Source organism: Pandoraea oxalativorans, from assembly GCF_000972785.3.
Classification (GTDB): domain Bacteria; phylum Pseudomonadota; class Gammaproteobacteria; order Burkholderiales; family Burkholderiaceae; genus Pandoraea; species Pandoraea oxalativorans.
The window spans coordinates 516,692-572,613 of sequence record NZ_CP011253.3 but is presented as its reverse complement, the minus strand read 5'-3'; the positions used below and the strand labels follow the sequence as shown (position 1 = coordinate 572,613).

Sequence of the window (55,922 nt, the reverse complement as noted above, 5' to 3'; positions counted from 1 at the left end):
TGGATGGCGGAAATGCGCGGGAATTGCGTCATGTCGACCTTGAAGCGATTGGCGTTATAGATCTGCGGCACAAGGCAGCAATCCGCCAGCGTCGGCGTATCGCCGACGACGAACTTGCCCGGCGACGTCTGCGCCGCGAGACGCGCTTCGAGCGCCTTGAACCCTTCCACGATCCAATGCACGTACCACGCGTTCTTCTGGTCTTCCGTCACGCCCATGTCGTGCTTGAGAAAACGCAGCACGCGCAGGTTGTCGATCGGGTGGATGTCGGCCGCGATGTCCAGCGCCAGCGCGCGGACCTGCGCGCGCGTGGCCGGGTCGGACGGCAGCAGCGCGGGCGTCGGATGCACGTCTTCCAGATACTCGATGATGGCCAGCGACTGATGGATGTTGACGTCGCCGTCGACAAACGTCGGCACCAGCGCATTGACGTTGAGCGCACGGTAGGCCGGTTTGAGATGTTCGCCGCCGTCGCGCACCAGATGCACCGGCACGATGTCGTAATCGAGTCCTTTGAGGTTCAGGGCGATACGCACCCGATAGGCCGCGGAACTGCGGAAATAGCTGTACAGCGTGAGCGTGGACATGGTGCTGACCTCGAAATCGAAAATTCGGAAGAGCGGAAATTGGGGGAGACGCGGCGACCGCGAATCGTGACGATCCGAGGGGTCCGCAAGCGCGCCCGAACACGAGATGGTACTGCAAGCGCTGGCCCCGGTGACGCCTGATTGCGTATGATGGATAGCGACTCGCCCACGAACCAGAAGCCGCATTCCACCGATAACCGCGTCATGACCTCCACCGCCCCCTTTGCCTGCGCCCCGCTGCTCAAGATCATCGCCCGCGGTGCGAAAGGCGCACGCGCGCTGAGCGCGGACGAAACCCGCACGCTGTTCGACGCCATCCTCGCCAACCGGGTCTCGCCCGCCGAGTTGGGCGGCGTGCTGATCGCGTACCGTATCAAGGGCGAGACGCCCGTCGAACTGCGCGCCATGCTCGACGCTGCGCACGCCACATTCACCCCGCTTGTCGCCCCGGCCGACGCCCCGCCGCCGGTGCTGCTGCCGAGCTACAACGGCGCGCGCAAACAACCGAACCTCACGCCGTTGCTGGCGCTGCTGCTCGCGCGCGAGGGCATCCCGGTGCTGGTGCACGGACAACATCACAGCGGCGCGAATCGCGTCGGCACGCAGGCGATCTTCGCGGAACTCGGTCATCCCGCGAGCCAGACGGCCGCCGAGGCAGAGGAAGCCCTGCGCACCCGCCGCGTCGCCTATCTGCCAATCGCGGCGCTCTCGCCCGCGCTGGAACGCCTCCTGGAGATGCGTGCGGCGTTGGGCGTGCGTAATTCCGGGCATACCGTCGTCAAACTTCTGCAGCCGTTCGCCGGACCGGCGCTGCGGCTCGTGAACTACACACATCCGGAGTACCGGGAGACGCTGAGCGAAATGTTTGCCGATGCGGCCAACAGCGCCGCCCCCGGGGTGCTGCTCGCACGCGGCACGGAAGGCGAACCGGTCGCAGACGCCCGACGACAGTCGGCGATCGACGGGTTTTCGGACGGGGCGTACCGGTCATGGCAGGAAGCCGAAGAAGGCGCCACCGGCGCACCGCCAGCACTACCTGCGGCCGACGCCCCGACCACGGCCCGGTGGATCGAGGCGGTGCTTGCGGGCGAGGTGCCCGTGCCCGCCCCTATCGCCCGTCAGGTCGAGGTGATTCGTCACGCTGTCGGGCTAACCGGCTGAAAGCGAGGAACGGGGGTGACGTCCGTTGGCAGGGCCGCCAGGCGACACAACGGCGTTAACACCTCGTTGAGACGAAATACGCACACAACGTCGTATAACTCGCGCGAAATTCGTCCCAAAATCCAAAAATCGCATAATAATTAGAGTTTTTCGGAACATTTCATCCCGAAACACGTCTAATTTTCTTTTTGGAGAGGACGCCCGGAGAGTACCGGCCGAGTCAGAATTCAAGCGGGCATCGAGCAGCGATCCGAATACGGTTGACCCTTTCAGTCGGCCGACGCCATACGGGTTGCCTGCCAGGAGATGACGCGCCAGGCTTCGGCCAGCAGCTTGTGCACTGCCGTGTAGGTCATTTGCGACGCGAGCGAGCCGGTCGCGGTTTCCAGTTCGACCTTGAGCTTGCCGGTGACGACCACCGTGTCGCCGAACTGACGGAGTTCCTGCGCTTTCGGGTCGACGTCGATGTCGAGGTAACGGCGGCGGCCGGAGCTGATCGCGTCGAGAAATTCGCGTTTGGTCTCGCGTTTGCCATTCGAATGCACGTAGAACAGATCGTCTGCGAGGAGCTTTTCCAGCTCGTCGACATCGCCTTCGATCATCGCTTCGAAGCGGGCCGATTCGAGTTGCCGTACTGCGTCAATGTGCTTTCCCGCCATGCTGACCTCCCTTCCTTCGCCATCACTTTACGCTCGTGGCTTGGGTTGCAATTTACACCATCCGGGTCACGTTTGCGCCAGTGACTTCTCCCGTTTGACGGGGGGTGCTGGAAAACCCCAAGAAGCCGGAAACTTCCCGTCCGGTAAGGGTTCTAACGTCTTTAGCACTCATCGAAAGAGAGTGCTAAAATGCTTTCCCAGAGGCTAACCAGGAGTCCACCACTTGAGTACTGCCGCCACCATGCATCCGACGACGCCGGCCACCGGCACGGCGCCGAATTCGCGTGCCCTTGCACTTGCCCCGTCGGCGTTGATGCTGCCGGGCAGTCTGGGCAATATCGACAGCTACATTCAGGCTGTCCATCGCATTCCCCTGCTCACCGCCGAGGAAGAGCAGTCGCTCGCCAAGCGTCTGCGTGAGAACGACGATCTTGAAGCCGCCCGCCAGCTCGTGCTTTCGCACCTGCGTCTGGTGGTCTCGATCGCGCGTAATTACCTCGGTTACGGTCTGCCGCACGCCGACCTGATTCAGGAAGGCAATATCGGCCTGATGAAGGCCGTCAAGCGCTTCGATCCCACGCAGGGTGTCCGGCTCGTGTCGTACGCCATGCACTGGATCAAGGCCGAGATCCACGAATACGTGCTGAAGAACTGGCGCACGGTCAAGGTCGCCACGACCAAGGCCCAGCGCAAGCTGTTCTTCAATCTGCGTAGCCAGAAGCAAGGTTTGCAGGCCTTCACGCCGGAAGAGATCGATCAGGTCGCGCGCGATCTGAACGTCAAGCGTGAAGACGTCATCGAGATGGAAACGCGTATGTCGGGCGGCGATATCGCCCTCGAAGGTCACAGCGACGACGGCGAGAGCGCGAGCTTCGCCCCCATCGCCTATCTGGCCGACTCCCACCAGGAGCCGACCGCCGTGATCGCCGCGCGCGAGCGTGACCATCTGCAGAGCGACGGTCTGCAAACGGCGCTAGGCCGTCTCGACCCGCGCAGCCGCCGCATCATCGAAGCGCGCTGGTTGTCGGTCGCCGACGACGGCAGCGGTGGCGCCACGCTGCACGAACTGGCAGACGAATTCGGCGTGTCCGCCGAGCGAATCCGTCAGATCGAAGTGGCCGCCATGAAGAAGATGAAAGGCGCGCTGCAAGCCTACGCGTAATACCGGGATCGGGTGTCGGAGGCAGCGACAAATTGCCACACGACACTGCGATTCCCAGTCGACGGAACATCGCCGACACCCAAGCCCCGTGAAGCCCCGAGAGGTTCGCGGGGCTTTTTTATGGTTCATTGAGCATTACCGGGGAAGGCGGCGCGGATTTTGAGGAAGAAGTATTCCTGGTCTCGGTAGCCGTAGGCGCGCCGCTTAATGACCTTGATAGTGTTGTTAATGCCCTCAACGATGCTGGTGTTTAGACGATGTCGGCATCTGGCCAGGATGCCATGCAGATAGCCTTTCAGACGCTGAGCGAAGGTGTTCAAGGGGGCTATTCCGCTTTGCTCGGCCTGCTCGCACCAGTGGTGCCAGGCTTGTTTTGCCCAGGCAGGTCTTCGGTAGAACCAGAGCCGCTTGAGTTCGTCCCTCAGGACATAGACCGTCAGCAGCGGCTGGTTGGCTTGCAGCAATTCGTCGAGCCGGACGGCCTGCTGCCGGTCTAGCTTGTCGCGGTTGCGCAATAACAGCCAGCGGCTCGATTTGATGACCCGGCGCGCGGGACGGTCCTGGCGCAGTTGGTTGGCCTGATCCACGCGCACCCGATCAATGACCTCTCGTCCGTACTTGGCCACGACATGGAACAAGTCATAGACGATCTCCGCCCGTGGGCAGTGGGCCTGGATTTCTAACTCGTAGGCCGTAGTCATGTCGATGGCTACGGCCTTGATGCGTTGGGCGACCCCACGCGGCAATTGCTCGAAGAACGCCCGAGCCGTCTCGCGTGAGCGTCCTGGGCCGATCCACAGCACCTGCCTGCTGATCGGATCGACGACTACCGTCGCGTACCGATGCCCTTTATGCAGGGCGAACTCGTCCATCGCTAAATACTCGATCCTGGACCAATCCGGTTCGCGCACTGACGCTCGGAGCCGGGCCTTGTCCAGCGTCTTGACGGTATGCCAACCCAGCTCGAAGAACCTCGCCACCGCCTGCACGTTGCTCGATTGCAGCAATTGGCTGCAGGCCGCCGCAAGCCGATCCGTCACCCGCTGGTAGCGACCCAGCCAAGTAAGCCGCTCCAGGCGCGGGCCACCGCATTGCTCACACAACAAGCGCCGGCGTGGAACATGAAGAACAACCCGGTACTCAAATAACGGCAGATCTCGCACCCGGCGCACCGTGGTCTCATGGACCTGGCGACATCGTGCGCCGCACTGCTCGCACAGCATCACCTTGGCGGTTGGCTTCAAATAGATCGACAGCGTGCGCCCTGTGCCCTCGGGCCACTCCACGCGTTCGACGGCATAGCCCTGCCAGCCTCCCAGCGACTCCAGCAGCTTGCGATCCAGCATCTCCACGCACTCCTGATGGCAAATTCCTGCCATCAAGAGTACGAAAACTTGTCAAATCCCTCCACGCTATTGCGCGATGAACCTTTTTTATTGGACTTCGAAAGTTCATCCGCCATCTGATCGCGACTTGATGCATCGCAAGGTCTGCGACCGAGGCCGTCGATAGAATCGGCTCGTACGTAGCCATGCTGCGTGCGAAGGACGGCCCGGGGGCCGTTCGCCGCGCAGGACCCTTGTCTCGAATCCGCTTCTCATCCGTCGTTGCCCGCAACGGCAGATCCGCATCGAACCAGCGTCATCTGCGTGTCATCCGCCCCCGTGCGCTGCGGTTTGACATTTTCAAGCGATAAGGCAAAATGCGCCGAAAGTCGACGCTGTTCCTGACAACACGACTTTCGACGCCAGGAGCCGTCACGGATGGACACCCACTCTCCTAGCAGTCCGAAGCCTCACGCCACGGCCTCACCGGCAGCAGCGGCCGCCACGGGCCTCGTCGCCTGGACGATCCGTCGCTGGCGCACCCGCCCTTCCCGTTTTGCGCTCGAAATCCTGATCGTTCTCGCGATCAAGGTAGTACTCCTGTTCATTCTGAAGCACGCGTTCTTCGACGCTCCGATGGCCAGGCACATGCAGTTGCCGCCGGACGTCGTGGCCCGCGCCCTGATCGGGCCGCAGGCCGTCGAAGTGCAGTCCCCCACCAAAAATCAAGGTGTCCGCCATGATCAGTAGCGAAGTCGTCGACCTCTCGCGCTTGCAGTTCGCCATAACGGCGCTGTATCACTTCCTGTTCGTCCCGCTCACACTGGGCCTGTCGTGGCTGCTCGTCATCATGGAATCGGTCTACGTGATGACCGGCAAGCAGATCTACAAGGACATGACCCAGTTCTGGGGCAAGCTCTTCCTGATCAACTTCGCGATGGGCGTGACCACGGGTCTCACGCTCGAATTCCAGTTCGGCACCAACTGGGCCTACTACTCGCATTACGTCGGCGACATCTTCGGTGTGCCGCTCGCGATCGAGGGGTTGATGGCCTTCTTCCTCGAAGCCACGTTCGTGGGCCTGTTCTTCTTCGGATGGAACAAGCTCTCGCGCATCGGCCACCTCGCCACCACCTTCGCGGTGGCGCTCGGCTCGAACCTCTCGGCGTTGTGGATTCTCGTGGCCAACGGCTGGATGAACAATCCGATCGGGGCGCGCTTCAACTACGAGACCATGCGCATGGAGCTGAGCAGCATCTGGGAAGTGGTGTTCAACCCGGTCGCCCAGGTGAAGTTCGTACACACGCTCTCGGCCGGTTATGTGACCGCCGCCATGTTCGTGCTCGGCATCTCCGCGTGGTACCTGCTCAAGCGCCGCGACGTGCCGTTCGCCCTGCGCTCGTTCGCGGTCGCGGCGGGCTTCGGTCTGGCGTCCACGCTGTCGGTCATCGTGCTGGGCGACGAATCGGGCTACACCACGGGTGAAGTGCAAAAGGTGAAACTCGCGGCCATCGAAGCGGAATGGGAGACGGCCAAGCCGCCGGCATCGTTCACGCTGTTCGGCCTGCCGAATCAGAAGGAGCAACGTACCGACTACGCGGTGAAGATTCCCTGGGCGATGGGTCTGATCGCTACGCGCTCGGTCGACACGCCGGTCATCGGCCTGACGCAATTGCGCGACGAGCATAAGGACAACATCAAGCGCGGCATGATCGCCTTCGCGGCGCTCGAAAAGCTGCGGGGCGGCGATACGTCGCCAGCGGTGCGCGCCGAGTTCGACAAGTACAAGGACGACCTCGGCTACGGCCTGCTGCTCAAGAAGTACACGCCGAACGTCGTCGACGCCACACCGGAACAGATCCTGATGGCGGCCAACGACACGATCCCGCCGGTGGCGCCCGTGTTCTGGTCGTTCCGCATCATGGTCGGCCTCGGCTTCCTGTTCCTCTTCACGTTCCTGTGGGCGTTCTGGCTGTGTGCGCGACGCCGTCTGCTCAAGCCGCGCTCGGCGTGGTTCCTGCGCTGGTGCGTGTGGGCGATTCCGCTGCCGTGGCTCGCTGCCGAGTTCGGCTGGATCGTCGCTGAAATGGGGCGTCAGCCGTGGACCATCGCCGGTATTCTGCCGACGCATCTCTCCACGTCGTCGCTGTCTGCCACCGATCTGTACATGAGCCTCGCGGGCTTCATCATCTTCTACACCGCGCTGCTCATCATTGAGATGTTCCTGATGGTGAAGTACGTCAAGCTCGGCCCGTCGTCGCTGCACACCGGCCGCTATCACTTCGAGACGGAAGGGTCGGGCGGGGCCGCGATAGCGAGCGACCGTCCGGCAACTTCGGTCTGATCGTCAGGGAGACACACATCATGATGATCGATTACACCGTACTCAAGCTGATCTGGTGGGTGCTGGTCGGCGTTCTGCTGATCGGCTTCGCCTTCTTCGACGGCTTCGACATGGGCACCGGCACGCTGCTGCCCTTCCTCGGCAAGACCGACGCGGAACGACGCGTCATCATCAACACCGTCGCCACGACGTGGGAGGGCAATCAGGTCTGGTTCGTGACGGCAGGCGGCGCGATGTTCGCCGCGTGGCCGCTCGTCTACGCCGCGGCCTTCTCGGGGCTGTACTGGGCGCTGCTGCTCGTGCTCTTCGCATTGTTCCTGCGACCGGTCGGCTTCGACTATCGCAACAAGTTGCCCAGCGCGCGCTGGCGCAACTCGTGGGACTGGGCGTTGTTCGTCGGCAGCACGGTGCCGTCGCTGGTGTTCGGTGTGGCCTTCGGCAACCTGCTGCTCGGCCTGCCGTTCTCGTTCGACAACACCCTGCGCTCGACCTACACCGGGTCGTTCTGGGCCCTGCTCAACCCGTTCGCGCTGCTGTGCGGACTGGTCAGCCTGCTGATGCTGGTCACGCACGGTGCAGCGCACCTTCGCATGAAGGCCGATCCGCTCGTGGCCGAGCGCGCCGGGCGCATCATGCGTCTCACCGCATTAGGCACGCTGCTGCTGTTCCTTGTGGCCGGGGTGCTGGTCGCCACGCACGTCGATGGCTTCGCCATCACGCAGATGGGCGCGACCGACTCGCCCGCCAACCCGCTGATGAAGCAGGTCACCACCGGCCCCGGCTTGTGGCTCACGAACTACCACACCTACCCGTGGATGATCGCCGCGCCGGTCGTCGCTTGTCTGTGCGCGTTGCTCGCCGCCCTGCTCGCCACGAGCCGTGCGTATGCGTGGACGTTCGTCGTCACCGGGCTGATGATCGCGGGCATCATCCTCACCGCCGGCTTCTCGATGTTCCCGTTCGTCATGCCCTCGGCCACCGCGCCGGGCAGCAGCCTCACGGTCTGGGACGCCACGTCGAGCCAGCTCACGCTGCAAATCATGCTCATCGCCGTCATCGTCTTCCTGCCCATCATCCTGCTCTACACCGGCTGGGTGTACCGCGTGATCCGTGGGCGCGTAACGATCGAGACGGTCAACGACAACCCGCACACGATGTACTGATCAAGGAGTCGCGACATGTGGTACTTCTCTTGGATTCTCGGCCTTGGCCTCGCGCTCGCGTTCGGCATCATCAACGTGATGTGGTTCGAAGCGCACGACGACCTCGAACGTCGTAGTCAGGAAGGCAGTTGAGCCTGACGACGCCGGGCCCCACAGGTCGGCGTCGTGGTGAACGCAGAAACGAAAATCGCGCCTCTGGAGGCGCGATTTTTTTATTACGGTGCGACGGATCGAAGCTTTAGCTCAGCAACGTCTTCAGATCCTTGGCCATCGCATCGACCGGCTCGTCCGGACGCATGAACAAACGCAGTTGCCCGTTCGGATCGAAGACGTAAATCCCTGCCGTGTGATCGATGGTGTAGTTGTTGGGCGTCGACCCTTCCACCTTGTTGACCACCACGCGGAACGATTTGGTGATTTCCTTGAGCGCGGCGTCGTCCGCAGGACGCAGCCCCACGAACGCCGGATTGAACGCGGGCACGTACTGGCCCATCAGCTCGGCCGAATCGCGCTGGGGATCGACCGTCACGAACAGCACCTGCACGCGCTGGGCGTCGTCCGCCCCTAGCTTTTGCATCACCTGATTGAGTTCCGCCATCGTGGTCGGGCAGACGTCCGGGCAGTGTGTGTAGCCGAAGAACATCACCACGGCTTTACCTTTGTAATCGGCGAGCGTGCGCGTCTTGCCCTGCGGGTCCTGCAACGAGAAGTCCTTGGCGACTTCCTTGTTGCCGGTGATGTCGAGGCTCGTGAACGTCGGCCCTTCCTTACCGCAGGCGGCGAGAAGCACCGTCAGCCCCATCAGCAACATCGCACGGCGCAACCAAATGACAGCAAGATTCATGAACGAATGACCCCAGAACGTATGGAAAAAACGCCTTCGGAAAACACAACAGGCGCGCCGGCGAAGAATACCGTAACGCGCCTGTCGTCGTGACTCAGCCTGTGACGGGCCAAGGCCCCGGAGGTTCAGCCCAGCAGGTAGATCTGCACGTAATGGTCGACCAGCAGCGCCGCGAACAGCAGCGAGAGGTAGACGATCGAATAGCGGAACATCGAGCGCGAAAGCTCATCGGAATACTTGCGCCACAGCTTCACCGCGTAACCGAGGAAGATCCCCGAGAGCACCACCGCGGACACAAGATACAGATAGCCGCTCATGCGGTGCGCGAACGGCAGCAGCGACACGGCAAACAGCACGACGCTGTACAACAGAATCTGCAGGCGCGTGTACTTCTCGCCGTGCGTGATCGGCAGCATCGGCAGCCCCGAATTCACGTAGTCCTGACGACGGTAAAGCGCGAGCGCCCAGAAGTGCGGCGGCGTCCAGACGAAGATGATGAGCACCAGAATCCATGCATCGGCAGGCACTGCGCCGGTCGCGGCGGCCCAGCCGAGGGCCGGGGGCATCGCGCCCGCCGCGCCGCCGATCACGATGTTCTGCGGCGTCGAAGGCTTGAGGATGATGGTGTAGATGAGCGCATAGCCGACGAACGTGCCGAGCGTCAGCCACATCGTCAGGGGATTCGTGAACGTGTAGAGCACCACCATGCCCGCAGCACCCAGCATCGTCGAGAAGACGATGATCTGCCACGGTGCGATCTCGCCGCGGGCCGACGGACGCCACGCAGTGCGGCGCATGAGCGCGTCGACGCGTTGCTCGATCAGGCAATTCACGGCGAAGGCCGATCCGGCGAGCAGCCAGATGCCGATGGTGCCGCCGATCAGCACCTGCCACGGCACCATGCCGCGCGTGGACAGGAACATGCCGATCACGGCACAGAAGACGGCGAGCTGCGTCACGCGGGGCTTGGTCAGCGCCCAGTATTGCGCGATACGGCTAGCCGGCGGATGGGGAAGGGTCGTGCTTTTCATACACTCTGAAGGCAATGCGCTACGCCGGGCCAGACGGGGCGCCGAGCGGTGCGGCAGCCGGCTCCGCTGCGGAGAAAGGCTTCTGGCGGGCCGGGACGTCTGCCTGATCGATCAGGCTGGCCGCAATGGGCGCCGCTGCGACTAGGCGGGCGGCACGAATGCGGTAGTTTAACATGACAAGCAAAAGCAGCAGGACCGCCGCGCCGCCGTTGTGGGCGATGGCATTGAGCAGTGGCCACTGGAAAACGATGTTCGACAATCCCGTCGCGAATTGCACGAGCACCAGTAGGAATACCAGAATCGAGAGCCTTCTGAGCGCGGCATGACGTCGCAGGCGGCTCGCCAGCCACGCCAGATACAGCACCACGACCACGGCAAACGTCCGGTGCACCCAGTGGATCGCCACGAGGGCGTCCATCGGAATCACCTCGCCACCCGCCGTCTTGCCCAGTTCTCGCCATAGCTTGAATCCGTTATGGAAGTCCATCGACGGCATCCACTGACCCTGACACGTCGGGAAGTCGGTGCATGCCAATACAGCGTAGTTGGTGCTTACCCATCCGCCAAGGGCAATCTGTAAGACGAGCAACGCCAGCCCGATCAGCGCCGCCCACCGCCAGCGCAAGGCCCCGGCGTCGGCCGCCACGCTCGCCAGCGGCATCTGTCGGCATGCCAGCCAAGCCAGCGACCCCAGCAAAGTGAGCGCCAACATCAAGTGAATGGAGACGATCACCGGTTGCAGCTTCATCGTGACGGTCCACGCCCCGAACGCGCCCTGCACGCACACGAGGACCAGCAGCCAGGTGGCCAGCCACGGCGATTGCTTCAGTTCGCGGCGCTTGACCCATGCCATCACCATCAGGGTGATGATGAGCACGCCCACGGCCATCGCGAAATACCGGTGGATCATCTCGATCCACGCCTTGACGAAGGTCACCGGGCCGCTGGGCAACATCACCTGCGCGGCGTGGATGTCCGCATGCGCGGCGAACGGCGACGACGTGCCATAGCACCCCGGCCAGTCGGGGCATCCGAGGCCCGAATCCGTCAGACGCGTGAAGCCGCCGAACATGATCAGATCGAGCGTGAGAAAGGTCGTCACCCAGGCCAGTTTGCGGTACTTGTTCGCGTCGCGGCGCAGCACCACCCAGCCGAGCGGCAGCACCGCGATACACAGGCCGATGAAGCCCAGTTCCAGAAGGTAAAGCATCGGTTTTACGTCGGTTCTTCAACATGTCCGGGGCGCACGCGCGCCCCGGGGCCATTCGTTTCAATCGTCGTGCGAGGAACGTTCTCTCGCCCGATCAACCGGTCCCCGACCACTTCAGCAGTCGCGACAGATCGCTCTTGATCTTGCCCGGATCGGCGTTCTTCGGGAACGCCATCATCAGGTTGCCCAGCGGGTCGACCAGATAGATGTGATCGCGCAGGCCGGTGCCGTCCTGCGTCGGCAGCCACGAGGCGAGTGCGACGGGATCGGCACGCAGACGGCGCGTGTCGGGGTAGGCGTCGTCGATTTGTTGCGTCACCTTCGAGGCGTCCGTCACCAGCCACAGCGTTTCGACCCGCGTACGCTCGTTGCCCTGCAGGACGCGGATCTGCCGCATGTAAAACAGCTTGCTGACGCAATTCTCGTCACACGTGGCGGTGTCGGCGCTGATCATGAGCCATTTGCCCTTGAGCGACGACAGCGGCAGGTTCTCGCCCGTTTCGTCGTCGTGCACGACGAGCGCTGGCAACGGACGCTGAGGCTCGATCAACTTGCCGTAGGCGGACGTCCCGCCCTGCGGCTTGAAGACGTAGTACATCAGATACGCCGCCACGGCTGGCGCCGCGCACACCACGAAGAGCAGCACCAGCATGCGCCTCGCGCGGCGTCGTTGCACCGGGTCGACGGCGGGACTTCCACTCCGATCCGTACTCACATTTGCACTCATGTTCGCCTTATGCGTGATTTGTGCGCGTCTTATGCCCGCGTGAATTTGTTTGTCGTCGTCGCCATGCGACGGCCGCGCCGATAGGCCAGACGCAGTCCCAGCAGCGCCAGAATCAGCGACATGCCGAACCATTGCGCCATATAACCATAGTTGCGATCCGCGCCGCTTGCCGGTTGCGGCCAGTCGCGCAGCAGGTGATCGCCCGTGTCGTTCGTCTGCATGATGACGAACGGTTGCAGCGGCAGCGACGTCTCACGCGCATATTCCGCCACATCGAGATTCTGTCGAATCGAGAGGCCCGCCGCCGAGCCACCATGCCCGAGTTCGAAGGCGCGAGACGGGTCGGGCATGGCAAGGCCTTCGATCGTGATATCGCCTGCGGGCGTCGCATACGGCATGATCGACGCGCGGTCGCGCAGGTCGCGCGGCAGCCACCCGCGATTGACCAGCACGACGTGATCGGGCGTGACCTGCAACGCCATCACCACATAGAAGCCGGGCAACTCGTTACGCGGACGGTTGTCGAGATACACCACGCGATTGCGCAGGAACCGGCCGGTGACGCGCACGCGCCGATGGCCCACGTCGTCCAGCGAATAGGACTGCGCGCCCAGCGCGACGACCGGCGCGCGCGCCGCCTGCTCGATCTGCGCCTGACGTGCCAGACGCATCTGTGCACGCTGGTACTGCCACACGCCGAGTGCTGCGGTGAGCATCACGCCCAGCAGAATCAGCACGGCCGGCACAGGCCGCATGCCGCGCAAGAGAGTTTTCAACACGTCCATTCCTTGTCCGGCTGCCGCCCGATGTTGCGCAACACGGGTTGTCCACACTGCATTGCAGCGTGCCAGCGCGTGTGCCTTGCCCGATAATGACGAATTCCCGTCATCGGACAGATCATGCGCATCATCGTTGCCATCGCCTTCGTCCTGATTCTCGGCAGTCTGGCGTCCGCATTGTTTTTCATGATGCGGGACAAGGGCCGATCGAACCGCACCGTGCAATCGCTGATGGTGCGCGTCGGCCTGTCGGTGACGCTGTTCCTGCTCATCCTGTTCGCCAACTGGATGGGCTGGATTCACAGCACGGGCATACGATACTGAGTCCCGCGCCAGGCACATGCGGCAAATCGCCGCACCCCATCCCTGCCACGCTGCTTTACTCCGAATAAGGTCTGCCGACGTTCATGGCGGCGGCGCAATGCCGTCACCGCCGGTGTCGCGCCGTTCGTGCGACATAAGGCCGCATCCAAATGGAAACGCCGCCGGAATCCGGCGGCGTCCCCTGGCGTGTTCCGATGCGCGCGTCAGAGCCAGTAGACCACGACGTACAGCCCCAGCCACACCACGTCCACAAAGTGCCAGTACCACGCCGCGCCTTCGAAACCGAAGTGATGATCCGGCGTGAAGTGGCCCTTCATCAGGCGCACCAGCATCACGGAGAGCATGATCGCGCCCAGCATCACGTGGAAGCCGTGGAAGCCCGTGAGCAGGAAGAAGGTCGATCCGTACACGCCCGAGGTCAGCTTGAGGTTCAGTTCGGTGTAGGCATGGTGATATTCGTACGCCTGGAAGCCGAGGAACACGAAGCCGAGCACGACGGTCGCGAACAGCCAGAAGATCGCGCTGCCACGATGGTTCGCACGCAGTGCGTGGTGCGAGATCGTAAGCGTGACGCCCGAGGTCAGCAGCAGTGCCGTGTTGAGCGTCGGGATCGGCCAGGGGCCCATCGTCTCGAACGCGTCGACCACACCGGCCGGGCCGGTGTTCGGCCACACGGCGCTGAAGTCGGGCCACAGCAGCTTGTTATCGAGGTCGCCGAGCCACGGCATGGCCAGCGTGCGTGCGTAGAACAGCGCGCCGAAGAATGCCGCGAAGAACATCACTTCGGAGAAGATGAACCAGCTCATGCCCCAGCGGTAGGACACGTCGATGCGCTTGCTGTACAGGCCACCCTCCGACTCGGCGATGGAATCGCCGAACCAGCTACGCAGCACCCACAGCACCCACAGCAGGCCGGCCAGCGCCGTCCACGGGGCCCACGATAGTCCATTGACCCATGCCGCGGCCGAGCCGAGCACCACCAGCAGGCCGACACTGCAGCTCACCGGGTGGCGCGAGGGGGCCGGCACGAAGTAGTACGGCGCCGTTTGGTGTTGACCACTCATTCTTATCTCTCCAGGCTTGGTTCTCTTTGTCTGTACCAATCACGTCGCGAGCCGGATGGCGAGCTTCGCCAGAAACACCAGCGCCACAACGAACAGGATGCCCCCGATCAACCCCGCCGCGATCAGATGCACAGGGTTGAGCTGTGCCATGTCGCGGTCGTGATCACGCCCCTTGCGCACACCGAAAAACGACCAGAACACCGCACCGATGGTCTGGAAGAAAGACAGCTTGCGCCGGGTCGCCTCCTTCAGGTCATCCATTGCCGCCCTTGCCTCCCCTTATCGAATCTGCGGTTCCTGCGCTCACCTCGCCAACCTGGGCGCCCGCCGGGGCGTCCGCACGTTGATTGGCGTCGTTCTTGCCGAGATCGAAAAAAGTATAGGACAGCGTGATCGTATTCACATCTTTGGGCAGCTTCGTGTCGACTACGAACACCACCGGAAACTCTTTGGCCTCTCCGGCCCTGAGCGTTTGCTGCGTGAAGCAGAAACACTCGATCTTCTTGAAGTAGCTCGCCGCCTGAGCGGGCGCGTAGCTCGGAATCGCCTGCGCGCGGACTTCATGCGGTTGCTGATTCGCCACTTCGTATTCGATGGTCGCGATCTCCCCCGGATGCACCGTCAGGCTGCTCTTCGCCGGTTTGAAGCGTAGCGGTCCCTGCGCATTGGCGTCGAACTCGACGGTGATCGTGCGGCTCTCGTCGACCTGCGAATTGCGTGCGCTGATCTCGGTCGTGCGATCGCCCAACTGGTTGATGCCCACGAGATCGCAGAACGCGCGGTAGAACGGCACCATCGCGTACCCGAATCCGAACATCGCCGCGACCAGCAGCAAGAGCTTGCTGAAAGTGCGCACGTTGAGGCGTCGCATGCCGGCCATCAGATACCGCCCAACAATTTGGTCTTGATCATCACGCCGATGAAGAACACCAGTACCACCGAGCCGAGAATCAGCCCGGTGCGCAGATTTCTCGCCCGCTGTTCAGGACTGAGTGCCATGTTCAATGCACCTTCGGCGGCGTCTCGAACGTGTGGAACGGCGCCGGGCTCGGCACGGTCCACTCCAAACCTTCCGCGCCGTCCCACGGCTTGGCTTCGGCCGCCTTACCGCCACGCCACGTCGGAATCGCCACCCAGAAGAGGAAGTACACCTGCATCAGGCCGAAACCGAACGCGCCGATGGTCGCGATCTGGTTGAAGTCCGTGAACTGCGCCGGGTAATCGGCGTAGCGACGCGGCATGCCCGCCAGACCCAGGAAGTGCATCGGGAAGAACGTCACGTTGAACGTGATGAGCGAGCCCCAGAAGTGGAACTTGCCGCGCCACTCGTTGTACATGTGGCCCGTCCACTTCGGCACCCAGTAATAGAACCCGGCGAATAGCGCGAAGAGCGAGCCGGCCACTAACACGTAGTGGAAGTGCGCCACCACGTAGTAAGTGCCGTGCATCTGGATGTCGAGCGGAGCGAGCGAGAGAATCAGGCCCGTGAAGCCGCCCATCGTGAACACGAAGAGGAAGCCGACGGAGAAGAGCATCGGCGTCTCGAACGTGAGCGCGCCCTTCCACATCGTGGCGACCCAGTTGAAGACCTTCACGCCTGTGGGCACGGAGATCAGCATCGTCGCGTACATGAAGAACAGCTGGCCGGTCACCGGCATGCCCGTCACGAACATGTGGTGCGCCCACACCATGAACGACAGAATCGCGATCGACGCCGTGGCGTACACCATCGAGCTATAGCCGAACAGCGGCTTGCGCGAGAACGCCGGAATCACCTGCGACACGATCCCGAACGCCGGCAGAATCATGATGTACACCTCCGGGTGTCCGAAGAACCAGAAGATGTGCTGATACATGACCGGGTCGCCGCCGCCCGCTGCGTTGAAGAACGACGTACCGAAGTGACGGTCCGTGAGCAGCATCGTAATCGCACCGGCAAGCACCGGCATCACGGCGATGAGCAGGTAAGCGGTGATGAGCCACGTCCACACGAACATCGGCATCTTCATCAGCGTCATGCCCGGTGCGCGCATGTTCAGAATCGTAACGATGATGTTGATCGCGCCCATGATCGACGACGCGCCCAGAATGTGCGCCCCGAAGATCGCCAGATCCTGACCGGGTCCCATCTGCACCGACAGCGGTGCGTACATCGTCCAGCCGGCTGCGGTCGCACCGCCCGGCACGAGGAACGACGAGATCAGCAGCAGACCGCCCACCGGCAGCAGCCAGAAGCTGAAGTTGTTCATGCGCGCGAACGCCATGTCCGATGCACCGATTTGCAGCGGGATCATCCAGTTCGCGAATCCCACGAACGCCGGCATGATCGCGCCGAAAATCATCACCAGCCCGTGCATGGTGGTGAGCTGGTTGAAGAACTCCGGACGAATGAACTGCAGGCCCGGCTCGAACAATTCCGCACGGATCATCAACGCCATCACGCCGCCCGAGAGCAGCATGACGAACGAGAAGATCATGTACAACGTGCCGATGTCCTTGTGATTCGTCGCGAACAGCCAGCGACGCCATCCGTGCGGATGGTCGTGCGCGTGATCGTCGTGACCCGCCACGTGATCGTGAGCGATGGAACTCATACCCAATCTCCTTGCTTCGAACTGGTCGAACGACTTAACTGTTCTTCGCTGCGTCGGCCGCGGCACCGGCGGCATTCGCCGACTTGTTGCCGCGTGCTTCGCGCACCTGTGTCGGCTGAATCACGTCGCCGGTCTTGTTGCTCCACGAGTTGCGCTCGAACGTGATGACGGCCGCAAGCTCCACATCGTTCAGATGCGACCAGTTCGGCATCGCATTCTTGCCATGCAGCACGATGCTGATGTGATCGGCCACCGGGCCCGTCACGATCTTGCCGCCGTCGAGCGCCGGGAACGCACCGCCACCCTTGCCGTTCGGCTGGTGGCACACCGCGCAATTCGAGGCGTAGACCTTCTGACCGCGCTCCATCAGTTCCTGCACGGTGTAGGTCTTGTTCGGGTCGTCTGCCGAGGCCGCCATCTGCTTCTTCTGCGTATCGACCCACTTGTTGTAATCGTCTTCCGAGACCACCTTCACGACGACCGGCATGAACGCGTGTTCCTTACCGCACAGCTCGGTACAGAAGCCACGGTACTCGCCGACCTTCTCCGCCTTGAACCAGGTGTCGCGTACGAAGCCCGGAATGGCGTCCTGCTTGATACCGAACGCCGGCACGTAGAACGAGTGGATGACGTCGTTGGCCGTAGTGATCAGACGCACCTTCTTGTTGACCGGCACGACCATCGGGTTGTCGACTTCCTGCAGGTACGTGTTGCTCTTCGGCTCGGTGCCGTCGATCTGGCTGCGCGGCGTGGTGAGCGTCGAGAGGAACTTGATGCCCTCGCCTTCGCCCTTGAGGTAGTCGTAGCCCCACTTCCACTGATAGCCGGTCACCTTGATGGTGATGTCGGCGTTGGTGGTGTCCTTCATGGCCACGACGGTCTTCGTGGCGGGCAACGCCATCAGAATCACGATGATGAACGGCACGACCGTCCAGATCACCTCTACCGTGGTGCTTTCATGGAAATTTGCAGGCTGATGGCCCTTGGATTTGCGGTGCTTGAAGATCGAGTAGAACATCACGCCGAACACAGCGATGAAGATCACCAGACAGATGATCAGCATCATGGTGTGCAGGCTGTGAAGCTCTTGCGCTAGTTTCGTGACTGGCGGCTGGAAGTTGAGCTCGTTGACGGCCGGCCCCCCCGGCATGTCTGCAACGCCCGCCGCAATGGCCGGAGCGCCGGCGAGCAGTGAGGCGCCCGCAAGGAAAGCCGCCAAGGCGTGTTTCGTTTTTTTCATAGCTTCCTTACCCAAAATTACCATCCAAATCCTCCCTGGCGGTCGCCCGAGATCGTCTCCATCTCTCTCAGGCCTGTTGGGCAAGACAACGGCGCAGCTCGCGCGCAAACGTTTCGCGGCGATGCGGCGCAAGATAGGCACCGACAGTGACCGAGCAACTGCCCGAGCGCAAGACGATGCGCATTCGCGGCGGCTTCTCGATGTCGATGCGTACCCAGCGGGGATTGAACTCGAACTGCGTCAACCTCTGTGCTGAACGTTGCTCGACCACAAGGCTCACGGGCGACAACCTAATGACCTCGTAATCTGTGGCATGCCGGGCATGAATGACGAACGCAACGCCCACCACGAGCAAGTCCAGGCCTGTGAACGGCAAGACCAACCACCCACCGCGCCACGCCGCAATCAAGGCAACACCCAGTGAGACGGCGGCCAACGACAGGTAGAACAGGACAAACTGGCGCGGCGATATCGCGCAGTTGCGCTTATGCGTCCATTCCTTCATCGCCGAACCGTCTCCGGTCTCGGAAGAAGAGGCTGCGAGCATCGCCGTCACCCGTGGGGCATTTTGGGTCTTTCATGTCCGACGGCCGGGAACTGATTGCGTCCGGGCCGCGACAAACTGCCGCATTATAGAACGCGCATTCTCGAAGCGACAACATTGATACCGAGTATTTGGCGCGCCATAGCATCCTCCTGAACTCATTGATGCAAAAGGGAAATCCGGTTAATCCCCTAGCCAGAAATCCTAACGACCAGGCGACTACGGGATACTCCCTATGCGTCGCACGTTTGACACATTGCAACACGCGGCGACTCGTTGCGGTGTCCTGAATACCCTGCCAACCGACACACGAGAACGACACGACAGCGACGCGTCACCGCCTCGCCTTCGCATCGACGGCTTCGTTGCGATGCGGGATTCTTCCGATATCCATCAACAGTAGACGCTGTGCCGGATTTCGCGTGCGACGTTATGTCGCGCCCTCCTTTGAAACCTCGATGCCGTGGCGACACCGCGTCATCAAGGGACTTTGCCCCGAGCTTTCACCCGCTCTCACTTTGGCATCCTGCCGCCGTCGCGGCATCGCGACTCGCTGACCACGCACGCTGCAGCGAAGCCCGATGCGCGCAGCGATCAGACGCATGCTACAAGCGAAACATGTTCCCTACATCGCTTTACCATGCGAGCCACGCGCCCTCTCTCTCCCCGCTCGTTTTCCGACGGCCTGAGCGCCCTGCAGGACGCCACCGGCTTCGACGTCCTTCACACACTCCTCGCTTCGCTTTGCAGCGCACTCGGCCAGCGCTACTTCAGTTATCGCGGTCACTTCGCATTGCCCGATGGCCGATTCGCAACACCGCGCCTGGGCAATCTGCCCCGTGCGTGGCAGCAACGCTATGACGCGCAACGCTACGACGCCGTCGACCCTGTCCTCTCGCTCGCCGCCCGGCAGCTCACACCGGTGCAATGGTCGGCCGGGTTGTACGCGTGCCCCGAGGCCCGCCAATTGCTCGACGAACAGCGCGCCGCCGGGTTGCGCTTCGGCATCACGTATCCGGTCTTCACGCCATCGGGGGCATCGGGCACATTGAGTCTGTCGTCACCGAGACGCCCCGCGCACGGCCTACGCCTGTCGGCACAGCATCACGCACAACCTCAGGGTCGCCACGATGCACGCCACTACGCGCGGCCAATGCACGACCTCGGCGATCTGGGCGCACATGTGTGGGCGTCGCATGCTGGCGTCGTACTCGCGGCCCATGTACATGAAGCCGTCTGGCGCATCGTTCAGTGCGATGCGGCCCGTCGCTGTGCGCTATCGCTGACGCCGCGCGAGCGCGAGTGCTTGAGATGGGTCGCGTGCGGCAAGACATCGTGGGAAATCGGACGCATCCTCAAGCTCTCCGAACACGGCGTCGTCTTCCATCTGCGCAGCGCCATGCGCAAGTTCGACGTATCGAGCCGCCATCGTGCCGCGAAGATGGCAAGCGACTACGGATTACTCGACGATGTTGCGTTGCCGCCGTCCGCAAAGGTCGAGGAGGTCACTTTCGCGACGCGAGATCGGCAAGCGTCTTGTAGCGTGTCAACGTGAAAGTATCGGTAGCCGCATTCACGAACGAGCCAGCGCCAAGACGCCCTACCGGACTGAGCGCATGCAAGTCGACATGACAGGTGACGGGATCGAGCAGCGCGTCGTCCACGTGCGCGGCAAGCACCGTGCCGAGCACAACCCATCCGCCGCCGGGTGCGGCGCTGATCTCGATGATGTCGCGCACCTCGCACTCGAAGGCGACGGATGCCTCCCGAACGCGCGGGGGCCGCACACGCGAGGACGGCACCGGCGTCATGCCCGTGAGGTCGAACTCCGACTCTCCGGGTGGCAAGGGCGCTGCCGAGAGATTCACGGCATCGATGCACGAGGTACTCGCCACGTTCACAACGAATTCCGGCACCGCCTCGATGTTGAGCAGCGTGTCCTTCTTTCGCCTGGGCTGCGGCGGCACCACCGGACAGAACAGCACCGTCATCGGCACACAGCACACGCCCATGAAGTACGCGTACGGCGCGAGATTCGATCGCCCCAGCGCATCGACCGTACTCACCCACGCAATCGGACGCGGGAGAATCGTGCTCATCATGAAGTTGTAGATGCACGCCTCGTCCAGCGTCGCCGGATCCAGTTCCATCGGGTCTCCTTAAACGGTTGCATTGAATCGTGCGTGACACGCGCGGTGCGCGCGTCTCACGCGTCTCACGCGTCACTCGGCAGCTCGCCCGCGAGTCGAACGATGTCGTTCGCGCATCCCCATGACAAGGTGAAGCCGCCACCTCCGTGTCCATAGTTGTGCAGTAGGCGCGCGTGACGCGCGTCCCGGACGACACGCGGCGAATGACGCACCGGACGAAACCCGACGCGCGCATCGATGACACGCAGGCGGGCAATGCCCTCGCAAAGTCGTGTGCAGCGATGAACGATGTCGTCGATCTGGCGTTGCCCGATGACCGTGGATGTCAGGTCGGGTTCTGCCGTACCGCCGAGTACGATGTCGTCGTCGCGCTCGACGATGTACGTCGGCGCGAAAGGATCCGAGTCATCGATGAAACATCCCTGCACAGCGTCGTCACGCGCGGCACGTAACACAACGGCCCGCGACAGCGACAAGGCGTTGTCGCCGAAGTGGCGGCTGCCGTAACCGCAGCAATTCACTACGATCTCCACCTCGTCGAGCAGTGCAGCAGGATCCCCGATACGACGCGGCACGAACCGTCCGCCAAGCTCGAGGAACATGTTCATGAGATACCGCAGGTAAGTCTCGGTGACGGCGACCGGCACGTCCATGTGGTACGCGCAGGCGAAGCCCGATGGCACACGCGCCTGCGGTACCCGACACAGACCGCTCGCACATTCCGCCCACCAGGGCACGCCAGCGTCGCGTCGAAAATATTCGGTCAATGGCCTCATGCTCACCCCGGACGACGCATCCGACGACAACCGATGCATCGCTGCATACGTGTGCCGCGCGCGAGAAAGATAGACGAGATCCGGGGCCTGATAGAACGGGTGCCAGATCGCCGCCGCCAGCGCCGACGTCGTTTGCGATGGCCCCTCGGCCGCGAAGATGGTGACGCGACAACCCGCGAGCGCCATCGCCACGGCTGTCGTCAGACCGCTGACACCCGCGCCTACGACGATGACGTCCATGCCCGACGTCGCGCTCATGAACATGCCCCGCGATGCAACGGACCTCGCTCGCCGGGCCCATGCCCCTCGGGCAGCCCCGCCAACACGCAAACCGATGGCTGAGTCACGCTATCGAAGCATTGCGGTGACTTCAGTCCGCTGCCGGTGCCAAGCAACACCACGTCCGCCCCCATCTGGATACGCCCGCTGGCGAGCGCCGCTTGCAACGCGGCGTAGCCTGCTGCCGTCGACGGTTCATACCAAAGACCGAAACGCCGTGCGAGCGTGCGCGACGCGGCAGCGATGCGCTCGTCGCTCACCACCACACAGGTACCCCGCGTGGCTCGGAGGGCATGCAGCGCAGCAAAGTGGTCTCGCGGTCGGCTGACCGAGAGACTGTCGGCTACCGTGTTCGGCGTAACGGCAGTGGGCGACACCGGCAACGCCACGGTCTCGTCGTGCGTCGTCCAGTCGCGCGCGATGCTATCGGCGCTTTTTGCCTGTGCGGCCATCAGACGCGGAATCGCCGAGGTGATACCCAGCGCAAACAGGTCGAGAAATCCCGCCGCAATGCCTGACAGAATATTGCCGTCACCCGTCGGCACGACGACCCAGTCGGGAACATGCCATGCCATCGCTTCGGCGATCTCGTAGGCACATGTCTTCTTGCCCTCACGCGTGAACGGATTCACGCCGGTGTTCCGACAACACACGAGCGCGTCGTCGGCCATGCGCTCGGCAATCTCAAAGGCGTCGTCGTAGGTCCCCCCCGATCTCGCACACGTTCGCGCCGTACGCCCGAATCTGCGCAAGCTTCGCCAAGGGCGTGCTGGCGGGCACCACAACCGTTGCCGCCATTGCCTGCGCGGCGGCGATGCATGCAAGCGACGCCCCGGCGTTGCCGGTCGAGGCCGTCACCGCCCCCTTGCACCCGCCCCGCTTTGCGACGGCCAGCACCAGTTCGGTGGCCCGGTCCTTGAGCGAGCCGCTGGGATTGCGCGCCTCGTCCTTGATCCGGAGCCGGACGCCACCGTCGTCCCCGCAATCGATCAAGGGGGTCCCGCCGACACGTAATCGGCTGCCCCAATGCGCTTCGACGGGTAACAACGCACCGTACCGCCACATGCCTTCCGATTCGCTTTCCTGGAACGCCGTCACGACATCCATCGCCGACGGCGCATCCGCATTCGCCTTGCGCTGGATTCGCAAGTTCTGGCCACACACGTGGCATCGATAGCGAATCGTCCCCCATGTCTGCGGAGTCGCGCAACGCACGCAGGTATAGCGATAAGAGAACGACGGCATCACGTCAGACTCCCCGGATTCAACAGATGCGCCATCACGGCGTTTTGCGCATGCAGCCGGTTGGCTGCTTGCTGGAACACCCACGACGCGGGGCTTTCTATCACTTCATCCGACACCTCCTGCCCCCGGTCAACCGGCAAGCAGTGGAGATAGCCAGCATTCGGCCCGGCCAGCCGCATGATGTCTGCGTCCACGCACCAGTCGCGATGCCGTTCGAACGCAGCGTTCATCCCCATTTCGTCGACGCCCGCTCCCGAGCGCTGCGGCAAGTGATCGAGGCTGCACCATGACTTGGCGTAAACGGCATGCGCGTCGCTCACGCCATCGCGCAAATCATGCGTCACGCGAATCCGCGCCCCCGTCTGTTCGGCAAACTGGGCGGCGGCGGCCATGACCTGAGCGTCAAGCGCAAACGGCGGTGGATAGGCGAGTGTCACGTCCATCCCGGTTTTGACGGCGGCGAGCAACAGACTTTGCGGCACCGCAACGGGCTTGTGCCAACTTCCCGAGTAAGCCCAGCTGATGCACAGCTTGCGTCCGGCGAGTCCGCCCAGTTGCTCGCGTAGCGTCATCACATCCGCCAGCGCCTGACACGGATGAAACCGGTCGCACTCCATGTTGATGACCGGCACATGGCTCCGCTCGGCGAACGCTTCGAGATGCCGGTGCGCCGCGCCGTATACCCAGCCTGCGGGCGCACCGTACATGCGGATCGCTATCGCGTCACCGTAGGACGACAGCACGCGCGCGACGTCGGCCACACGCTCCGTCGTGTAGGGGATCTCCGCGTCGGCAAGCGCCGGTGTGTAAATCCCCGTGTGCGGATCCAGGACGATGGCGTTCCCCCCCAATCTCGCCAGTCCCGTCTGGAAGCTGCTGCGCGTGCGTAGCGATGCGTTGTAGAAGAGAAAGTAGATCGTCCTGTCACGTAGCGCCCCCTCGGTGTGCAGGGGATATCGACGCTTGAACGACAGCGCCGCACTCAGCAGCGCCCGGTAGTCCGGGGCACTCATCGTCAAATCGGGCGCAAGCCAATGACTCGTCACATGTCCCTCCTGATCGCCGTTCGTCAACCGAGATTCAACCGTGATTCAACGCTGCTTCCACCTTCGCATTCGCACTGCGCAGACTTCGCGCTTACGAGCTCTGGCGCCACCCCGTCAGGGTGGCCGCCACTGGCTCGCCTGTTGTGCAAACCGTTCTGCGCACGACAGTCCCAGGCGTTCGAAAAGACGACGCGGTACCCGCGCCGCCTCCATCATCTGCACGCCGACCGCCAACGGATCGACGCTCTCGAGCAGCACCTGATCGGCGTCAACTTCGCCGAGCCCGATAGCACAGAGATGTTCGCGCCACGTCGCGATCTCGGGCGCGAGAAACGCCATCATCAGTTCCGGCAACAGTTGATCGAGGCATTTGCGCTCATCGATCGAAAGCTCGGGCACCCATGCGCTCGCGAAACGAACGAACGCTGCCTGATGCCGCATCTCATCGGCGCCATGCTCCGACAGCAACGTGCGCACCGGCGGGTAAATCTCGTCGCCCGCGCCCGCCTGACGCAACGTTCCGGTGATCAGCGTCTCCGTCACGGTCGCCGCGGCAATGCTTGCGATGTCCGCATACGCGGGCGAAACCGATTCGCACAAAGCCAGCACTCGCGTAACACCCCGAGAGCGCCCCGTCTCCATGACGTGCCCCGCCGCGCGCAGCATCTGCAAACGGAAGCGCTCCATCATCCAGGTGTGAAAGCCTTCGTCCGTGTAGATCGCCAGCAAGTCGTCGCGACTCACCGCAGTGACGTCACTTCGACGGAGCATCTGCTCAATGGCCCGGTTGACGATGAACAACTCGACCTGTTCCGTTTTGTTCAGATAGTCCCCGAGACGCAATGCGCTCAACCGTTGCCGCGCCGCCTGACCTTGCGCGCAGACCAATGGATGCGTCGCATACGGCATGAGCGACACATTGAAAAAAAGATGTCCGGGGAGCAACGGTGGAAACGGCAACTCCGTAGCGCAGCGGGTGACTGCCGCAACGTCTCGCCAGGGTTTCGGCTCGAATGCGGACGCAACGTGTCCGCCAGAGGCACCATGTGCGCCGATGGCGGTCTGCTTAGGCGTCATGTGGCATCGATGACAAGATAGGGGCTATTTGATGCGGCGCCAGCGGCACGAGACTGCCGCGCTCAGGCCCGAGCCCGATCCCAGCCAAAGGTGCTCCGATGTGACGCTCGACGAAGGCGACGAAACCGTGCATCGTGGCATCGAGCGTCCCTTCCCGTGCCTGATCGATCGATTGCGCCGTCAGCCCGGGATAAATCAGCACATCCGGCGTGGCATCCGCTGTCAGCCCATGGCCGTGCACCCGCATCGGCACCCCTTGATACGTCGACTTTTCGAAGTGCGCGAGGCAGTCCACCTTGTTGAGATACACGCAGTCCACGGCGTGCGCTCGGATGACGTCGCTAAGTTGAGCGAGATCGAGCATGCCGATACGCCGCGGCCGCCCCGTTCCTGTCCCGTACTCCGCTGTGAGCATGCGAAGCGCCGTACCCACGCCGAATGGATCGCTGGAGCGAAGCAACGTGTCGGCGGAGAAACATGACTGCTCCTCGGCTTTTCCGATGCGGGACTGCGACGCGTCGTGGCAATACTGGGCGGAGCGCTCGCCACCAAGCTCCGAAGGAAATGGTCCGCGCCCTACGCGCGACATGATGGCTTTGGCCACCCCGATCTTCTGCCGGTGGTACTTCGGCGAAAGATCGCCCCCCACATAGGCGTAGGCTGGCACCGTATGGCTCGATGTGACGTACGGCTGACTTCCCTCGACCACGTCGAGCAAGACCGACTGCGCGCCCTCAAACAACACACTCGCGCCCGCCCCGACACGATTCGTGAGCCACCCACGATCCCCCTGGAGGTACGGCCGCAAAGACGCAGCTACCCGGGGCAAGTCCCTTAGCAAATCGGACATTTCGGCCATCCACGGCGAAGTACCACCCTCCGCGTTGATCATGCGCGTGAAGACGTTTCGCATCGAATCGACGGCCTCGGATTCGTTGGCAATCAGGTCACCAAGCATCAGATTGACGCGCATGTCGTTGCGAACCCGCAAGGCACGGTCTGCGTAGCACGGGCCGATACCATTGCCGGTCGTGCCGATCGTGTCGCCATTGCGGCGATCCATCGCAATGTGATGCGGCTGCACCAACGCCGCGCGTGCACTGATATGAAGCCGCCCTTCGAGGGCGATACCCATCTCGCGCAGTTGAGCAATCTCATCGGCCAACTTCCACGGATTGATGTGGAGTTGACCCTGTAAAACCGGACACACCATCACACTAAGGTTGCTGAATCCATCGAGCGCCGGAACTCGCGAGGCGAGCGGTATTTCAGCGCGCTATGGGGGTGCTTCTCGTTGTAATGCTCAAATGCAATGGCCAGATTGTGAGCAGCGGTTGCAGCATCCGGCTTCGGCATGAAGGCGACGTAGTCGCGCTTCATCGTTTTCACGAAGCTCTCGGCCATGCCGTTACTTTGCGGACTGCACACGGGCGTGGTCAATGGCTTTAGTCCGATGTTCATCGCAAACCGGCGCGTATCGTCAGCCGTATAGCCCGAACCATTGTCGCTCAGCCACTCGATTTCGGACGGCGTATGCACCTCGTTGCCGAACCGATTTTCCACTGCGGCCAGCATCACGTCGCGCACAATGTCGCCGCTGTGGCCTGCTGTCGTCGCCGCCCAGCTCATCGCTTCTCGGTCGCAGCAATCCAGCGCAAACGTCACACGCAGCGGCTCGCCGTTGTCGCAGCGGAACTCGAAGCCGTCCGAGCACCATCGCTGATTGCTGCGCGCGACGGCCACTTTGCCATCATGTCGACGGTGGGCTCGCGGCGCAATCGGTCGGCGCTGCGTCAGCAGCCCATGCGTTCGCATGATGCGATAAATGCGCTTGGCATTGAACGGCGCCAGTCCAACTGCAACGCGCTCGTTGCGCAACGTGCCCCAAACCCGCCGGTAGCCATAGCTGGGCAAATCGCCGACGACACGGCGGATTTCCTCGACTACAGTTTCGTCGTCGGTCGGCCTTGATTGCCGGCCATCGCGCCACGTCGCCGGACGCGACAGTCGTGCCGATACGTTCGAGCGCGACACGCCGAGAACTTCACAGACCAGTTTCACTGGCCGTCCTCCGGCAGCAAGGGCGAGTGCGCTATCCATTTTTTTGCTCGGCTGTATTCAACTGCTTCCCGGAGAATCTCGTTCTCCATTGTTTTTTTGCCGAGCATCCGTTGCAGCTCGCGAATCTGCTTGAGCGCATCAGCCAACTCCGATGCCGGAACCACTTCTTCGCCAGCCTTGACCGCTGACAGGCTACCGTCCTGGTACAGCTTGCGCCAGTGGAATAGCTGGTTCGGGTTCACGCCGTAATGGCGCGCGACCATTGAAACCGATTTTCCCGGTTCGAAACTCTCGCGAACCATCGACAGTTTCTGCTCCGCCGTCCAGCGACGCCGGCGCTCTGGGCCCGTCAACACTTCCATCACTTCCTGCTTGGTGTTAGTCAAAAACACAGTCTTATGCCTACCCGTTATTGTAAGTGGGTCGCTGTGTCCGGTGTTTCATGGGGCCGCTCCATGATGGCACAACCCGACCCGATATATAGCGTGGTATGAGGATGAAATACGCCGGACGGCAATTGCTTTAACGCGATGCGCCCTTGCGGTGTGTCGATGGTGTGGCCCGCATTGGCTCCGCCGTTGAAGCGGGCAATGACGTCGTACCCCGGCGCAAGGGCGTCGATGATTTTCGCCTTACCCTCGTCGCCGTATTGCAGCCCGACGAGGACGTCCGCAAACCCTTCGGCAGCGAGCGAAGCGTGTTGATCCGGTGATGAGGGGGCGCTAAAGGAAGCGGACGAAGCGGAGGAAGCTGTGGTCATGCGCGGTGCAAGTCAAAGAAAAAACGGGGGATGGGCGCCTGCTCGGCAGCCAGGCACTCGTAGACCCAGCGACCGACGGCGATGTCGAGAATGCCAAGTCCGAAAGGAGAAAACACGATGGGCCGATCACGCATCGGCGGCTCACCGCCGCACAGAAGGTGCGGCAGCGATGTCGTGACGAAGCGTCGATGGCCCGTTGCGATTTCGGTGAGATGAAGCGATGTCGAGGCGCGCAAGCAATGGTCGATGTCGTCGACCACGTTGTGCGACGCCATGACAATCGATGGCGCGAGATCCCGCAGCGACAGATGCAGCACGATGGGACAGTGTGCAAACCATCCGGGGTCTTCAATATGCGGGGACGCCGCTGTGGTCGTTAAGACGATCACGTCCGAATCGCGTATCCCGATTTCCAGCGACGCTTCGGCGCGAGCGTTCAACCCGATTTGCGTTTCGATTCGGCGTGCAAGCGCCTCGGCATACCCGATGTTCAGGTCATGAACCATGACCTCGCCGATGCTAAGTTCCGCCAATGGGAGACACTCGGCGACATGGCGCGCAATCACCCCCGCTCCAATGAGCGCCACACGCCGGGGACGAGAGGCGTCATCGCGCGCTAGACATCGAAGCGCACTGATGGCACTCGCCGCCGTGCGTGCCGCGCTGATGATGCTCGCCTCCATGCAGGCCATCGGGTATCCCGTCGCCGCATCGTTGAGGATCAGCACCGCAGACGCCCTCGGCATGCCGTGCTCGATGTTTTCCGGGAAACTCGAAATCCATTTGATACCGGTCACACTCTCGCGGTCTTCGCCACGTCCGCGAATGTGCGCTGGCAACGCGATGATGCGATTGCACTGTGCGTCGGGAAACCGGAGGAACTGGCTTTGCGGATTCACCGTATGGCCTGCGTGATGCGCGCGGTACGCCGCTTCGACGGTGTCGAGAATGGCGCGCTTTCCGTGGCGAACGGCTGTGTCGATCTGCTCGCCTGTGAACACGCGGAATTGCGGAATGGGGCGCGCGTTCATGGCAACGACGGTGCAACGGTTTCGATGGAAGGGGCAGTAGTGCCGCAACCGCCGCATGCGTCGGATATGCCGGATACGCCAGATATGCCCGGCATGTCGCCGAAACACGCTGCGACCCAGTCACCGTCGTAAAGCGTGTCGAGATACTTGTCGCCCATGTCGGGCGCAATGGCAACGACGGTATCGTTCGAAGCAATGTCTGCTGTCGACGCCTGAACGGCATGAAGTACGCTTCCCGTCGACCCGCCAGCCAGCAGCCCTCGCCGAGCCAGCGCATGGCACATGTGCACGGTGTCGGATTCCCGAACATGGACGATGGCGTCCGGCGGTTTCGCGTCTGAAAGCTCGCTGAGCGGTGGCCTGCAACTGGTGCCAAGCCCCGGAATAAAGCGCGGCCCGGGCGGTCCGCCGAACGTGACGGACCCCGCTGCGTCGACGGCGATCACGCGGGTTCGCAATCGATGTGCGCGAACATAGTGAAGACAGCCCATCAACGTGCCGGTCGTCCCGGCACCGACGAAAAGGTGATCGACGTTCGGATAGGCCGAGAAAATTTCCGGCGCAGTCCACCGGAAGTGTGCGCGCCAGTTGGCGGGATTCGCATACTGATTGACCCAGATGCACTGCGGGTCGCGCGCGACCTGCTCCCGAATCCACGCGATGCGCGTCGCGAGATAGCCGCCCTGTGCGTCGCGGCGCTCGACGCGCACGACACGCGCACCGACCGTCTGCATCGCCCGGGTGGCCTGCCGCGACGTGTTGGGGTCTGTCACGCATGTGAATCGGTAGCCGCGATTGGCACAGACCATCGCCAGCGCCACACCGAGATTGCCCGATGAAGACTCCACGATCTGGGTGCCGGGCCGAATCCGATGGGTGGTTTCAAGGTCGTCGATCAGTTGCAGCGCCGTCTTGAGCTTGACGGATCCTGCGGCGTTAAACCCTTCCAGCTTCAGGTGAACGGTAGCCGCGCACAAACCATCGATTGCCGTGAAGACCGGGACGGTCGGGCGAAGGAACTCGCCATCGATACGAAGCGCCGTCGACGCGCCCGCATGACGCGACCGTTGGCATGGTGCAGGTTCGACGTCTTGCCGTACCGATAACGTTCCGTGTTGAAAGTCCACCGCCCACCTCCCGAGTATTCGCCCGCAAGCAACGCTTGTGCGTGAGTGGACGCAAGGAGGGGACCTTCTGTATCCTGCGCTCAATCACGCCGTGAAGCGTCATTTAAGCGAACCGGACGAGCGCGGAACACCTGCAAAGTCGTGTAGGACGCAGGTTGCGGCGGTGCATCGCGCGACGTGTCACGCGGCGTGATGCAAGGCAGGGGGAGCGGCTCTGGCTTCGGCGACACGCCGCCGATGCGGTGCTGGCGAAGGAAAGGAAAAAGGCGCTTAGCGAGGACGGCCGCCGCGACCGATATCCTGAAGACGCACCACGGCATTGCCTGCAGCGTCGGTTTTCTCGGGGATCTTCCAGGCGTGTCCGTAGACGAGTTCGAACGTCAGTGCGATCGTGCCGTCTGGACCACGCTGGCGCTCCAGCGCCGCTCGCAATGCCGCAAGTCGCGCCCGCCCCGTCAGTCCCTGGCGACGCTCGGGCAGCGGATTCACCCCAAGCAGGCGAACGTCGCGCAGCAATGTCTCCGGCGATTCGAACGTCAGCGTCAGGCGCTCCATGTCTGTCACGGGCGTATCGAATCCGCTCGCCACCATCATGTCGCCCAGATCGTGCATGTCCGTCGGTTCCAGCGCGTGGGGAAGGCCGTCGACTTCCGCCCACGCGGCACGCAATTCACGCAGCGTGTCGGGTCCGTAAGCCGAGAACATCAGCAATCCGTCCGTGGTCAGCACGCGGTGCCACTCGGGGATCACCCGATGCGGTTCACGGTACCAATGGAGCGCAAGGTTGGACCACACGAGATCGAAGGCACGCGACGCAAATGGCAGCGCGGCGAAATCGGCCTGAACGACCCCATAGGGAGGAGCGCTACGCAGCAGACGCCGCCAGCCGGTTGTCGCGCCCGCCGCCGCAGCAGCCTTCGCCATACCGAACGAGGCGTCGATGCCTACACGGTAGGCATCGGGATATCGTTCGCCGAAGCTTTGCAGATCGCCGCCCGTGCCGCAGCCGGCGTCCAGGACACGCTTGGGCTTGAGCTTGATGTAATCGAGTCGGCTCGCGAGCCGCGACGCCACTTCCCGCATGAGGAAATCGGCGTCCTGCCAGTTCGGCGCGCGACGGTCGAACGCAGTGCGCAAAAAGCGTGCGGAGAACGCAGAGGACGGGTTTTGAGGAGCGTCGGAAGGCTTCATGGGACAGGCGAAAAGGCGAGTCGGCAGTATACTCGCTGCTGTCGGAACGCATCGGACACGGCCGTGTGGCTTCCGTGGGTGCCTATCCTGCGATACGTTGTGTTCATGCGCGCCGTGCCACGGCCATCGCCGACGTCACGCCCGCGCTTTGGCCGGGCTTTGACCGCATTGTGTCGCCAGTCCTGATCCATCGCCCTCTGCTTTTCATCCCGGATATTCGCCGTGCCCATCCTCTCTTCGCTCTTCCAGACGCCGGCTCGGCTGGCGAGCGGGTTGCTGCGCATCGCGTTGCCCGATCATTGCGCGATCTGTCGGCGACGAGCGCCGAGGCAGATCTGCGACGCCTGCGCGACGTCGTTCGACGCGAGCCCGCCCCATGCCAGACCACGCTGCGCAAGATGTGCTGTCGTTTTGCTGCCGCCAGTGTTGGCATTGGACGGAACGGTGGCACCACTGGGCAATAGTGCGACAATTTGTCGCACCCCGACATCCGCCCTCTGCGGACAACGCCTGCAAACCCAACCCGCGTTCGACGCAACGCTGACGCTCGCAGACTACGTTACGCCGCTCGATATGCTGATGATTCGTCTGAAATACCGCGGTGCCCTCCCCCTCGCACGGGAATTCGGCGAACGCCTCGGCGATGCCTTGAGAGATGTCGTCCCGGCAGGCTGCGATCGGGACACGGTACCGCTCGTGGTGCCCGTGCCCCTGGCACCCTCGCGGCTAACCTCACGCGGCTTCAATCAGGCGTGGGAATTGGCGCGCGTTGCGGCGCGACGGGCGCGTCTGCCAGCGAGTGCCGGGATACTTCACCGGGAGCGAACGACACTGGCGCAGCGTCGGTTGTCGCGTGACGCGCGTCAGCGCAATCTGCGTGACGTCTTTGTCGCCAGCGAGCGCATCAAGGGCCGCCACGTCGTACTGATCGACGACGTGATGACCACCGGCGCCACCTGCAACGCCGCGGCCACCGCGCTCAAGCGCGCGGGTGCCGCACACGTCCTCGCGGCCGTCGTGCTGCGCACGCCGCCCTCGACTCACTCAATTAATTAGCCCCATCCCCATGTTCAACGTCGTTCTCGTGTCGCCCGAAATCCCGCCGAACACCGGCAACGTTATCCGTCTGTGCGCCAATACGGGTGCCCGGCTGCATCTGATCGAACCGCTCGGATTTCCGCTCGACGACGCGCGCATGCGACGCGCCGGGCTCGACTATCACGAGTACGCCGAGATGAAGGTGCATCGGGATTGGGCCGCGTTTCTCGCCGCCGAAGCCCCCGACCCGGCGCGCATGTTCGCACTGACCACACGCGGATCGCGCCCCTTCGGCGAGTTGTCGTTCATGCCGGGCGACTGGTTCGTCTTCGGCTCCGAAACGCGGGGACTGGACCCGGATCTGCTCGACACGTTTGCGATGACGCAGCGTGTGCGTCTGCCGATGCGTCCCGGCAACCGGAGTCTCAATCTCTCGAATACCGTCGCCGTCGTCGTTTTCGAGGCGTGGCGTCAGCAGGATTACGCTGGCGGATCCTGATGCTCGAGTTCGCGCCGGTACAGCGCGAACATCGCCGCGTCGAAGCACACGAATTCGACGTGTTCGATGCCGGGGAAATGGGGCAGCGCGTCGCTCACCGTGAAGACGGCGAGCGGCACCGCAAGCTCCGGCGGGTAGCCGTAGACGCCACAGCTGATCGCGGGGAACGCCACGCTCCGGCATCCTTGCTCGGCCGCCAGACGCAAGCTTTCGCGATAGCAACTCGCGAGTTGCGCGGGCTCGTCGTCCGCGCCGCCGTGCCACACCGGGCCCACGGTGTGAATCACGAACTTTGCTTTGAGACGAAAACCCGGCGTGAGCCTCGCCTGTCCGGTCGGGCAACCGTGGAGCTTGCGGCAGGCGTCCAGAAGTTCCGGACCTGCGGCGCGGTGAATGGCGCCGTCGACACCGCCGCCGCCCAGCAGCGATGCGTTCGCGGCATTGACGATGGCATCGAGCGTGGATTGCGTGATGTCGCCCTGCGAAGCGTGCAGGTGACGATGAGGACGGATAACTTGCGACATGGGCATCTCTCCCTTGTAGCGAGTGTCGACGGCCAAAGGCCGTGGCAGGGGAACGACCTTCCGGCAGTTCGCCGTCAGACGAACAACCGGAAGGTCCGGCAAAACCTCGATGTGCTGCGAATGCTGCGCTCAGTCCTGCGAGGCGTCGTCTTCGCGCTCTGCGCGGGCGTCTCGGCGTAGCAACGCTTCCACCGCAGCGCGCGCGGGAAGCCCGTCGAACAGCGTCGCACAAACGGCGTCCGTAATCGGCATTTCGACGCCATGCATACGGGCAAGATCGCGCACCGCACGTGCACATCGTACGCCTTCGGCAACATGGCCCAACGAGGCCAACACCTCATCGAGTGACTTACCCGACGCGAGTTGCAAACCCACCGTGCGGTTACGCGACAGATCGCCGGTGGCAGTCAGAATCAAATCGCCCATGCCGGTCAGCCCCATGAACGTCTCGGGCTTGCCGCCCAATGCAGCGCCCAGGCGGGTCATTTCAGCCAGACCGCGCGTAATCAGCGCCGCACGTGAGTTGAGCCCTAAACCTAGTCCATCGCTCACGCCCGTCGCGATCGCAAGCACGTTTTTCACGGCCCCGCCGACTTCGACACCGACGAGATCGTCACTCGAATAAATGCGCAACGCACCGAAGTGGCACGCCGCGATCGTCAATTCGCAAAGAGACGGGACGGCGCTCGCAATCGTCAGCGCGGCGGGCAAGCCCTTGGCGACTTCGCGCGCGAAACTAGGACCGGAAAGCGAACCGCCGGCAACGGCAGGAAAAACGTCCGACACAATCTGGTGCGGCAGCAGGCCCGTATCTGCCTCAAAACCCTTGCACAGCCAGATGAGGTTTTTCGGTGCATCGGTGGTCTTGGCCATATGCGCGGCCAGTGCGCGCAACCCGGCGACCGGGACGGCGGCCACGCACAACGCGTGATCGCCGGAGCCATGCGCCATCGCCGTCTCGAAATCGCTTTCGAAACGCAGACGGGGGGATAAGGGGGAACCGGGAAGGTAGGCGGAATTCTCGTGCGTGGCGGCCAGTTGCGTCACGAGCGCAGCGTCGCGTGCCCACAGCACGACCTCATGGCGTGTTGCCATGTGACTCGCCATCGCGGTGCCCCAGGCACCTGCACCGAATACGGCAATTTTCATAGGGAAATTTCGACGCGGCGGCCGGTCAGCGTGTCCCGGCCACGGCGTCGAAGCAGCGCAAGCGCTTAGTGGGTCTGGGCGGACGAGCCGTCAGGCATCACGATGCCCGGGGCCGGCGTCTCGCCGTTGGCCGCTTGCTGCTCGGCCAGTTGCGCCAGACGTTGCTCGTACAGCGCCTGGAAATTCACTTCCGCCAGATGGATTGGCTGGAAACCGGCTCGGCTGATAGTGTCGGCCACGTTTGCACGCAGGTACGGGTAGACGATCGTCGGGCAGGCGATGCCAATGAGCGGATCGAGCTGCTCGACCGGCACATTGCGGATTTCGAAAATCCCGGCTTGCTTGCCTTCGACCAGGAACGCGACCTTGTCCTTGATCTTGGCCGTCACCGTGGCGATCACGGCGACTTCGAAGATTTCCTCGGCCAGGCGCTCGGCGGCGACGTCCAACTGCACCTCAACGGTCGGCATCTCCTGCTCGAGGAAGATCGCGGGCGAATTCGGCTGCTCGAGCGACAGATCTTTCAGGTAGGCGCGCTGGATGCTGAAAAACGGCTGATTCTGGTCGGACATTTCGTTTCCTTGGAATTAAGACAGCCGCGCAATCACGCGGCTGGGCGACTATTTTGCAGGCGGTATCAGGCCGCTTGCAAGAGCGGAACGAGACCACCGGCACGATCGAGTGCCGACAGATCGTCGTAACCGCCGATATGACGCTCGTCGATGTAAATTTGCGGTACGGTGCGACGCCCCGTGCGCGACATCATTTCTTCGCGGCGGGCCGGCTCCTTGTCGATCAGGATCTTCTCGATCTCCTGAACACCGCGCTGACGCAGCAGACGCTCGGCCATCTGGCAATACGGGCACACTTGCGTGCTGTACATCACGATCTTCGGCATGACTGCAACTCCTTGATTACTTGATTACCGGCAAACCGGCTTCCTGCCAGGCGGCAACGCCGCCCTGGAGGCTGAACGCCTCAGCATAACCAAGATTGCGAAGGAGCGTCTGAGCGCGCGCCGAGCGTTGGCCGCTCTTGCAGACGATCAGCACCGGAGCCGCCTTGTTCTTGATGACGCCCGCGACCTTTTGCTCCACGTCGTCGAGCGGCACGTTACGTGCAGACGGCAGGTGGCCAGCGGCAAATTCCTCAGCCGTGCGCACGTCGAGCACCACGGCGCCCTTACGGTTGATGAGCTGGGTTGCTTCCACGGTCGACAGACCGCGACCGCCGCGCTTGAATACCGGCCAGGCCAGCATGCCGCCCGAAACGAGGGCGATGGCGATCAGCGCGAGGTTGGTGTAATCGGCAAAGAACTTCACAAACCACCTGAAAAATATCAAAAGAATCCGATCATTATAAAATATTCCGTGATTGCGCCGACGGGTCTCGTTGCCAATCGTTGCGCCGGGCGTCGGCGGCTCCCATTGCGAAGCCCCGAATGTCACCGCGAAGCGACGCCAAACCCTTACCGGGCGTGGCTCCGCCCGATGCGACGAGCTGCCCCGCCCCCGTCGGCTGCCCCCGCTTTCCTACTCTGACTGAAGTTTGCTTATGTACAAGCTCGTTCTTATCCGCCACGGCGAATCGACGTGGAACAAAGAAAACCGCTTCACGGGATGGGTCGACGTCGACCTGACCGAAAAGGGCGTCGCCGAAGCCAGCCAGGCCGGTAATCTCCTCGCCGAAGCCGGTTTCAAATTCGATCTCGCCTACACGTCGGTGCTCAAGCGCGCTATCCGCACGCTCTGGCACGTACAGGACGCAATGGACCAGATGTGGATTCCGGTGGTGCACAGCTGGCGTCTGAACGAGCGTCACTACGGTGCGCTCGCTGGCCTGAACAAGGCTGAGACGGCCGCGAAATACGGCGACGATCAGGTCCACGTGTGGCGTCGCAGCTACGACACACCGCCGCCGCCGCTGGCCGCGGATGACGAACGCAGCTCGTACAACGATCCCCGTTACGCCAAGCTCAAGCGTGAAGAGATTCCGCTCACCGAGTGCCTGAAAGACACCGTGGCGCGCGTGCTGCCGCTGTGGAACGAGTCGATCGCGCCGGCCGTGCGTGCAGGCAAGCAAGTGCTGGTTGCCGCGCACGGCAACTCGCTGCGTGCCCTCATCAAGCACCTCGACAATATTTCGGACGACGACATCGCCAGCCTGAACATCCCGAACGGCACGCCGCTCGTGTATGAACTGGACGCCGATCTCAAGCCGATCCGTCATTACTATTTGGGCGATCAGGACAAGATCGCCGGCGCGCTGGCTGCCGTCGCTGCGCAAGGCAAGTCGAAGTAAGTCTCAGCTAACGTGCTGACAGCTGCGACGTACGCGTTCGGGTGTGCGTCGCAGCCCACGCAGCAGGTCTCCCGCGATCCCCGAAGTCTCCGCCTTCTACGCTCACGCGCTCCGAAAACTCCGATCTCTCGGGGGAATCCCTACGCTTTGCTGTGCGTTTTCCCATACGCTCGTCGGCATCCGTAATACGCGGTAACACGAATTCCGCATGTGCCTCGCGTGTGCGCGTCGTCAGGAGATCCTCGGCGCGGGCACGTCCCACCGGCGAAAGCGACACACTATCGGGCGACGTTCGACGAAATTCGCCGTACAACATCGCCCGGAACGGAACTTTTCGTAGAACCACTCCGGAAAAGTCCCTGTCGAATGGGCAATGTCCCGCCTGCGGGCAAACGGTTATACTTCGCCAAAGTGCGCGCGCCCATTGGCGTGCGCCCCAAAATTCCGGGAATTCCACGCCTATATGCGCCAAACCCTCAAACACATCGGCCTGATCGTGCTGGGCCTCGCGACCGGTGCGGCTGCCACCCTCGCGTTCTCGCAGGCATCCGCCCAAAGCGCTACCACGCCGTTGCCGCTCGAGCAGCTTCGTCTGCTGGCTGAAGTGTTCGGCCAGATCAAGCGCGAATATGTGCAGCCGGTCGATGATAAGAAGTTGCTGACCGCTGCCATCAAGGGGATGGTGTCGAGCCTCGATCCGCATTCGTCGTATCTCGACAAGGACGAATACAAAGAACTCCAGGAACAGACGCGTGGCCGCTTCGCCGGTCTCGGCATCGAGATCTCGCAGGAAGACGGCCTCGTGAAGGTCATCTCCCCGATCGAAGACAGCCCCGCGTTCAAGGCTGGCCTGAAGCCGGGCGACCTGATCACCCGTATCGACGATAAGCCCGTGCGTGGCATGACGCTCGATCAGGCGGTCAAGCGCATGCGCGGGGCCCCGGGCAGCAAGGTCACACTGACGATCTTCCGCAAGTCGGAAGAGCGCACGTTCCCGGTCTCGATCGTGCGCGCCGAGATTCGTGTCCAGAGCATCAAGGGCAAGCTGCTCGAACCGGGTATCGGTTACGTGCGCATCACCAGCTTCCAGGAACGCACCGTGCCGGATCTGGCCAAGAAGCTCCAGGAACTGGCCAAGGACCAGCCGCTCAAGGGCCTGATCCTTGACCTGCGTAACAACGGCGGCGGCATTCTCCAGTCGGCTGTCGGCGTGTCCGCTGCATTCCTGAAGGAAGGCGCAGTGGTCGTGTCCACCAACGGTCAGATCGAAGACGCCAAGCAGACGTACAAGGCGACGTTCGACAACTACCGTCTGTCGGCCAGCCCGGAAGATCCGCTCAAGGGTGAAGCCCCGATCTGGAAGACGGTGCCGATGGTCGTGCTGGTGAACGCTTACTCGGCGTCCGCCTCGGAAATCGTGGCCGGCGCCCTGCAAGATTCGAAGCGCGCCATCATCATGGGCAAGACGACGTTCGGCAAGGGCTCGGTCCAGACCGTGCGCCAGATGGGTCCGGACACGGCGCTGCGTCTGACCACGGCGTACTACTACACGCCGAGCGGCCGCTCGATCCAGTCCATCGGTATCAAGCCGGACGTGCCGGTCGACCAGAATCCGAAGGGTGATCCGGACGACGTGCTGGTCACGCGCGAAATCGATTACCAGAACCACCTGCACAACACGCAAACGCCTGACGAGCAGAAGGAAATCGACGCACGCGAAGCCCGCCGTCTGGAAGAACTGCGCCGCCTCGAAGAAGAGAACGCAAAGAAGACGCCGGACGAGCGCAAGAAGGAGCGCGAAGAACGTCTGCCGGATCTGGGCAGTGCCGACGACTTCATGCTCCAGCAGGCCATTCACCAGATCAAGGGCGAGCCGGTCCAGCGCACGAAGTCGCGCCTCGAAGCCAACGCCGGCCCGCTGCCGAAGGACGCCTCGAAGGCCGCGGCGCTGGCGGCCGGTGCCAAGACGGATCCGAAGACGGACACCGTCGTGCCGGCCAAGCCAGCGGACAAGAAATAAGCAACGGCTTTACACTACAAACCGTGCCCGCGAAAGCCGGCACGGTTTTTTTATCCCTTTGCGTTTTGCGATGAACGACGATCAACTGCTGCGTTACTCCCGCCATATCCTGCTCGACGAACTCGGTATCGAGGGTCAGGAGCGCCTGCTCGCCGCGCACGCGGTCATCGTCGGCGCAGGCGGTCTCGGCTCACCCGCAGCGCTCTATCTGGCGGCATCGGGCGTCGGCCGCATCACGCTGATCGACGACGACACCGTCGACCTCACCAACCTGCAACGCCAGATTCTTCACGATACGCAGAGCGTCGGACGGCCGAAGGTTGAATCCGGTCGCGAACGGATCGCTCGCATCAATCCGGGTGTGGTCGTCGACGTCATCGACGAACGCGTGGACGAAGCGCGCCTGACGACACTCGCGCGCGGCGCCACCGTCGTGCTCGACGGTTCGGACAACTTCGCTACTCGTCACGCGGTCAACCGCGCCTGCGTCGCTGCCGGTGTGCCGTTGGTCTCAGGCGCAGCGCTGCGCTTCGACGGACAGATCAGCGTGTTCGACGTGCGCAACGATGCGTCGCCCTGCTATGAGTGCATCTTCCCAGCGGACGAGCCGTTCCCCGAGCAAGCCTGCGCCACGATGGGCGTGCTCGCACCGCTCGTCGGCATCATCGGCAGCATGCAGGCCGCCGAGGCGATCAAGCTGATCACCGGCATCGGCACGCCGCTCGTGGGTCGTCTTCAGATGCTCGACGGCCGCAAGATGAGTTGGCACACCATGCATTGCGCCCGCAATCCGGAATGTAAAGTCTGCGGACAGCGGCACTGATTGCTTGGGGAATGGATGAGGACGAGGTCGGCGTCGTCCTAAATTTCGACCGGGCGCCGTGCCATCGAACAGCGAAAAAGAAAAAGCGGACGCTTCCTCACAGGAGCGTCCGCTTTTGCGTTGTGAGACGAACGTCAGTCAAATCAAGCCACGGCAAGTCTCGCCAGCGCCGCTTGCATTTCCTCGGGTTCGGTCGCGGCGAGCAGTTCCTGCACCGGTCGCTCCAGATCCGGCAGATGCGCGCGCAGAATCTCCTGCTTGACCTGAAGCAACTGACTCGGGTGCATCGAAAATTCGCGCAACCCCATGCCGAGCAGCAGGCGCGTCGCCGTCGGATCTCCCGCCATTTCGCCGCAGACGGCGACGGGCACGCCGAAAGCATGTGCCTCGCGAATCGTCATGGCGATGAGGCGCAGCACCGCCGGGTGCAGCGGATCGTAAAGATGCGCGACGGCATTGTCGGCGCGGTCGATCGCCAGCGTGTACTGGATCAGGTCGTTCGTACCGATGGACAGAAAGTCGAGCCGCTTCAGGAACATGGGCACCGTGAGGGCGGCCGCGGGCACTTCGATCATCGCACCGAGCTTCACGTTCGGGTCGTAGAGCAGACCGGCGGCGTCGAGTTGCGCTTTCGCTTCGCGCACGAGTTCGAGCGTCTGATCGATTTCCTGCGCGTGGGCCAGCATCGGGAACAGAATTTGCACCTTGCCGAACGCCGAGGCCCGCAGAATCGCGCGCAGTTGGGTGAGGAACATGCGCGGCTCCGACAGACTCCAGCGAATCGCGCGCAGCCCCAACGCCGGGTTCGGCGCGGTTTCGTACGTCTCGTGGCTGTCGAGCGGCTTGTCGGCCCCCACGTCGATGGTCCGGATCGTGAGCGGCAGACCGTGCATCGTCTCCACCGCGCGCTTGTACGCCTCGAACTGCGCCTCTTCTTCCGGCGCTTCCTCCTCGTTCATGAAGAGGAACTCGGTGCGGAACAACCCGACACCGACTGCACCCGCATCGACCGCCGTCTTGGCGTCTTCCGGCAATTCGATGTTGGCGAACAGCTCGATGGGCGTACCGTCGATGGTTTGTGCCGGGGAGTGCTTCAGACGCTGCAAGCGACGCTCTTCCAGCGCACGCTCGCTTTGCCGGTAGCTGTACTCTTCGAGCACGATCGGCGCCGGGTCGACGATGACGATGCCGTGATCGCCGTCGATGATGATCACATCGTCCTGCTTGACGAGCAGACTCGCCTGCGCCACACCGACCGCGGCCGGAATGCCGAGACTTCGGGCGACGATGGCGGTATGCGACGTCTTGCCACCGAGGTCCGTGACGAAGCCCTTGAACGTCTGCGACTTGAATTGCAGCATGTCCGCCGGAGCGATGTCGCGGGCCACGACGATCATGTCGTCGCGCGGCGTCTCGGCCACGACGTGGCGAATGCCGGGCGCACCGGCCAGGGCCTTGAGCACGCGCTCCGTGACCTGTTCGATGTCGGCGCGACGCTCGCGCAGGTACTCGTCTTCGATGTCCTCGAAGCGCGCAACGAGCACTTCGAGTTGCGTGGTCAGCGCCCACTCCGCGTTGTAGCGACGCTCGCGAATAAGTTTGACGACGGCATCGACCAGTAGCGTGTCGTTCAGAATCAGGGAGTGAACGTCGAGAAACGCGCCCATCTCGCCGGGCGCGTCATCGGGCAGTTCTTCCTTGAGGGTGTCGAGTTCCTGCTGGACAGTCGCCTGAGCACTTTGGAAGCGCGCGACTTCGTCGTCGATCTGGCTGGGATCGAGCAGGTAGTGCGGGACATCGAGCGTGGCGGGCGCGAGCAAATAGGCGCGTCCGATCGCGATGCCGCGGGAAACGGGAATGCCGTGCAGGGTGAAAGACAAGGAAGTCTCCCCAGTTCAGAGGCGGTGATTCGACCGAATTCTGTGTGTGTTGCTGTCGTTCGAGACGCCTTATTCCCCTTCGCCGAACTTGTTCGCGATGAGGTCGAGGATTTCCTTCATGGCCTGAGCCTCATCCGAGCCTTCGGTCTCGACTTCCACCGTCGAGCCGATGCCGGCCGCCAGCATCATGACGCCCATGATGCTCTTCGCGTTGATACGCCGACCGTTCCGGGTCAGCCAGACCTCACTCTGAAATTTCGCCGCCAATTGCGTCAGCTTTGCGGATGCCCGGGCATGCAAGCCCAATTTATTTACGATCGTCGTTTCTTGTCGAAGCATGTTTCAGTGTGACGTAGTGTGTGTGGCCGGCGCACCCGCGCCGACTTCCAGAATACCTTTAGATCCGCCCGAAAGCACCTTCTCCGCCAGCGTATCGAGCGGCACCGAGCGGTAACACACCGCTTTGATGAGCATCGACAGGTTGACGCCCGCGAGCACGCGCACTTTCGGCCCCACCAGTTGTGCCGCCACATTCGACGGCGTCGCGCCAAACAAATCGGTGAGGACCAGCACGCCGTTCTCTTCGCGCAATTGCGCGAGGCGTTCCTTTGCGACGTCTACGAGCGCCGCCGTGTCCTGGTCGGGGACCACGTCGATCGCGCCGATGCGCGACGGACAACCGCCGTAGATGTGCGAAACGCACTCGCGAAGGGCCGAAGCCAGCGGTGCGTGGGCAATAATCAGAATTCCAGCCATGATGCTAGGCACGCCGGGCGCCGTGAGTGTTCGGGATACAAACACAACGACGAACGCGAACCTGTCGATTTTGGGATTCTTATTTTAGCAGGCGCGCCAAAATCCCGAATTAACGCTGAAATTTCATCGAGTTAGGCACCGTCCCAAGTGGGTTCCCCGCAGGGCCGACCCACATAACGCAAATTCTGCGGCAACGCCTGCCGTCGCCGCGCGTTGCCACGATCCGGATGCCTCAGACCGCCAGTTCCAGCGCGTCGATGAACATCTTCGGCACATCGAAACCGGTCTGGTCGGTGATTTCCTGGAAGCACGTCGGGCTCGTGACATTCACTTCCGTGAGGTAGTCGCCGATAACGTCGAGACCCACGAGCAGCAAGCCGCGTTGCCACAGAACCGGCGCCAGCGTCTCGGCGATCTCTCGATCGCGTGCCGTCAGTTCGCGCGCCTCGCCCAGACCACCGGCCGCGAGGTTGCCACGCACTTCGGTGCCTTGCGGAATACGGGCGAGCGAATGCGGCACCACTTTTCCGCCGATCACGAGCACGCGCTTGTCACCCAGCTTGATGTCGGGAATGAAGCGCTGCGCCATCACCGAACGTGCGCCGTTCTCGCCGAGCATTTCGATAACGGAGCCGAGGTTACGTTCGTCCGGACCGATACGAAAGACGCCCGTGCCGCCCATGCCGTCGAGCGGCTTATAGATGACGTCGCCATGCTCCGCGTGAAAAGCGCGCAGACGTGCGGCGTCGCGCGTGACCAGCGTCGGTGCGACGAACTGACCGAATTCGGCGATCGCCAGTTTTTCGGAATGATCGCGAATCGCGCTCGGCTTGTTGAACACGCGAGCGCCCGCGCGCTCGGCAATCTCAAGGAGCCACGTGGAGTTGATGTACTCCATGTCGAACGGCGGATCCTTGCGCATGATCACCGCGTCGAACTCGGTGAGTGCCGCCACGCGAATGTCGACGACTTCGTACCAAACGTCGGCGTCGCCCGTCAGACGAATTTCCTTCACGCGCGCATCGACCGTAGCGCCTTGCCATGCCATCTCGTGCGGCTCGCACGCAAAAATGCGGTGCCCGCGACGTGCGCCTTCGCGCATCATCGAGAACGTGGTGTCCTTGTAGATCTTGAACTGGTCGAGCGGGTCGGCGATAAAGAGAATCTGCATCGATCGGCGGGAGTCTTGGGGGTTCGGATGCACACACCGCAAGCTGCGGCGACAGGCGTCTATTCTAGCCGAGCCGTCGTTTTGCCGCTGCGTAGTCCGAGGAGCAGCGACGCGTCGCGCACCGGATCCAGCCGTGCCCGCATGAGAGACAGATGCGTCTTGAGTGTCTGCACACCAATCGCGCAAGCTTCGCGCGTCTGCGTACGCGACTGCCCCGCCAGCAAGCGCATCGCGATCTCCCGCTGCACGGGCGTCAGCGCCGTGTCCCACAACCGCGCCAACAGGCGGATGACGGGCGGCACAGCGAGATGCAGGGAGATGCGCACGCGCTCCGTGGCGCGCCCGCCCATGCCGCAGAGATGGGTGGCGTGCAGATGCAACGTGCCGCCCGGCACCGCCAGTGTCGTGCCGACTTGCGCCCCCGGAACGGCCGCGCCGGACATACCGCAGGGATGCAGCGTCAACTCGTCGGCCAGTCGCTGGCATGCCTGCACGACCATGCAGGCGTCGGGCCATGCACGCCCCGGCACCAGTTGCCAGACCCGGCGCATGAGCGCCAACGCGCCCGGGTCGGCCCACTCGGGCTGACGCCGGTGCCACACGAGCGTCCCCGATACGTCGGCACAGACAGTCCCCGTACCCTCCTGGATCTCCTGCCCCTCGACGGCGGGCATCGTCGCGCTCGCGAGAGACGAAAGCGGCGGGAAATACGGACGTGCCGGTGCTTTGGCAAACTCGGCGGCCACCGTCTCGAACGCTGCGACTTCTCGCGCGCTGAACGCCTGACGCGTCTGGCTGCGCGACACGAGAAGACGCAACGCGCCGAGGGGAGACGTCTGCCCTCTCGGATTGGCCGCTTCGCCCCCGTGGGGAAGCGTCGGTTGCAGGTGTTCGTCGGCCACGCGACTCGCGGGCAGCAGGTAGGCGTCGAGCACATCGCCATCGGCCAAACAGGCCTCAAGTTCCGGCGGACGGTGAAGATGGCCCGGCAAGGACGACCGTCTCACCGCGCCGGAACGTTTGCGCGCGTGCCCGAACAGCGCGCCACCGAGGTTCGGCGATGGAATCGACATCGTCCAACCGCACGACGCCAACCGCTCACACGCCGATAACGGTGCTTGCGGGGCATACCCGCACGTGACGTTGGCGCCGTTTACCGGATCGCTCACCGGACTCACGCCGTCTTGCGCATGGCACCAGAGCGCGGCAACGCTGTCGGCCGAGAGCCACACGCGCAACGTCTCCAGCCACAGCGGCAAGTAGCCAAGGGTGGGGACCGGCAATTGATGCATTTGGCGAAGGCACGCGCGCAATTCCCCCTGCACTCCCATGCGTCTCCCAATCAAAGTCGATTCCGGGGAAATTTCCTATTCCACACGAACACAGACGGACATCCCCCATTCGGGGGATGTTTGTGGCGTCAAACGGTCGCATCATCACTCCATTGCTGACGCGAACCGGAACGGATCGGCACAGTACACCGATCCAGGACGTGAAGGGGATGCGCAGGGAACCAGTTTGCGGGGCGGACCGCCCAGGGAAGCCCCGATTTCCGGTCGTTGCATGAGGCGACCGGTAAATGTGACGCCCGGCTAGTCGGGGGGCCAGCCGGGCGTCTTTTTCTTTTCGCCTCTCGGGACGAGAGGCGTCTGAGACCACCGTCAAGCGGACGTCGTCTCACCTCAAATTCAGAAACTTCTTAAAGCGACGCCAAAATCCGCCGAAACCGATAGCGCGGCAAGTTGTCACCCGCCGCGCAACTTAACGTAACGTGTGGCATTGCGCGACACCGGACGGAATCGATCAATACGTTTCGGGATCCGGATCGGTGCGCTCCAGTTCGACCGACGCCGCCAGCAGCGCCAGACGCGCCACCACACCGTACATATAGAAGCGATTCGGCGGTGCGGCACCCGGCTTCGCGTGGACATCCGGCAGCGCCGTATGCTCGAATGCGAGCGGCACGAAGTGCATGCCGGGGGCGTTGAGGTTTTCGTCGGTACCGCGCCCCGTATGGACACGGTAGAAACCGCCCACCACGTAGCGATCGATCATGTACACGACCGGCTCCGCCACCGCTTCGTTGATGCGCTCGAACGTGTAGACGCCTTCCTGCACGATGAAGTCGTGCACTTCGAGCCCCTCCTTCACCACGCTCATCTTCGTGCGATCACGGCGATTGAGGTTTTTGAGTTCGGCGGCGTCGTGCACCATCATCACGCCCATGCCATACGTCCCGGCATCGGCCTTGATGACGACAAACGGTTTCTCGGTGATCCCGTACTCGCGATACTTCTTGTTGATCTTCTTGAGCACGGCGTCGACGGTATCGGCGAGTTTCTCCACACCCACGCCTTCGTCGAAATCGACCCCCTCGCACTTCGCAAAGTACGGATTGAGCATCCATTGATCGACGTCGATCATCTTTGCGAATTTCTTGACGATATCGTCGTAGGCCGAAAAGTGCTGGCTCTTGCGGCGCACCGCCCAACCGGCGTGCAGCGGCGGCAGCAGATATTGCTCGTGCAAATTCTCGAGAATCGGCGGAATGCCGGCCGACAAATCGTTATTGAGCAGAATCGAGCACGGATCGAAGTTCTTGAGCCCCAGACGGCGCGGCGTGCGCTCCAGCGGTTCGATCACGACGTGCTGCCCGTCCGGCAACTCGATGGTCGTCGGCTCGGTGATGTCGTCCGACACGCTGCCCAGACGGACATTGAGCCCGGCGTGACGCATGATCGTCGACAGCCGCGCAATGTTCCGCAAATAGAACGAGTTGCGCGTATGGCGTTCGGGAATCAGCAGCAGATTCTTCGCATCGGGGCAAATCTTCTCGATAGCGGCCATCGCGGCCTGCACAGCGAGCGGCAACACTTCGGGTGCCAGATTGTTGAAGCCACCGGGGAAGAGATTGGTGTCGACGGGAGCGAGCTTGAAGCCGGCATTTCGCAGGTCGACCGAACAGTAGAACGGCGGCGTATGTTCCTGCCACTCGAGCCGGAACCAGCGCTCGATGGCGGGCGTCGCATCGAGGATCTTCTTTTCCAGGTCGAGCAGGGGGCCTTTCAGGGCCGTGACGAGATGCGGAACCATGCTTCTCTCATATCCAGATGGAATATCGATTGTAGAGCATACGCCCCGCGCCCCCGCCGTTCGCCATGCCCCGGGAAGGGGCACCGGGATCCGAGGCCGGCCACGCAGGGGACACCGCCGATCAGGCGACGATGTCCGGCGCACAAGCACGCGTCGACAACGTTTGTGGGGAGCGCGGCGCGATGCCGCGATGAGAAGACATGGGGGCAAAACCGAAAATCACAAGCACGGGGGACGATTTCCGGCCGCGCCGAAAAAAACGGGCACCGCCTGGGTGCCCGCGCAATGCCGGGGCCGGCTGTCCGACCGGCTTCCGGCAACTCCTCTCGCGTCGCCCGGGACGGGCCGTCTGGCCGATGTCAGCGAGTCCTTGCCGACTCGCTGACGTTCCCGGGTTTCCCCCGGACGAAAACCGGGACTAAACGGTGCGATGAGACAGATGTCATTCAGGCGAAATCAACTGCCTGAGTTGTTGCTTCAGTTGTGATAAGCCGATTCGCCGTGCGAGGTGATGTCCAGACCTTCGCGCTCTTCGTCTTCCGGCACACGCAGACCCAGCACAATGTCGGCGATCTTGAAGGCGATGAAGGCGACGACCCCCGACCACACGAGTGTGGTCAGCACGCCCTGGAACTGAATCCAGACTTGACCTGCAATCGAGTAATCCGGCGCCACCTTGTTGGCGACGTAGTCGTAGATCCCCGTGCCGCCGAGCGACGGCGCAGCGAACACGCCCGTCAGAATCGCGCCGAGCATGCCGCCCACGCCGTGCACGCCGAACACGTCGAGCGCATCGTCGGCCTTGAGCAGGCGCTTCAGCCCGTTCACGCCCCACAGGCAAATCAGACCTGCGAGCAAGCCGAGCACGATGGAACCCATCGGACCGACGAAGCCTGCTGCCGGCGTCACCGCCACCAGACCGGCCACGGCACCCGACGCGCCACCCAGCATCGACGGCTTGCCCTTGCCGATCCACTCACCGGCCGTCCACGAAAGCGTGGCAGCAGCGGTAGCGAGCAACGTGTTGACGAAGGCGAGCGCAGCACCGCCGTTCGCTTCCAGGCCCGAACCGGCGTTAAAGCCGAACCAGCCGAACCAGAGCAGCGAAGCACCGATCATCGTCATCGTGAGCGAGTGCGGCTTGAAGGCTTCCTTACCGAAACCGACGCGCTTGCCGACCATGTACGAACCCACAAGCCCTGCGATAGCCGCATTGATGTGCACCACGGTACCGCCGGCGTAGTCGAGCGCACCCTTCTGGAACAGCCAGCCGGCGTGGGCGTTGGCCGCGTCAGATGCAGCCGCGTCGATGTAGGCGTCCGGACCGGCCCAGAACCAGACCATGTGCGCCATCGGCAGGTACGAGAACGTGAACCAGATGACCGTGAACAGCAGCACGGCCGAGAACTTGGCGCGTTCCGCGAAAGCACCGACGATCAGCGCGCAGGTAATCGCGGCGAACGCAGCCTGGAACGCCATGTACGCGTACTCCGGCACATTCACGCCCTTACTGAACGTGGCCGCCACCGAGTCCGGCGTCATTCCCTTGAGGAACAAGCGATCGAAGCCGCCGAAGAACACCCCGCCTTCGGTGAACGCGATGCTATAGCCGTAGATCGCCCAGAGCACGACCACCAGCGAGAAGATGATGAAACACTGCATCAGCACGGAGAGCATGTTCTTCGAGCGGACCAGACCACCGTAGAACAGGCCCAGACCGGGCAGCGTCATGAGAATCACGAACGCGGTGCAGGTCAGCAACCAGGCCGTGTCGCCCTTGTTCGGCGGCACGGGTGCAGCCGCGGGGGCGGCCGGCGCGGCCGCAGGCGTTGCGGTAGCCGCTGCGGGAGCGGGTGCTGCGGATTCCGAAGCGGCCGAAGCGGCGACGGGCGCCGAGGCGTCCTGAGCCAGTGCGGCGCTGGCGCCGAGGCCCACGACACCCGTGAATGCGGCGGCGAGCAGGAGTTTGGCAAGCAGTTTTTTCATGATTGTTGTCTCTTATGTGGGCCTTTACAGCGCGTCTTCGCCGGTCTCTCCAGTACGGATACGGACCACGTGCTCGACGTTGGACACGAAAATCTTGCCGTCGCCGATCTTGCCGGTACGGGCCGCCTGCCCGATTGCGTCGATCGCCTGATCGAGCAAGGCGTCGCCGATTACCGCCTCGATCTTCACCTTCGGCAGAAAGTCGACGACGTACTCTGCGCCCCGATACAGTTCGGTATGGCCCTTCTGGCGGCCGAAGCCTTTGACTTCGGTCACCGTAATCCCTGCCACGCCGATGTTCGAGAGGGCTTCACGCACCTCATCGAGCTTGAAGGGTTTCACAATTGCGGTAATCAGCTTCATGATGAGTCGCTCCTTAGAATGTCTTCGACAACCCTACGACGACCGTCGCCTTGGAAAGCACTTTGCCGGAATTCGCGGCGGTGTAGTACTTCTCGTCGGCGTTCGTATCGACGTAGGAGACCGACACGCTGAAGTTCTTGCCCAGATCCTTCGACAGGCCGATCTTCCAGTCGGTGTAGCTTGCGGCGCTGAAGTTGTGCACCCACTGGTGACCGACGTGTCCCACGGCCGAGAGACCCCAGAAGCCGATGTCGTAGGTGCCCGTCAGATCGAGATAGCCGCTGTTGGTCGTATCCTGACCGTCAGGGCTCGTCAGCCCGAACAGACGGGTCAGCGAGTGCGAGTACTTCAGCGTGATGGTTTTCCAGCCTACGGCGGCATACAACTCGAACGTATGCGGACGTGCGTAAAACTGGCCGGACGGATAAGTGCCCGGGTAGTAGTACTGCAAACCACCGAAATCGATGGTCCAGTCGGGAATGATTTCCTTCTTCCAACCACCGTAGAAATCCATCTCGATGGGTGCGCTCACGGCGGAATTACCGTCCGAAATCCAGCTGATGTTCGACGCCCACACACCGGCGTACAGACCGGACTCGTGCGCGATATCGAAGCCACCCTGAATGGCCGGACGCTTGGCCGTCTGCGAAATACCGCGGAAGCGGTAATCCGAGAACAGACCAACGTTGGCGGTAATCGTCAGCGGTTCAGCGGCAGCCGCAGCTGCGTCGGCCGGCGGTGCTGCGGGTGCTGCTGCCGGTGCGGCGCCCTCGGCGGCCGCTTGCGCAAATACGCCGGCGGACGCCGTCATCGCACCAAGGAACACAAAGCCAGCCATCGCAGTTGACACTTTTCTCATCACTTTCCCCTTAAGTTGACGTTCCACGTCTTGGTACAGCGTGCGGCAGGTTCTGGACTGGGTAGAGCAACTCCCGTGCCAGGTCCTTCGACCGCGTATGCTGCGACGCGCAAGATACGAATTTCGGGATAAAAAATTGGCAAAATTCCGGGGGGCGCGAGGTGCGCGAACGACAGGCCAGTCACAACAAAGCGCGGCAAACTGTGTCAAACGCGCGTGCGACTGGCGCTGGTCGGGCCGGTTGGGTGGCTGGGCGCAAAAAACGGTGTTAGAGTTGCGCCAACATTGAGAGGCCGCGCCGGAATGCACCACGTTGCACCGGTCTGGCTGGCACGACGAAGCACGTTGGCGGTGCAGGCACCATATCGGTGCAAAGAAACGACGAGAGGAAGGCTTATGAAACCGAACGAGATCCTGCAAGACATGCAAGCCAAGGTGAGCGAGATGCTCAAGCAATCGCCCGCCAAGGATATCGAGCGCAACGTCAAAAGCCTGCTGGGCCAGGGCTTCACCAAACTCGACCTGGTGACGCGCGAAGAATTCGACGTGCAGGCGCAAGTGCTCGCACGCACACGCGAAAAGCTCGAAGCGCTGGAAAAGCGCGTGGCCGAGCTCGAAGGCCAGCGCAGCGAAGCGCAAGACTGACGATCTTAAGGGGCGCGAAAGCGTCCCTTGTGCTTTTGGCGGTCCAATAACTGTCTCCCCGCACGAGACACGGTCTTCTTCGTTCCCCCCGCATTCCCGACTAGCAATCGGAATCCTCCTAGCCGCTCCGCAGATTCGTCCGGCGCGACGGCACCGCCAATCTGAAACCCCTCCCCCGCGACTGCGTTTGCACCGATAAGGCGTTGTGCCTTGCGGAGCGCTCCAGCGACTATCGACGACATCGATGCAACACGCCGTGCGCGTTGCGAACTCACAGGGGATGTCATGTCATTGGCAGTTGTCAGCAGTCGCGCGATTACAGGAATGGCCGCTCGCCCGGTCACGGTCGAGGTGCATCTGGCGAATGGGCTACCCGGGTTGTCACTCGTTGGTCTACCTGATACCGAGGTCAAGGAAAGCCGTGAGCGGGTTCGCTCTGCCTTACAGAACAGTCATTTCGAATTCCCCGCACGACGCATCACCGTCAATCTAGCGCCCGCCGACCTGCCGAAGGCGTCCGGATGCTTCGATCTCCCCATTGCGCTGGGCATCCTTGCCGCAAGCGGCCAGTTGCCGGACGGCGGCCTGCGAACGCATGAGTTCGCCGGCGAGTTGTCATTGACGGGGGAGTTACGACCGGTCCGTGGCGGACTGGCAATGGCGAGCGCGATGGCCAACGCACCGTCGCCCCGTTCACTCGTACTACCGACGGGTAGTGCGCAGGAGGCCGCGCTCGTGGAGGAGGCAACGATTTATGGCGCGCGGACCTTGCTCGACGTCTGCGCCCATCTTGCCGAACCGGATGTCGCAGTGCCACTACCGCGCGCGTCGGTCCCATACGAAGTCGCCGCAGCCGCGCACGCCGCCGGAGACACGCCCAATCTGTTCGACATCAAAGGTCAGGAACACGCTAAGCGCGCCCTCGAAGTCGCGGCGGCAGGCGGGCATCACATTCTGTTCTACGGTCCACCGGGAACGGGGAAGTCGATGCTCGCAACGAGGCTCGCAGGGCTGCTTCCGCCGCTGAGCAAATCAGAGGCCGTGGAAGCTGCAACGTTAGCGAGTCTGAGTGCAAGCGGCTTCGATATGCGGCACTGGGGACGTCGCCCTTTTCGCGCGCCGCATCACACAGCGTCGGCGGCGGCACTGGTGGGCGGCGGGAGTGGACCTCGTCCGGGAGAAATCAGTCTGTCGCATCGCGGTGTGCTCTTCCTCGATGAGTTACCCGAATTCCAGCGGCGCGTGCTGGAAGTGCTCCGAGAACCGTTGGAGTTGGGTCACGTCACGATCTCGCGCGCGGGCGGCCACGCCACCTTCCCCGCTGCGTTCCAACTGGTAGCAGCGATGAATCCTTGTCCTTGCGGCGATCTCGGCCATCCGTCGCGAAGCTGCCGCTGCACAAGCGAGGCGGTAACGAGGTATCGCAATCGTCTTTCCGGACCATTGCTGGATCGCATTGATCTTCATGTGGAAGTCCCGGCGCTCAGTCCGGAAACGTTCGCCATGCCTGCCGCCGGGGAATCTAGCGACGTTGTCGCTCGCCGTGTGAGTCGAGCGCGAGAACAGCAACTATCACGCCAGGGGCAGTTGAATTGTGGTTTGTCGAACCGAGCCCTGGATGCGCAATGCCCATTGCGCCCCGAAGCACAAGACGTGCTGCTTCGCGCCGTGACGCAGCATCATTGGTCAGCGCGGACCTATCATCGCGTACTGCGCGTTGCCCGAACGGTAGCGGATCTCGCAGGTTGCGACATGATCGACTCGCATCATGTGGCCGAGGCGGTACAGTACCGCGAAGCGCCGGATTAACCGGGCACGCCCTCCGTGACTCACTCCAGCGTAAAAGAGTCCAGAAACTGATCGACTTGTTCCTTGCCGGGTGCCTTCGTCCCCATGACGACAACCTGATAGACGTGGTTGCCACGTCCGACGAAACGGGCGGAGACGTAGCGTTCGGCTTTGTCGCTCGCCATGCCCTGTGCAGAGACCGCCACGCCGGGAAGCGAGGGCGCATCGCCCGCCTGACGCACCATCACCTGCGAGGGCGACGCCTGGCGCTCGTTCACATTGGCGAGCAAGCCGTGTTGCAGTTCGTCGACGACGGTCTGACGCAGCGTCGCGTCATCGCTGGGAAGCGTGACCACGCCCACCGCAAAGAGCGCAGCATCGACGCGCGCGGCCTGCATGCGCATCGGCAGCGGCCCGGAGGCGAACTTCACTTCGCGCGCGTCTTGCGTGGGCTTCGCGGGATAGGTTACGGCGTACGCGCCATCCTTGTCGTGAACCTCACGCCAATCGTAGCGAGGGGAGCACGCGGCCATCACGATGGTCACGGCAGTCGCGCAAAGCAGAACGCAAACACGGACAACGCGGTTCATAGACGTCAGAGGAGTCGGGAGAAAGGGAAGCCGCCATTATCCGCCATGCGGTGCGGGAGGAAATAACGGCACGGTGCGGTTCCCGGTATCATCGGCGGCATGACACCCCTCTGCGCGCCAACGCCCCTCACCTCACCCGCCCGGGCGGCTTCAGCGCCCGCGGTTGCCTCAGTTGCCTCAAGTGCCTCGGGTGCCTCGGGTGCTTCGGGTGCTTCGGGTGCTTCGGGTGCCTCGGGTGCCTCGGGTGCCTCGGGCGCTTCAGGTGCTTCAGGTGCCTCGGCCACCTCATCGCAGGCAATGGGACGCGCACGGTTAATGAAGTCTCTGATCGCCAGGGTCGTCATCACGCTGCCGATCATTGGGCCAGTCGCCGCTTTCGCGGCACCGGACGCGCAAGGTGCCGAGGACGGCTTCGGCCAGCCCGTCGGAGGATCGACGTCCGCCACCTCGACGTGGGTTCTCGCGGAGGCCACCGGCGTCACCTATCCGCATGAGGGCGCGACGGCAAAACCGCTCGACAACAAGACAGCGGCCAAACAGCAGGCGGCGGTGCCGCTGGCCACCGACTTCCCGGCGCACGCGCGGCGCGCGGCCTCGCTCGACGCGCCGCTGATCGTCCTCGTGTCGCTGCGGGACTGCGTCTATTGCGGCCCGATCCGTCAGCGCGAGTTGGCCCCGCTCGTGCGCAGCGGCAAGTACGAAGTACGCGAAATCGGCATGGACAGCACGACGCCCGTGCGCGACTTCGATGGCTCGACGACCACCGGCGTTGCGTGGGCGCGTGCCCATGGCGTCAAGGTGTCGCCGACGGTTTTGTTCCTCGATACCAGCGGGCACCCGGTCGCAGACCCCTTGATCAGCGCAGGTCTGCCGGACTTTTACGGCGCCTATCTCGACGACGCCATCGCACGCGGGCGCGCCCGTCTGCACCCGGGCGGCGGCACCACGACGCGCTGAGATTCAGAGTAGAATCGGTGGCAAATCGAAGGCGGATCGACGTCAAAACGGTTGATCTCCGCCCCCCACCGAACTCCATTACCCACACGGCTGTGTCATGAGCGCTACGACCTCCCGCAAGTCTCCTCTCGGCAAGATCCTCGCCGTCGTGGTTATCGCCGCCGTGGCGATTGCCGCGTACTTCACGTTCGCCGCTCAGAAGCGTGCGCCCGAAGCGACCTTCACGCTGCTCTCGGGTCAGAAGCTCGGCACCGAACAACTCAAAGGCAAGGTTTATCTGGTCAACTTCTGGGCGACGAGCTGCGTCACGTGCATGAAGGAAATGCCGACGATGGTGAAGACGTACGAGAAGTACCAGGGCCAGGGGCTGGAGTTTGTCGCGGTAGCCATGAGCTACGACCCGCCGATGTACGTGATGAACTACGCGCAGTCGCGTCAGTTGCCCTTCAAGGTCGCAATGGACTCCGACGGCAGCGTCGCCAAGCAATACGGCAACGTCCAGCTCACGCCGACGACGTTCGTTGTGGATCGCAACGGCAAGGTGCTCAAACAATACGTCGGCGAACCCGAGTACGCGGAACTCAACAAGCTGATCGAGACGGCACTGGCAAAGCAAGCTTGAACCTCGACGTCATCTGCCAACAAGAAAGCGCACCGCATGAACTGCACCCCAAGAGTTGGACGTAAATCCAACCTTTGGGGTGTTTTTCATGACGTGCGCTGAGCAAACTTGACCGTCTAACTTTTGGTTCATTGAGCATTACCGGGGAAGGCGGCGCGGATTTTGAGGAAGAAGTATTCCTGGTCTCGGTAGCCGTAGGCGCGCCGCTTAATGACCTTGATAGTGTTGTTAATGCCCTCAACGATGCTGGTGTTTAGACGATGTCGGCATCTGGCCAGGATGCCATGCAGATAGCCTTTCAGACGCTGAGCGAAGGTGTTCAAGGGGGCTATTCCGCTTTGCTCGGCCTGCTCGCACCAGTGGTGCCAGGCTTGTTTTGCCCAGGCAGGTCTTCGGTAGAACCAGAGCCGCTTGAGTTCGTCCCTCAGGACATAGACCGTCAGCAGCGGCTGGTTGGCTTGCAGCAATTCGTCGAGCCGGACGGCCTGCTGCCGGTCTAGCTTGTCGCGGTTGCGCAATAACAGCCAGCGGCTCGATTTGATGACCCGGCGCGCGGGACGGTCCTGGCGCAGTTGGTTGGCCTGATCCACGCGCACCCGATCAATGACCTCTCGTCCGTACTTGGCCACGACATGGAACAAGTCATAGACGATCTCCGCCCGTGGGCAGTGGGCCTGGATTTCTAACTCGTAGGCCGTAGTCATGTCGATGGCTACGGCCTTGATGCGTTGGGCGACCCCACGCGGCAATTGCTCGAAGAACGCCCGAGCCGTCTCGCGTGAGCGTCCTGGGCCGATCCACAGCACCTGCCTGCTGATCGGATCGACGACTACCGTCGCGTACCGATGCCCTTTATGCAGGGCGAACTCGTCCATCGCTAAATACTCGATCCTGGACCAATCCGGTTCGCGCACTGACGCTCGGAGCCGGGCCTTGTCCAGCGTCTTGACGGTATGCCAACCCAGCTCGAAGAACCTCGCCACCGCCTGCACGTTGCTCGATTGCAGCAATTGGCTGCAGGCCGCCGCAAGCCGATCCGTCACCCGCTGGTAGCGACCCAGCCAAGTAAGCCGCTCCAGGCGCGGGCCACCGCATTGCTCACACAACAAGCGCCGGCGTGGAACATGAAGAACAACCCGGTACTCAAATAACGGCAGATCTCGCACCCGGCGCACCGTGGTCTCATGGACCTGGCGACATCGTGCGCCGCACTGCTCGCACAGCATCACCTTGGCGGTTGGCTTCAAATAGATCGACAGCGTGCGCCCTGTGCCCTCGGGCCACTCCACGCGTTCGACGGCATAGCCCTGCCAGCCTCCCAGCGACTCCAGCAGCTTGCGATCCAGCATCTCCACGC

General features: G+C 62.8%; 56 protein-coding genes and 3 pseudogenes (1 of these 59 cut by a window edge). 17 read left to right on the top strand and 42 right to left on the bottom strand.

The features are described from left to right. Positions 1-587, bottom strand: partial view of a maleylacetoacetate isomerase gene (gene maiA, locus MB84_RS02660; RefSeq protein ID WP_046290653.1) — the 5' portion only. The gene continues 67 nt to the left of window position 1, outside the view; the window shows 587 of its 654 coding nt (coding positions 1-587); the start codon lies at positions 585-587; its stop codon lies beyond the left edge, outside the window. Positions 588-734: 147 nt separating this feature from the next. Between maiA and ybiB the strand changes: the two genes are divergently transcribed. Next, positions 735-1,748: a DNA-binding protein YbiB gene (ybiB, locus tag MB84_RS02655; RefSeq protein ID WP_425415883.1), complete on the top strand. Its 1,014-nt coding sequence runs from the start codon at positions 735-737 to the stop codon at positions 1,746-1,748. A gap of 269 nt (positions 1,749-2,017) precedes the next feature. Here the strand turns inward: ybiB and MB84_RS02650 are convergent, their stop codons facing one another. Then, positions 2,018-2,407: a nuclear transport factor 2 family protein gene (locus tag MB84_RS02650; RefSeq protein ID WP_046290652.1), complete on the bottom strand. Its 390-nt coding sequence runs from the start codon at positions 2,405-2,407 to the stop codon at positions 2,018-2,020. Between the two features lie 223 nt (positions 2,408-2,630). Between MB84_RS02650 and rpoH the strand changes: the two genes are divergently transcribed. Further along, positions 2,631-3,569, top strand: a complete 939-nt coding sequence (gene rpoH, locus MB84_RS02645; RefSeq protein ID WP_046290651.1) for an RNA polymerase sigma factor RpoH — start codon at positions 2,631-2,633, stop codon at positions 3,567-3,569. Positions 3,570-3,694: 125 nt separating this feature from the next. Here rpoH and MB84_RS02640 read toward each other — a convergent pair whose 3' ends face one another. Then, a complete protein-coding gene (locus MB84_RS02640) occupies positions 3,695-4,915 on the bottom strand; it encodes an ISL3 family transposase (RefSeq protein ID WP_046289972.1) in 1,221 nt (406 codons plus the stop codon). Positions 4,916-5,332: 417 nt separating this feature from the next. On the opposite strand from MB84_RS02640, the gene cydP reads away from it, so the two are divergent. From cydP to cydX, 4 genes are read left to right on the top strand one after another with little or no spacing between them, the layout of a single operon-like run. Beyond that, positions 5,333-5,644, top strand: coding sequence for a cytochrome oxidase putative small subunit CydP (gene cydP / locus MB84_RS02635; protein WP_052652893.1), 312 nt, complete (start codon positions 5,333-5,335; stop codon positions 5,642-5,644). Further along, the gene (locus MB84_RS02630; protein WP_046290650.1) at positions 5,634-7,238 is read left to right on the top strand and encodes a cytochrome ubiquinol oxidase subunit I; all 1,605 of its coding nucleotides are present in this window, start codon (positions 5,634-5,636) and stop codon (positions 7,236-7,238) included. The genes cydP and MB84_RS02630 overlap by 11 nt, the downstream gene beginning before the upstream one ends. Before the next feature lie 26 nt (positions 7,239-7,264). Continuing rightward, a complete protein-coding gene (gene cydB, locus MB84_RS02625; protein ID WP_046293328.1) occupies positions 7,265-8,401 on the top strand; it encodes a cytochrome d ubiquinol oxidase subunit II in 1,137 nt (378 codons plus the stop codon). 15 nt (positions 8,402-8,416) lie between these two features. Beyond that, on the top strand, positions 8,417-8,533 hold the full coding sequence (gene cydX, locus MB84_RS02620) for a cytochrome bd-I oxidase subunit CydX (RefSeq protein WP_042114280.1): 117 nt from the start codon (positions 8,417-8,419) through the stop codon (positions 8,531-8,533). A gap of 106 nt (positions 8,534-8,639) precedes the next feature. On the opposite strand, the gene MB84_RS02615 is transcribed toward cydX, so the two are convergent. From MB84_RS02615 to MB84_RS02595, 5 genes are all read right to left on the bottom strand, one after another. Next, positions 8,640-9,245, bottom strand: coding sequence for an SCO family protein (locus tag MB84_RS02615; protein WP_046290649.1), 606 nt, complete (start codon positions 9,243-9,245; stop codon positions 8,640-8,642). 125 nt (positions 9,246-9,370) lie between these two features. Then, positions 9,371-10,276, bottom strand: coding sequence for a heme o synthase (cyoE, locus tag MB84_RS02610; protein ID WP_046290648.1), 906 nt, complete (start codon positions 10,274-10,276; stop codon positions 9,371-9,373). A 19-nt stretch (positions 10,277-10,295) separates the two neighbouring features. Next, on the bottom strand, positions 10,296-11,486 hold the full coding sequence (locus MB84_RS02605) for a COX15/CtaA family protein (protein ID WP_046290647.1): 1,191 nt from the start codon (positions 11,484-11,486) through the stop codon (positions 10,296-10,298). A 94-nt stretch (positions 11,487-11,580) separates the two neighbouring features. Further along, the gene (locus MB84_RS02600) at positions 11,581-12,213 is read right to left on the bottom strand and encodes an SCO family protein (RefSeq protein ID WP_046290646.1); all 633 of its coding nucleotides are present in this window, start codon (positions 12,211-12,213) and stop codon (positions 11,581-11,583) included. Between the two features lie 29 nt (positions 12,214-12,242). Next, positions 12,243-12,968 carry an SURF1 family protein gene (locus tag MB84_RS02595; protein WP_046293327.1) on the bottom strand — a complete coding sequence of 242 codons (726 nt, stop codon included), beginning with the start codon at positions 12,966-12,968 and terminating at the stop codon, positions 12,243-12,245. A 144-nt stretch (positions 12,969-13,112) separates the two neighbouring features. Here MB84_RS02595 and MB84_RS02590 point away from each other — a divergent pair, with 144 nt between their 5' ends. After that, the gene (locus tag MB84_RS02590) at positions 13,113-13,316 is read left to right on the top strand and encodes a twin transmembrane helix small protein (RefSeq protein WP_039395424.1); all 204 of its coding nucleotides are present in this window, start codon (positions 13,113-13,115) and stop codon (positions 13,314-13,316) included. Between the two features lie 203 nt (positions 13,317-13,519). On the opposite strand, the gene MB84_RS02585 is transcribed toward MB84_RS02590, so the two are convergent. The 7 genes and pseudogenes from MB84_RS02585 to MB84_RS02560 form a co-directional block, all read right to left on the bottom strand. After that, on the bottom strand, positions 13,520-14,380 hold the full coding sequence (locus MB84_RS02585; RefSeq protein WP_046290645.1) for a cytochrome c oxidase subunit 3: 861 nt from the start codon (positions 14,378-14,380) through the stop codon (positions 13,520-13,522). Between the two features lie 39 nt (positions 14,381-14,419). Further along, positions 14,420-14,641 (bottom strand): DUF2970 domain-containing protein, encoded by a 222-nt coding sequence (locus MB84_RS02580; RefSeq protein ID WP_046290644.1) that lies wholly within the window; start codon positions 14,639-14,641, stop codon positions 14,420-14,422. Then, complete coding sequence (locus MB84_RS02575) at positions 14,634-15,260, bottom strand: cytochrome c oxidase assembly protein (RefSeq protein WP_046290643.1); 627 nt, start codon at positions 15,258-15,260, stop codon at positions 14,634-14,636. Before MB84_RS02575 ends, MB84_RS02580 begins: the two co-directional genes overlap by 8 nt. After that, positions 15,260-15,379, bottom strand: coding sequence for a cytochrome oxidase small assembly protein (locus tag MB84_RS30685; protein WP_211279338.1), 120 nt, complete (start codon positions 15,377-15,379; stop codon positions 15,260-15,262). The genes MB84_RS02575 and MB84_RS30685 overlap by 1 nt, the downstream gene beginning before the upstream one ends. A 2-nt stretch (positions 15,380-15,381) precedes the next feature. After that, a complete protein-coding gene (ctaD, locus tag MB84_RS02570) occupies positions 15,382-16,974 on the bottom strand; it encodes a cytochrome c oxidase subunit I (RefSeq protein ID WP_046290642.1) in 1,593 nt (530 codons plus the stop codon). 37 nt (positions 16,975-17,011) lie between these two features. Continuing rightward, positions 17,012-18,238, bottom strand: a pseudogene (gene coxB / locus MB84_RS02565) (cytochrome c oxidase subunit II); the annotation flags it as partial. 43 nt (positions 18,239-18,281) lie between these two features. Beyond that, on the bottom strand, positions 18,282-18,761 hold the full coding sequence (locus MB84_RS02560; protein WP_046290640.1) for a DUF2244 domain-containing protein: 480 nt from the start codon (positions 18,759-18,761) through the stop codon (positions 18,282-18,284). A 637-nt stretch (positions 18,762-19,398) separates the two neighbouring features. Here MB84_RS02560 and MB84_RS02555 point away from each other — a divergent pair. Further along, complete coding sequence (locus MB84_RS02555) at positions 19,399-20,313, top strand: autoinducer binding domain-containing protein (protein WP_046290639.1); 915 nt, start codon at positions 19,399-19,401, stop codon at positions 20,311-20,313. On the opposite strand, the gene MB84_RS02550 is transcribed toward MB84_RS02555, so the two are convergent. The 11 genes and pseudogenes from MB84_RS02550 to MB84_RS02490 form a co-directional block, all read right to left on the bottom strand. Continuing rightward, positions 20,264-20,908, bottom strand: coding sequence for a flavin reductase family protein (locus MB84_RS02550; RefSeq protein ID WP_046290638.1), 645 nt, complete (start codon positions 20,906-20,908; stop codon positions 20,264-20,266). The genes MB84_RS02555 and MB84_RS02550 overlap by 50 nt on opposite strands. A gap of 65 nt (positions 20,909-20,973) precedes the next feature. After that, a complete protein-coding gene (locus MB84_RS02545) occupies positions 20,974-21,942 on the bottom strand; it encodes an FAD-dependent oxidoreductase (protein WP_169834977.1) in 969 nt (322 codons plus the stop codon). Then, a pseudogene (locus MB84_RS02540) lies at positions 21,939-23,028 on the bottom strand (threonine synthase). Before MB84_RS02540 ends, MB84_RS02545 begins: the two are co-directional and overlap by 4 nt. A 179-nt stretch (positions 23,029-23,207) precedes the next feature. Beyond that, positions 23,208-24,254: an ornithine carbamoyltransferase gene (locus MB84_RS02530; RefSeq protein WP_157122619.1), complete on the bottom strand. Its 1,047-nt coding sequence runs from the start codon at positions 24,252-24,254 to the stop codon at positions 23,208-23,210. A 114-nt stretch (positions 24,255-24,368) separates the two neighbouring features. Then, entirely contained in the window at positions 24,369-25,163 is a 795-nt protein-coding gene (locus MB84_RS02525; RefSeq protein WP_052652883.1) for a diiron oxygenase, read from the bottom strand. Positions 25,164-25,320: 157 nt separating this feature from the next. Then, positions 25,321-26,544 (bottom strand): adenylosuccinate synthetase, encoded by a 1,224-nt coding sequence (locus MB84_RS02520; protein WP_084009570.1) that lies wholly within the window; start codon positions 26,542-26,544, stop codon positions 25,321-25,323. Continuing rightward, positions 26,544-27,754, bottom strand: a protein-coding gene (locus MB84_RS02515; protein ID WP_157122856.1) for an IS3 family transposase whose coding sequence is annotated in 2 segments (ribosomal slippage) — positions 26,544-27,439 and positions 27,439-27,754 — 1,212 coding nt in all. Because the reading frame shifts where the segments join, the coding sequence is not laid out codon by codon here. Before MB84_RS02515 ends, MB84_RS02520 begins: the two co-directional genes overlap by 1 nt. Before the next feature lie 95 nt (positions 27,755-27,849). After that, a pseudogene (locus tag MB84_RS29755) lies at positions 27,850-28,152 on the bottom strand (adenylosuccinate synthetase); the annotation flags it as partial. Continuing rightward, a complete protein-coding gene (sbnB, locus tag MB84_RS02500) occupies positions 28,149-29,183 on the bottom strand; it encodes a 2,3-diaminopropionate biosynthesis protein SbnB (RefSeq protein ID WP_046290634.1) in 1,035 nt (344 codons plus the stop codon). The gene sbnB and the pseudogene MB84_RS29755, both read right to left, overlap by 4 nt. Further along, complete coding sequence (gene sbnA, locus MB84_RS02495) at positions 29,180-30,310, bottom strand: 2,3-diaminopropionate biosynthesis protein SbnA (RefSeq protein WP_211279337.1); 1,131 nt, start codon at positions 30,308-30,310, stop codon at positions 29,180-29,182. Before sbnA ends, sbnB begins: the two co-directional genes overlap by 4 nt. Positions 30,311-30,580: 270 nt before the next feature. Next, a complete protein-coding gene (locus tag MB84_RS02490; RefSeq protein WP_046290633.1) occupies positions 30,581-31,501 on the bottom strand; it encodes a methyltransferase domain-containing protein in 921 nt (306 codons plus the stop codon). Positions 31,502-31,723: 222 nt separating this feature from the next. On the opposite strand from MB84_RS02490, the gene MB84_RS02485 reads away from it, so the two are divergent. Both MB84_RS02485 and trmL read left to right on the top strand, forming a co-directional pair. Beyond that, positions 31,724-32,557 carry a ComF family protein gene (locus tag MB84_RS02485; protein ID WP_245725467.1) on the top strand — a complete coding sequence of 278 codons (834 nt, stop codon included), beginning with the start codon at positions 31,724-31,726 and terminating at the stop codon, positions 32,555-32,557. 10 nt (positions 32,558-32,567) lie between these two features. Next, on the top strand, positions 32,568-33,038 hold the full coding sequence (gene trmL, locus MB84_RS02480; protein WP_046290632.1) for a tRNA (uridine(34)/cytosine(34)/5-carboxymethylaminomethyluridine(34)-2'-O)-methyltransferase TrmL: 471 nt from the start codon (positions 32,568-32,570) through the stop codon (positions 33,036-33,038). Here the strand turns inward: trmL and MB84_RS02475 are convergent. The 5 genes from MB84_RS02475 to MB84_RS02455 all read right to left on the bottom strand — a co-directional run bounded on the left by MB84_RS02475 (position 33,020) and on the right by MB84_RS02455 (position 36,033). Continuing rightward, complete coding sequence (locus MB84_RS02475) at positions 33,020-33,568, bottom strand: O-acetyl-ADP-ribose deacetylase (RefSeq protein ID WP_046290631.1); 549 nt, start codon at positions 33,566-33,568, stop codon at positions 33,020-33,022. The two genes, trmL and MB84_RS02475, sit on opposite strands and share 19 nt — an antisense overlap. A 123-nt stretch (positions 33,569-33,691) precedes the next feature. Further along, positions 33,692-34,711 carry an NAD(P)H-dependent glycerol-3-phosphate dehydrogenase gene (locus MB84_RS02470; RefSeq protein WP_046290630.1) on the bottom strand — a complete coding sequence of 340 codons (1,020 nt, stop codon included), beginning with the start codon at positions 34,709-34,711 and terminating at the stop codon, positions 33,692-33,694. A gap of 65 nt (positions 34,712-34,776) precedes the next feature. Next, positions 34,777-35,283 (bottom strand): protein-export chaperone SecB, encoded by a 507-nt coding sequence (secB, locus tag MB84_RS02465; RefSeq protein WP_039395381.1) that lies wholly within the window; start codon positions 35,281-35,283, stop codon positions 34,777-34,779. A gap of 65 nt (positions 35,284-35,348) precedes the next feature. Beyond that, positions 35,349-35,609, bottom strand: coding sequence for a glutaredoxin 3 (gene grxC, locus MB84_RS02460; protein ID WP_039395378.1), 261 nt, complete (start codon positions 35,607-35,609; stop codon positions 35,349-35,351). A 16-nt stretch (positions 35,610-35,625) separates the two neighbouring features. Then, positions 35,626-36,033 carry a rhodanese-like domain-containing protein gene (locus MB84_RS02455; protein ID WP_039395376.1) on the bottom strand — a complete coding sequence of 136 codons (408 nt, stop codon included), beginning with the start codon at positions 36,031-36,033 and terminating at the stop codon, positions 35,626-35,628. A 232-nt stretch (positions 36,034-36,265) separates the two neighbouring features. Here MB84_RS02455 and gpmA point away from each other — a divergent pair, with 232 nt between their 5' ends. From gpmA to MB84_RS02440, 3 genes are all read left to right on the top strand, one after another. Then, positions 36,266-37,012 carry a 2,3-diphosphoglycerate-dependent phosphoglycerate mutase gene (gpmA, locus tag MB84_RS02450; protein ID WP_046290629.1) on the top strand — a complete coding sequence of 249 codons (747 nt, stop codon included), beginning with the start codon at positions 36,266-36,268 and terminating at the stop codon, positions 37,010-37,012. Between the two features lie 463 nt (positions 37,013-37,475). Further along, positions 37,476-39,032, top strand: a complete 1,557-nt coding sequence (locus MB84_RS02445; RefSeq protein ID WP_046290628.1) for a S41 family peptidase — start codon at positions 37,476-37,478, stop codon at positions 39,030-39,032. A gap of 70 nt (positions 39,033-39,102) precedes the next feature. Next, entirely contained in the window at positions 39,103-39,855 is a 753-nt protein-coding gene (locus MB84_RS02440; protein ID WP_046290627.1) for a HesA/MoeB/ThiF family protein, read from the top strand. A gap of 143 nt (positions 39,856-39,998) precedes the next feature. On the opposite strand, the gene ptsP is transcribed toward MB84_RS02440, so the two are convergent. The 9 genes from ptsP to MB84_RS02395 all read right to left on the bottom strand — a co-directional run bounded on the left by ptsP (position 39,999) and on the right by MB84_RS02395 (position 49,963). After that, positions 39,999-41,735 (bottom strand): phosphoenolpyruvate--protein phosphotransferase, encoded by a 1,737-nt coding sequence (gene ptsP / locus MB84_RS02435; protein ID WP_046290626.1) that lies wholly within the window; start codon positions 41,733-41,735, stop codon positions 39,999-40,001. Positions 41,736-41,804: 69 nt separating this feature from the next. Next, positions 41,805-42,074: an HPr family phosphocarrier protein gene (locus tag MB84_RS02430; protein ID WP_046290625.1), complete on the bottom strand. Its 270-nt coding sequence runs from the start codon at positions 42,072-42,074 to the stop codon at positions 41,805-41,807. A 3-nt stretch (positions 42,075-42,077) separates the two neighbouring features. Continuing rightward, on the bottom strand, positions 42,078-42,491 hold the full coding sequence (locus tag MB84_RS02425; RefSeq protein ID WP_046290624.1) for a PTS sugar transporter subunit IIA: 414 nt from the start codon (positions 42,489-42,491) through the stop codon (positions 42,078-42,080). A 232-nt stretch (positions 42,492-42,723) separates the two neighbouring features. Continuing rightward, on the bottom strand, positions 42,724-43,662 hold the full coding sequence (gene gshB / locus MB84_RS02420; protein WP_046290623.1) for a glutathione synthase: 939 nt from the start codon (positions 43,660-43,662) through the stop codon (positions 42,724-42,726). A 59-nt stretch (positions 43,663-43,721) separates the two neighbouring features. After that, the gene (locus tag MB84_RS02415) at positions 43,722-44,954 is read right to left on the bottom strand and encodes a helix-turn-helix transcriptional regulator (protein ID WP_046290622.1); all 1,233 of its coding nucleotides are present in this window, start codon (positions 44,952-44,954) and stop codon (positions 43,722-43,724) included. 511 nt (positions 44,955-45,465) lie between these two features. Continuing rightward, entirely contained in the window at positions 45,466-46,755 is a 1,290-nt protein-coding gene (gene gshA / locus MB84_RS02410) for a glutamate--cysteine ligase (RefSeq protein WP_046290621.1), read from the bottom strand. Between the two features lie 477 nt (positions 46,756-47,232). After that, entirely contained in the window at positions 47,233-48,741 is a 1,509-nt protein-coding gene (gene amt, locus MB84_RS02405) for an ammonium transporter (protein WP_046290620.1), read from the bottom strand. Positions 48,742-48,765: 24 nt separating this feature from the next. Continuing rightward, entirely contained in the window at positions 48,766-49,104 is a 339-nt protein-coding gene (locus tag MB84_RS02400; RefSeq protein WP_046290619.1) for a P-II family nitrogen regulator, read from the bottom strand. A 13-nt stretch (positions 49,105-49,117) separates the two neighbouring features. Then, the gene (locus MB84_RS02395) at positions 49,118-49,963 is read right to left on the bottom strand and encodes a TorF family putative porin (protein ID WP_046290618.1); all 846 of its coding nucleotides are present in this window, start codon (positions 49,961-49,963) and stop codon (positions 49,118-49,120) included. Positions 49,964-50,359: 396 nt separating this feature from the next. On the opposite strand from MB84_RS02395, the gene MB84_RS02390 reads away from it, so the two are divergent. Both MB84_RS02390 and MB84_RS02385 read left to right on the top strand, forming a co-directional pair. Continuing rightward, positions 50,360-50,608, top strand: a complete 249-nt coding sequence (locus MB84_RS02390) for an accessory factor UbiK family protein (protein ID WP_046290617.1) — start codon at positions 50,360-50,362, stop codon at positions 50,606-50,608. 285 nt (positions 50,609-50,893) lie between these two features. Further along, the gene (locus MB84_RS02385; protein WP_046290616.1) at positions 50,894-52,417 is read left to right on the top strand and encodes a YifB family Mg chelatase-like AAA ATPase; all 1,524 of its coding nucleotides are present in this window, start codon (positions 50,894-50,896) and stop codon (positions 52,415-52,417) included. A gap of 20 nt (positions 52,418-52,437) precedes the next feature. Here MB84_RS02385 and MB84_RS02380 read toward each other — a convergent pair whose 3' ends face one another. Beyond that, positions 52,438-52,941 (bottom strand): hypothetical protein, encoded by a 504-nt coding sequence (locus MB84_RS02380; RefSeq protein WP_052652877.1) that lies wholly within the window; start codon positions 52,939-52,941, stop codon positions 52,438-52,440. Between the two features lie 360 nt (positions 52,942-53,301). Here MB84_RS02380 and MB84_RS30465 point away from each other — a divergent pair, with 360 nt between their 5' ends. Beyond that, positions 53,302-53,943: a thioredoxin domain-containing protein gene (locus tag MB84_RS30465; protein WP_169834975.1), complete on the top strand. Its 642-nt coding sequence runs from the start codon at positions 53,302-53,304 to the stop codon at positions 53,941-53,943. 97 nt (positions 53,944-54,040) lie between these two features. Continuing rightward, positions 54,041-54,565, top strand: coding sequence for a TlpA disulfide reductase family protein (locus MB84_RS02370; RefSeq protein WP_046290614.1), 525 nt, complete (start codon positions 54,041-54,043; stop codon positions 54,563-54,565). Between the two features lie 128 nt (positions 54,566-54,693). Here MB84_RS02370 and MB84_RS02365 read toward each other — a convergent pair whose 3' ends face one another. Then, positions 54,694-55,914, bottom strand: a complete 1,221-nt coding sequence (locus MB84_RS02365) for an ISL3 family transposase (RefSeq protein ID WP_046289972.1) — start codon at positions 55,912-55,914, stop codon at positions 54,694-54,696. Between the last annotated feature and the right edge of the window lie 8 nt (positions 55,915-55,922).

What these genes read in the sequence shown, in the direction of transcription:
- MB84_RS02415 (WP_046290622.1), bottom strand. Translation starts at nt 44,954, where the DNA reads ATGCATCAATTGCCGGTCCCCACCCTTGGCTACTTGCCGCTGTGGCTG.
- MB84_RS30685 (WP_211279338.1), bottom strand. Translation starts at nt 15,379, where the DNA reads ATGGCACTCAGTCCTGAACAGCGGGCGAGAAATCTGCGCACCGGGCTG.
- MB84_RS02520 (WP_084009570.1), bottom strand. Translation starts at nt 26,544, where the DNA reads ATGGTGTGTCCGGTTTTACAGGGTCAACTCCACATCAATCCGTGGAAG.
- MB84_RS02575 (WP_046290643.1), bottom strand. Translation starts at nt 15,260, where the DNA reads ATGGCCGGCATGCGACGCCTCAACGTGCGCACTTTCAGCAAGCTCTTG.
- amt (WP_046290620.1), bottom strand. Translation starts at nt 48,741, where the DNA reads ATGAAAAAACTGCTTGCCAAACTCCTGCTCGCCGCCGCATTCACGGGT.
- cyoE (WP_046290648.1), bottom strand. Translation starts at nt 10,276, where the DNA reads ATGAAAAGCACGACCCTTCCCCATCCGCCGGCTAGCCGTATCGCGCAA.
- MB84_RS02370 (WP_046290614.1), top strand. Translation starts at nt 54,041, where the DNA reads ATGAGCGCTACGACCTCCCGCAAGTCTCCTCTCGGCAAGATCCTCGCC.
- MB84_RS02445 (WP_046290628.1), top strand. Translation starts at nt 37,476, where the DNA reads ATGCGCCAAACCCTCAAACACATCGGCCTGATCGTGCTGGGCCTCGCG.
- MB84_RS02440 (WP_046290627.1), top strand. Translation starts at nt 39,103, where the DNA reads ATGAACGACGATCAACTGCTGCGTTACTCCCGCCATATCCTGCTCGAC.
- MB84_RS02525 (WP_052652883.1), bottom strand. Translation starts at nt 25,163, where the DNA reads ATGCCGTATGCGACGCATCCATTGGTCTGCGCGCAAGGTCAGGCGGCG.
- MB84_RS02580 (WP_046290644.1), bottom strand. Translation starts at nt 14,641, where the DNA reads ATGGATGACCTGAAGGAGGCGACCCGGCGCAAGCTGTCTTTCTTCCAG.
- gshB (WP_046290623.1), bottom strand. Translation starts at nt 43,662, where the DNA reads ATGCAGATTCTCTTTATCGCCGACCCGCTCGACCAGTTCAAGATCTAC.
- MB84_RS02545 (WP_169834977.1), bottom strand. Translation starts at nt 21,942, where the DNA reads ATGAGCGCGACGTCGGGCATGGACGTCATCGTCGTAGGCGCGGGTGTC.
- gshA (WP_046290621.1), bottom strand. Translation starts at nt 46,755, where the DNA reads ATGGTTCCGCATCTCGTCACGGCCCTGAAAGGCCCCCTGCTCGACCTG.
- MB84_RS02395 (WP_046290618.1), bottom strand. Translation starts at nt 49,963, where the DNA reads ATGAGAAAAGTGTCAACTGCGATGGCTGGCTTTGTGTTCCTTGGTGCG.
- sbnB (WP_046290634.1), bottom strand. Translation starts at nt 29,183, where the DNA reads ATGAACGCGCGCCCCATTCCGCAATTCCGCGTGTTCACAGGCGAGCAG.
- cydP (WP_052652893.1), top strand. Translation starts at nt 5,333, where the DNA reads ATGGACACCCACTCTCCTAGCAGTCCGAAGCCTCACGCCACGGCCTCA.
- secB (WP_039395381.1), bottom strand. Translation starts at nt 35,283, where the DNA reads ATGTCCGACCAGAATCAGCCGTTTTTCAGCATCCAGCGCGCCTACCTG.
- MB84_RS02605 (WP_046290647.1), bottom strand. Translation starts at nt 11,486, where the DNA reads ATGCTTTACCTTCTGGAACTGGGCTTCATCGGCCTGTGTATCGCGGTG.
- MB84_RS02425 (WP_046290624.1), bottom strand. Translation starts at nt 42,491, where the DNA reads ATGGCTGGAATTCTGATTATTGCCCACGCACCGCTGGCTTCGGCCCTT.
- MB84_RS02475 (WP_046290631.1), bottom strand. Translation starts at nt 33,568, where the DNA reads ATGCCCATGTCGCAAGTTATCCGTCCTCATCGTCACCTGCACGCTTCG.
- cydX (WP_042114280.1), top strand. Translation starts at nt 8,417, where the DNA reads ATGTGGTACTTCTCTTGGATTCTCGGCCTTGGCCTCGCGCTCGCGTTC.
- MB84_RS02385 (WP_046290616.1), top strand. Translation starts at nt 50,894, where the DNA reads ATGTCATTGGCAGTTGTCAGCAGTCGCGCGATTACAGGAATGGCCGCT.
- gpmA (WP_046290629.1), top strand. Translation starts at nt 36,266, where the DNA reads ATGTACAAGCTCGTTCTTATCCGCCACGGCGAATCGACGTGGAACAAA.
- MB84_RS02470 (WP_046290630.1), bottom strand. Translation starts at nt 34,711, where the DNA reads ATGAAAATTGCCGTATTCGGTGCAGGTGCCTGGGGCACCGCGATGGCG.
- MB84_RS02585 (WP_046290645.1), bottom strand. Translation starts at nt 14,380, where the DNA reads ATGAGTGGTCAACACCAAACGGCGCCGTACTACTTCGTGCCGGCCCCC.
- MB84_RS02430 (WP_046290625.1), bottom strand. Translation starts at nt 42,074, where the DNA reads ATGCTTCGACAAGAAACGACGATCGTAAATAAATTGGGCTTGCATGCC.
- MB84_RS02555 (WP_046290639.1), top strand. Translation starts at nt 19,399, where the DNA reads ATGCGAGCCACGCGCCCTCTCTCTCCCCGCTCGTTTTCCGACGGCCTG.
- MB84_RS02630 (WP_046290650.1), top strand. Translation starts at nt 5,634, where the DNA reads ATGATCAGTAGCGAAGTCGTCGACCTCTCGCGCTTGCAGTTCGCCATA.
- MB84_RS02595 (WP_046293327.1), bottom strand. Translation starts at nt 12,968, where the DNA reads ATGCGGCCTGTGCCGGCCGTGCTGATTCTGCTGGGCGTGATGCTCACC.
- MB84_RS02600 (WP_046290646.1), bottom strand. Translation starts at nt 12,213, where the DNA reads ATGAGTGCAAATGTGAGTACGGATCGGAGTGGAAGTCCCGCCGTCGAC.
- grxC (WP_039395378.1), bottom strand. Translation starts at nt 35,609, where the DNA reads ATGCCGAAGATCGTGATGTACAGCACGCAAGTGTGCCCGTATTGCCAG.
- MB84_RS02390 (WP_046290617.1), top strand. Translation starts at nt 50,360, where the DNA reads ATGAAACCGAACGAGATCCTGCAAGACATGCAAGCCAAGGTGAGCGAG.
- ybiB (WP_425415883.1), top strand. Translation starts at nt 735, where the DNA reads ATGATGGATAGCGACTCGCCCACGAACCAGAAGCCGCATTCCACCGAT.
- MB84_RS02365 (WP_046289972.1), bottom strand. Translation starts at nt 55,914, where the DNA reads ATGCTGGATCGCAAGCTGCTGGAGTCGCTGGGAGGCTGGCAGGGCTAT.
- MB84_RS02400 (WP_046290619.1), bottom strand. Translation starts at nt 49,104, where the DNA reads ATGAAGCTGATTACCGCAATTGTGAAACCCTTCAAGCTCGATGAGGTG.
- MB84_RS02640 (WP_046289972.1), bottom strand. Translation starts at nt 4,915, where the DNA reads ATGCTGGATCGCAAGCTGCTGGAGTCGCTGGGAGGCTGGCAGGGCTAT.
- MB84_RS30465 (WP_169834975.1), top strand. Translation starts at nt 53,302, where the DNA reads ATGAAGTCTCTGATCGCCAGGGTCGTCATCACGCTGCCGATCATTGGG.
- MB84_RS02490 (WP_046290633.1), bottom strand. Translation starts at nt 31,501, where the DNA reads ATGAAGCCTTCCGACGCTCCTCAAAACCCGTCCTCTGCGTTCTCCGCA.
- MB84_RS02550 (WP_046290638.1), bottom strand. Translation starts at nt 20,908, where the DNA reads ATGGAACTGGATCCGGCGACGCTGGACGAGGCGTGCATCTACAACTTC.
- MB84_RS02615 (WP_046290649.1), bottom strand. Translation starts at nt 9,245, where the DNA reads ATGAATCTTGCTGTCATTTGGTTGCGCCGTGCGATGTTGCTGATGGGG.
- MB84_RS02590 (WP_039395424.1), top strand. Translation starts at nt 13,113, where the DNA reads ATGCGCATCATCGTTGCCATCGCCTTCGTCCTGATTCTCGGCAGTCTG.
- ctaD (WP_046290642.1), bottom strand. Translation starts at nt 16,974, where the DNA reads ATGAGTTCCATCGCTCACGATCACGTGGCGGGTCACGACGATCACGCG.
- trmL (WP_046290632.1), top strand. Translation starts at nt 32,568, where the DNA reads ATGTTCAACGTCGTTCTCGTGTCGCCCGAAATCCCGCCGAACACCGGC.
- MB84_RS02560 (WP_046290640.1), bottom strand. Translation starts at nt 18,761, where the DNA reads ATGCTCGCAGCCTCTTCTTCCGAGACCGGAGACGGTTCGGCGATGAAG.
- MB84_RS02650 (WP_046290652.1), bottom strand. Translation starts at nt 2,407, where the DNA reads ATGGCGGGAAAGCACATTGACGCAGTACGGCAACTCGAATCGGCCCGC.